This is a genomic window from Streptomyces sp. NTD91, from assembly GCF_059510455.1.
This window is the reverse complement of the sequence record NZ_JCAJZW010000027.1, coordinates 57,450-108,644: the sequence shown is the minus strand read 5'-3', so window position 1 is coordinate 108,644 and position 51,195 is coordinate 57,450. Positions and strand designations below refer to the sequence as shown.

Sequence of the window (51,195 nt, the reverse complement as noted above, 5' to 3'; positions counted from 1 at the left end):
TGCGGCCACTGCTCGCCCTCGCCGCCGGCGGGACGGTACAGCCGGGCTGACCCAACGTTCTTCAGACGCGGGAGCAGGTTGAAGCCGAGCATACGCGCGAACGCGAACCCGACGATGGAAGCGCCGTAGGTGTCGGTGTACTGCCGGTCGACCTCCATGTCGGTGCAGTGCCGTAGCACGCCCTCGATCATCGAGGCGACCTCGGAGGCCGAACAGTGCTTGAGCTGGAAGTAGATGTACATCGACTTGCGCTCCACATACCAGTAGATCATCATGCCGGGGCCCCGGTAGCGCTGGTGCCACTCAGTCATGAAGTTGCTGGACCAGGCGCCCAACTTGCGGCTGTCGGAAGCACACGCGGTGCCCGCAACCCACCAGCCCTCGTCCCTGGCGGCGAAGGTGTGGTTGACGAGCTTGATCAGCGCGGACCTCATATTGCAGTGTCTCGGGTCCCGTTCGAGTCCGTGCTCCGGTCCGGCAGTTCGCGTCGTATTGCGGCCAGCGGCATTTCACGGGCTGGTACTGGGCGGCGACGACGGAGGGGCGTTGACGAGTAGGGCTGACGTGGTTCGGAACGAGCGGTTCGTAGATCGCTTCCCGAGACGCGAGTGATCGTTTCCCGTCCGGCAGGGCGCTGGCTCTCGGCGGCCTCGGATCTTGACAGCGTCGGGTGGCGGACTGAGATCGTTGCCAGATGTTCACCACACCTGCCCGGCCGGTCGACATCCTCACTGTCCTGCCTGAGCTCGCGGTCTATGCGAAGAATGCGACCCGTCTGCACCCGCGGCGTGGGGTACCGGAGTCGGCTGCGAGTTCCGTGGCCGGGCCGATGCTGTGGCCTGCGGGTGAGTCTTGGCCGACCTGCCAACTGCCCCATATGGTGCAGATTGAGCGGGAGGCCACCGCTGAGGAACTGGAGATGTTCCGGCACTCCGACGAGGTCCGCGAACAGCGGTTCGCACAGATGATCTCCCAGTTCCCCGATCAGGTTGCCGACCCGGACTCGCGCCTGGGGAAAATGCTGGCCAAACGGCAGGAGTTCCTGGACGAGGTCGGGGCCCGGCCCCCTCGTGAGACAACCGTGAAGACGTGGGCGCCGGCCACTCCTAACGAGCCGGTCGTCATGGTTCCCGTTGTTCAGCTGCACGCTGCCGACATACCCGAGGTCCGCTTCCCAGTCGGAACGGACTTGGTTCAGATCTTGTGGTGCCCGTATTGGCATCCTGATGTTCCAGGGATGCACGAGCATTACAGCGGGCCGGCTCCGAAGGTCATCTGGCGGGCCGCCGGGTCGCTCACGGACACCGTCTTCCCGGCACAGGGTGCTCTGGCGGACGGCGGCTACGTCTTGGAGCCGTGCGTTCTGCATCCCGAGCGCATTACCGAGTACCCCGACATCGAGGACCTCCCCGAGTCGTTGCAGTCTCGTATTTACGCCTGGCAGGAAAGCCTCGGCAAGGGGCCCGGCTACGACTATCGCAACGATCTTTCCGTGGCACCTGGGCTCAAGACCGGTGGATGGCCGTACTGGCCGCACTGCCCTCGGCCGGTCCAGTGCAGTTGCGGCTCGGAGATGAGCCTGCTCCTGACGATGCCCCACGGAGAACGCGGCGCACAGAGCTGGACCCCGCTGGAGGACCGCTTCCGAGCCGCCAAGCGCGGCTACGATGCGGAGTTCCACGATCCGACGGGCTTCAGCGGTGCCCGCGACGAACTGCTCATCTTCGTCTGCAGGCAGGCCCCTCTCCACGATGTGTGGGTCTCCATCGAGTAAGCGCCTTCGCCCAGCAACTACGGTCGGTCAGTCCCACCAGAAGTCCCAGCAGTGGTTGTGGACGAGTCGTTCGGCGTATGCGGCCAGCGTCCGCCCAGTCCTCGCAAGCACGAGCGCCGCGTTACGTGAGGGATCTCAGTCGTCATCGGAGATCGGGAACATCTCGGCATAGGGGTCCGGCTCGCCGGTCAAGGGGTCCAGTCCGGCGACGAGTCGGCGGCGCTGCTCGCGCCAGCTGACAAAGGCTCCAGGACGTCCCCAAAGTGACGCGTCACCGAGTGGGCATTCGTCGAACTCCGCTGATGGCGACGAGGAGCAGCGCCTGTTGCGGATCATCGGCAGAGGCACGGGGTCGGTGGTGGTTCTCCGGCACATGGAACCGCAACTCGGGCACTGCACGTCCTCGGGTGTGTAGGCGCGCACTGACCTCGCGCGCCGATTCGTATTCGAGGGGAACCGAAACTTCATGAAGCGCAATCTGACCGCTGTGGCCCTTGCAGCGATCGTCGTCGCCGGCACTGCCGCTGCCGCCGTCCCGGCCTCGGCCGCCCCCGCCAAGGCCGCCCCGCCCCGCTGCCACACTGTCGACCTGAAGGCCGGCTTCGCGACGGGGGATGACGCGAAGCCGGAGATGGGGCAGACCAAGAAGCAGACGCAGGCGTACGTCTGGTTCACCAACCGGAGCAAGCACACCTGCACCCTGGCCGGCTTCGCCGGTGTCGACATGATCGGCGCCCAGAAGACCGACGGCACCTGGTCGCTGGCGCGCTCCTCCAAGAAGCCCGAAAAGATCACCCTGGGGCAGGGGGACACAGTGGACTTCAGCATCACCCTGCTCCCGGTGGCCAGGTCCACGCCGCGAAAGGAGAAGTTCGTTCCGGCGAAGTTCCTGGTCACCCCGCCGAACGAGACGACGCGCTTCACCCTGAAGTGGCCGTTCGGCGGCCAGATCCTCAAGCAGGACGGCGCCACCCACCCGGCTACCTACATCAACCCGGTCGGCCTGTAACCAACTGGGCGGTCTGGAGCCTCTCTTCAAGGCCGCTGGTGGCCACCGCTCGACTACCGGAACGAGTTGAAGCCTCCGGGTGATGCGGTGGCCACCTCCGACACGTGGCACGCGTGGCATTCTCGCCGGGCCCGGAGGTCGCCGGGGCCTACGGTGGGACCGAAAGCCCCGCCCGCTTCTACGCCATCCCCTGCGGGCAGATGGGGCGGCAGCGTGGTGAGAAAGGCCCCTCCAGGTCTGTCCTTGCCCGGAGGGGGCCGCGTTCAGAAGCCGCCGTTGAGGTCGTACCAGTTCTGGTTGAGCAGTTGGTACTTGGCGAAGGTGCCCTTGCCGTTGCCTGCGTAGAGCCGCAACTGGTCCGCCGTCGACGAGGCGTTGGGGTTGTCGTAACCGTCCTGCGTGGCGGCGACCAGGTCGTTGTGACCGTCGCCGTTGACGTCGCCGACACTGAGGAAGGCCGACATCTGGCCCCAGCCGCTGCCGATGAGCTTCCGGGCGCCGAAGGAGCCCCGTCCGTTGCCCGGGTACAGCCACAGGTTGCCCGAGGTGTCGCGGGCGAGGAGGTCGCCGCGGCCGTCACCGTTGAGATCGCCCGGTGCGGTCAGGGCGTTCATGGACTTCCATCCGCCGCCCAGCGACTTACGGACACGGAAGGCGCCGTGGCCGGTACCTGCGTAGAGTCGGGTTCGTCATAACGTCGGCGAATCCAGCGCTGACGGCGCGGCCTGGCCGCACCGACCGACGAGCTCGCGATCGCCTACCAGGCAGCACTCCACCTCGCAGGCATCCTCATCTGGGCGCGAAGGCGAGCAATGACACAGGACTCAGCTCCGCCAGTCTACGTCTCCGCCGCTGTCGACCTTGGGGGCGGTCACCGGGCCGTACCAGGAGGATCGGCCGTGATGCTTCATGGCTTCCGCCCCTTCGCGGAGCCATGAGCCCAAGCTGGGCCACCCCAGAAAGTACGCCTGGTCATCATGAACGACGTCACCGAGGTGGTTCTGCCACATCCCTTCCCCGGCATCGAAGAAGTGGTCGTCTCCGTCACTTCCGGGGATGGGGACCCACTTCGTTCCCCACCAGGGGGTTTCCGCCTGGTCCGGGTGGTCCGCTTCCCATATCTCCATCCGCATCTCACGGACCGCGATGATCTCCGAAGGATGCAGCGACGATTTGTTGAAGCCTGGCGGAAGTTGTCGGTGCTCTCGCCCGAAGACTTCAGCACCTGCGGTGGTTGAGCAACCCGATGAGAGTGGCAAGGTCGGCGGCGCCTTCCGGGTCATCCGCGTAGCGGGTGGTCTGAAGAGGGCCGACCTCGGAAAGGACGATGTCCTCCCGAGCCAGGACGTGGACCAAGGTCAACAGGGCGGCTCGGGCGTTGCCGTCGGTGAAGGGGTGGAAGAACGCCACGTCGAGGTATGCGCGGGCCGCGCGGGCCGCCAGCGGGATGTCCGGGTCGGTCGTCTCGCGCAGGCACGAAGCGAAGTCGGCCCGGGTACGCGGGGTCAAGCCGTAGCGCTCGCGGCCGGCCTTCGCATAGGCGTCGTTCGCGCGGAACGGTGCCTCTTTTTGGCCGAGGACCCTGCGCTGCCAGCGGGTCAGCAGGGTGAAGTTCAGCGGCGCGCGGCGCGCGGCATCGGCTCGGGCCAAGGCGTGGGCAGCGAGCAGACGCTCGGCGCGAACGGGGTCGCGCCGACGCACCGGCCCTTCGCACCAAGCCCGGAACCCGTCGCTCACAGGACGAACCCGCCGTAAAACTGGTGCGTGTTGCCAGTCGGCCTCACGGCGCACGCGCAGCCAAACCGACAGGCTGTCAGTAGCGGTCATGGAGCTCCTCCAGAGCCGCCCTCTTACGGTGGTCGTGGTAGGGGGCGTGGCCGGTGAGGCCAACGGCGAGGTCCTCGCCGACGGATTCGATCAGTGTCCTTTCAGGGGTGACCCAGCTCTTGAACCGGCCGCCGACTGCGCGCTCCACTGCTCGCGCGGCTTCGGATCGGTCCATGCCAGTGGTGGTGAGGAACCAGCCCAGAACCATCGAGGCCTGCCCGTACCAACCACCCTCCGCTCCTGAGTCCAGCGCATGCGTCACGAGCCGGACGCAGGCCCGCTCCAGGTACCAGCTGCGCTCCTCGGGTGCGGCGTCCGACGGCGGCGCCAGTTCGACGAAGCGCTGAGCCGTCCGCTCCAACCACTCCCGCCACTCCAGCAGCGCGGCTACGACGCGTGCTGCGGTTTCGTCGGGGGTCGTCACCGAGCTTGCCCCGCTGACCCAGCTGCCGATGGGCCCGCCGTCGCGGTAGCACCAGCTCCATCCCCAGGCCCAGCTGCCGTATCGCTCCCGGATGATCGCGTCCACCTGCCTTTCACACCAGCGTTCGCCCTGCCACCAGCCGGCCATTCCGGAGAGTACCGGCGGCACCCACTCGCGGATCAGCGAGCGGAGGTGGGCTTCCTCGTCCTCGCTCCAGGCGAACGGGTGGCGGGCCGGGTCGAGGTCGTCCCAGTTCCGAATGCCGTCGTAGGTGATGGGGGGCACACGGTTCTCGGGGAAGGGCAAGGTGCCACGGTCGTACGTCAGCGCTGGTCACTCTTCCTGTCCGATGTGATCGACACACCATTCTGGGCTCGAAGACCTTGCGCCGCGAGCGGTTTCCCCGACTCACGCATGACCGCACTCGGAGTCCGCCAGTTGCGTGCCGTCGACACGCTCACCGTGCTGCAGTCGATGCGTGCCGCCCGGACGGGGGGCGGCCGGGCCGGGCCTCCGACCGCGAGAACCGCTGTTCGTCAGCCATGACATCGCGCCAAAGAGGTCAGTGGACACTCCCTCCTGCCGCGGGCTCGGGCCGCGCCGAAAAGGGCCTTCCCGACCGCTGCCCGTGTAGCCGCGGCCTCTCGGGGCCCACTGGATCGCGCACGCGGGGCTCCCAGGCAGTTCGAGCATCGGGTGTGCAAGTGCACGACCGAGTCCAGAAGCACATACTTTGATTGACGGGTACGGCGTCGATGGGGCAGGTGAGCGACCCCGCTCGTGGGAGGTATCCGCGCAGATGCACTGGCCCGGCCGTGCCTGGTGGTCGCCGGCCCTGAGAGGGTGGGCTGCACGCGATCCGGAATTCACTGCGACGCGCCGGGCCGCGCGTACCGCACTTGTCATGCCGGCCCTCTTTGCCATGTGCATGAAAGTTTTCCATGCGCCGGTCATGGCCGCATTTGCCGCCTTCGGATCGTTCTCCATGCTGTTGCTGGCCGATTTCACCGGTCCCATGCCGCAGCGGCTTCGAGCGCAGGTCGGACTCGCGGTGGCGTGGGCCGTGCTGATCAGCCTCGGCACGCTCGTCGCCGGGATCACGTGGCTCGCGGTGATGGTCACCGTGGTGGTCGGCTTCCTTGTCCTGTTCTCGGGCGTCGTCAGCTCGGTGCTCGCGGGCACGACGACCGCGCTGCTACTCGGCCTCGTTCTTCCGGTGACCTCTCCCGGGCCCCTGTCAGCGCTGCCGGGCCGACTCGCCGGCGCGGGCCTTGCGGCGCTGGCCGCCATGCTCGCCATCTCTCTCCTGTGGCCCCGACCGGCCGGTGATCCGCTCAGTGCACCCGCCGCGCAGGTATGCCGCACCGCCGCGGCGGTACTGCGTGCCGATGCATCCCGGCCGGCGGGCGATCCGCAGGTGCCGACCACCGGAAGGTACGGTGTCACCGCCGAGGAGGCTGCAAGCGCTGCGGCCGCGCTGCGCGCCGTGTTCGACGCGACTCCCTACCGCCCCACCGGGCTGTCCTGCAGCTCCCGTGCAATCGTCCGCCTGGTCGACGAGCTCACCTGGCTCAGCGCCATCATGGCTGACAGAGGACATTCACCCGACGCCGGTCACACCCGCGATCCGGATGCCCACGCGCCGCTCGGGGCCGCGGCCGCGGTCCTCGAGGAGGCAGCCGCTCTGCTCGAGGACCCGCGCGGCGCGCCTCATGCGCTCCAGGTCGCTGTGAAGGACCTTCGCGCGGCTGTGGAGGGCGTGGAACGCGGAGCCGCACCCCGGTTGCCTGTGCACCAGGACCTGAGCAGTGAGTCGGAAATCCGCGCCTTCATCGAGGCACTGGACGTGTCGTTCCGTGCCCAGGAGCTGGGGTTCGCGGTGCTCCAGATCGCGGACAACGTGGGGCTGGCCGCGGCTGCCGAGCAGCGCGGCTGGTGGGAGCGGCTGATCGGTCACGATCCCGGGGCCCTGAATGGTCCCCTGGCTTCCGCTCGCGAGCGGGCCGCCGCCCACCTGCAGCCGCATTCGGTCTGGCTGCACAACAGTCTGCGTGGCTCGCTCGGTCTCGGCATCGCCGTTGTCCTGGTGAACCTCACGAGCCTCCAGCACTCGTTCTGGGTCCTGGTGGGCACCCTGTCGGTCCTGCGCTCGAACGCGCTCAGCACCGGGCAGAACGCGGTGCGTGCCCTTGCCGGGACCCTCGTGGGCTCGCTCATCGGGGCAGGGCTGCTGCGGCTCCTCGGCGACCACGGCCCCGGCCTCTGGTTCGTGCTGCCCGCGGCCGTCCTCATCGCCGGAATCGCACCCGCCGCCATCTCGTTCGCGGCCGGACAGGCGGCCTTCACCGTCACACTCGTCGTTCTGTTCAACATCGGCCAGAACCCGGACTGGCACATCGTGCTGGTGCGGCTTCAAGACATCGCCATCGGCTGTGCGGTCAGCCTGCTGGTGGGGCTGTTCTTCTGGCCACGAGGCGCCACTGCCGCCGTCGACCGGGCCCTGGCCGCCGCGTACACGGACAGCGCCCGCTACCTGGCCGCTGCGGTGGAGTACGCCGTCGGTCGGTGCGGTGACCGCCCGGCAGAGGTCGGCACTCCCCTGCGCTACAGCCGCCAAGCGGCTGCCGCGGCCCGACGGCTGGACGACGCCTTCCGCGGCTACCTGGCAGAGCGCGGTCCCAAGCCTGTCCCGATGGCAGACATGGCCACCCTTGTCACGGGCATAGTGGCTCTGCGTCTGGCGGCGGACGCCGTGCTCGGGCTCTGGCGGCGCGCCCGTCCACCGTCGGCGCAGACCGACTGGGCCGAAGCCCGTCTTGCCCTCCTCGGAATGTCGGGCCGGGTAACCGGCTGGTTCAGGGATCTGTCCGCAAGCCTGGGCCGACGGAACTCAACCCCGCACCCCCTGATGCGCAACCGCGAGGCTGAAGCCGCCATAGCCGCATCCGTCCGGCGCGACCTGCGCGACGAACGCGGGCGCGCCAACGACACTGCCGTCCGCATCATCTGGACCGTCGACCACCTGCATGCGGTCTGCCGCCTGCAGCCCAGTCTGGCCGCCGCAGCGAGGGTACGCGGGCAGGCTCACCGCACCTGGTTCACTGCCTCCCCCGGGCGACCGGTCACGGACGCATGAGCACTCCTGTGGCGAGCCCGCTTCCGCGCCTTCTGCGACCGTCGCCCGGCGTCGACCTGCTCTGTCAGTGCCTCCTGACAGGATGCGCGGATGACCTCAACCGGCCATCCTCTCACCGACCATGACGACCAGCCGCGTGCCGGCCTTCTGGAGCTGGTCGGCGCCATCGAACCCTGGGACGAGCTGGAGCGCACCCACCTGACGACCGCCACGCTGTGGATCGTCGGCCAAGCCCCGGTCTACCGGGTGCGCAAGCCGGATGTCCCCGCGATGCATTTGGTGAGCTACTTCGTCGTCCTCGACGACGCGAGCGGTCAGCTGCTGCTCGTTGCGCACCGCAAGGCCGGCCTGTGGCTGCCGGCCGGCGGACACGTCGAGCCGGGGGAAGACCCGTGGGCCGCCGTGGTGCGGGAATGCGTGAGGAGCTGGGCATCCGGGCCACCGCATCACCGATCACCGGTGAGCTCCCCCTTTTCCTCACCGTCACCGAGACTCGGGGGCAGGGCGCACACACCGACGTCTCGCTCTGGTACCTCCTCGACGCCGAAGCCGACACCATCACCTCCCACGACCAGGACGAGTTCAGCGCGATCCGGTGGCTGACCGACGAGCAGGTGCTCGAGGAGCTGCTCGACCCCCACATGCATCGCTTCACCCGCAAGCTGCAGGATGCGCGGGGGGGCAGGAACGCATTGCGGGTAGCCTCCCTCGGCCCTCCGCGGAGACTCCCGTGCGCTGCCACCCTGGCTTCTGCCGTGGAGCGGGGTGGTCTCGTCCCACGTGCCGGCCTGCTCGACGCAGCCGGCGAGGGACTTCGATCCGTCGACCCGGCCGCCGTGGCGTGCGGTCTCGACGACGTCCTTGCCGGCCTGTTAGGCGGCGGTGGCGAAGCCGCGGCGCGGAGTGTGTCCGCTCCGGCGGGGCGGGAGGGAGGGCTGCAGCTCGGTGGGGGCCTGTCAGGTGGGCGCGCGGGTGGCGGCGCGGTTGATGGCGTCGCCGATGCCGTCGCCGGTGATCCGGCCGGTGGGGTCGCCGATCGGCCGGCCGTTGCGGTGCACGGGGTGGGCGATGCGGCCGTACCGGTCGATGCACGCGGCTGTGAAGGATGTTCCCGGCGATGACGCGGATGTAGGCAGCCCCGTGCCTCCGTGGGCGGCGATCGGACATGCCATGGACGACATCGTCCGCGAGAGCGACCGGCGATAAAATGCCCAGACGGTGGCCTTTCTTCCGGACCGGGCTGCCGCTCGACCTGTGCGACCCTGGGGAGCGGCACGGTGGCGAGCTCTCCTGAGAATCGCGGAGTCACACGCAGTGCTCGTGTGCGTAGCAGGTTGCTGCTCTTGCTGCCTGCCCTGCTGCTGACCATCGGCCTGGTCGTCGGCTTGTTCACACCCCGCGATGTCAGGCCCGATGCGTTCCTTGCCACGGCGATGGTTTCCGCCGCCGCGTTGCTGCCCCTGTGGGGGACCGCGCTCGTCGGAGTGAGCGCGTGCGCCATCTTTGTCGGTTTGATGGTGGCCTTCAATGATCTTCAGGATGCGATCGCCTACTCCGAGCTGGCCACCCTCGCGGCGATCGCGGCATTCGCGGTCTTCTTCAACCGCCTGCTCGGCCGACGCGCCCATCAGCTGGGCCAGGTCCGCTCAGTGGCCGAGGCCGCCCAGCTGGCGGTACTGCATCCGGTACCGAGACATCTCGGCCACGTCTCGCTCGAGAGCTTGTACCTGGCCGCCGCGGCGGAAGCCCGGATCGGCGGCGACCTGTACGAGGCGATAGACACCCCGCACGGCGTACGGCTCCTCATCGGCGACGTACGTGGCAAGGGCCTGCTCGCGATCTACACGGCTGCGACGCTGCTCAGCGCCTTTCGCGAGGCCGCCCACGACGCGCCGGACCTGCCCCGCCTCGCCTGCCGCCTGGAGACCAGCATGAGCCGCTACGCCTCCCAGTACCCGAGGGTTGCGGGCTCGGAGATCGCCGAGCGTTTCATCACCGCTCTGCTGGCCGAGATCCCGGACGATGAACCGGTGGTCCGGACCGTCAGCTGCGGCCACCCGCCGCCGCTGCTGGTGCACCGCGGCGAGGTCCGTGAGCTGCAGCCCGCCGCTCCCTCGCCGCCGCTCAACCTGGGCATGCTGGTGAGCGAGGGCTATCACGTCGACCTCGCCCCGTTCCACCCCGCAGACCAGCTCCTGCTCTACACCGACGGGGTCACGGAGACGCGCGACCGCTCCGGTGCCTTCTACCCCCTCGCCGAACGGATCCGCTCATGGAGCGGCGAGGCGCCCGACCAGCTTCTCGCCCATCTCCACCGCGACCTGATCGCCTACAGCGGCGGCCGGCTCGACGACGACATCGCTGTCCTCGTCGCCCGGCGACGGCCGAGCCGCTGAACCGGAGATGAGGCTCGGACTCGTTCAACCGTGACCTCCTGGGCCGGCCGATCCGCACTCAGATCGTCCGCGGCCTCAGCCGCTGCCCGGCGGTCCGAATACCACTGGCTGAACCTCTCGGCCCGGTCTTCGCGGCGCCCCCCTGCCTGGGCCGGCGGCACGAGCAGGGAGACCCGGCGCGCCGGGACCGGCCGCAGCTCCGATGCCGCCACTGCGGTGCTCACCCCGTGGACGACTTCTCCACTCCACCGGCTCGGGCGGAGCGTGACCCTGGTGAGCCGATACCCGAGAACGCCCCGCCCGCCGATCAGTGCTGGGGGTGCGCACGCGCGTGGAACAGGGGGCGCCGGTGGGTGGGCGTACCGGCAGCCACATGGCCGATCTCGACGCGTGTCCTGATGGAGCGGACCACCTCCGTCAGGCCGACGACTATGGCCATGACGCCCACGACCAGGGTGAGTGTCGCGATGGAGGCGAACGGCATGATGATCATCACGATGCCCGCCATGGTGCCGATGATGCCGAAGGCGGCGTGCCAACCACGGGCTGGCATGGCCTGATCGGAGGCCGCAGCGACCGTCTCCAGCGTGCCTCGCATCAGCCAGCTGAAGCCGATCCACAGGGCGAGCAGAAAGACCGACTCCAGGGGACCCCGGAAGCAGATCAGTCCCAGCAGGATGGAGACCGCACCCGTGATGAAGTGCAGTACGCGAAGATGCCGGGGGACGTGGGTGCCGAAGGCGGCAGCGAGCTGGAAGACACCGGTGGCCAACAGGTAGATGCCGAAGAGCAGGCCGATGACGCGGAGTGTCGCGCCCGGCCAGACCAGGGCTATGACACCCAGGGCAATGGTGCCGAGGCCCATCGTGAGCAGGACCTGCCAGCCCATGTTCGCCATGGCGGCCATGCCTTCGGTCAGGCGACCCTCTTGTGGCTCGGTGCCGCGTGGCGGAATGGGGCCGGGGGAATCGGAAGAGGATGTCATGGCGTCTGCCTCCTAGTGGGAGCAGCGTGGTCACGTCGGTACCTGTCTCCATCGTCACCCGATTGGCCTCATATTGCTCGGTGGGAAGGGGTGCGGGTCCGTGCCCCATGAGGCATTCCGAGTGTTCCGTTCGGGTTGACCTCGGCATTCACGCGTGGGAGGTGATGACGGCGCGTTGTTGGATCATGCCGTCGTCCAGAGGTGGTGATCCTCGTCGGCGCATTCCAGCGGGGCGTACTCGACCAGCACCTGGATCTTCTCCTGCTGAGCGTGATCACATCCGTCCCGGTTCGCCATCGCCCCCATCCGCCAGGTGGGCTGAACGCACATCACTCGGTCTCCTCGGCCGGCGCGGCTGGGACGCGGGGGACGCGACGTGCTTGGTCAGGCCGTGGCGTGCTCCAGGTCGGGCTGTTCTTCGTCCACGTTCAAGCAGTCGGCCAGGCATCGTGTGCGGGACAGGGCGACGATCCCATAGGTGAGAACGGCGAATCCTGTCAGGGCTGCGACCAGCCACATGCCCGTACGGGGCTCCTCTGCGTAGATCGTGATGCCCAGTGCGACGCCGGTTGCGGCGTCGGTCAGCGTCAGCGCCGGTTGGGAGGCGATGAGGGGCCCGGCCTGCATGGCGGTTCCGAGCAGGAACAGGGAGGTGGCGCCGAGCACCGCGAAGGCGTAGGTCTGCCATGACAGGAGGAAGGCTGCAAGGCCCCGGTGGCCCAGGACGCTCATGGCCGATTTCATGAGCGCGGCGGTGAGGGCGTTGCCGAGGGCGGCTCCGGCGGCCAGGCAGGCCGCCCGCATCATGCCCAGCGGTCTGCGCATGGCGGCGAAAACGAACGTCGTGGCGATGCCGCCGACGATCAGGAGTGTGGGCACCCACCACAGATCGGGTACCGCGTCTTTGCCCCCGGTAGGGGCGAGGGAGAACAGGAAGACGGCCAGTCCCGCGGCGATGCAGCCCACCGAGAACCAGGCCCTGCGGGAGCGGCGCACGTGGAAGACGACGCCGCCGATCACGAGGGCCAGGGGCAGTTCGAGGATGAAGACCGGCTGGACCATGGCGAGTGAGCCGGAGGCCAGGGCTACCGCCTGGAGGATCGCGGAGGCGGTGACACCCGCGATGCCCGCGAGCCACACGGGGGTCCGCAGCAGATCGAGGACCAGGCCCAGGCGCAGGGACGTCGAGGCCGGGACCATCAGCGCCGCCCGCCGCTGCAGAACTGTTCCCAGCGCGTTGCTGCACGCTGCGAGCACGGCGAGAATGACGGCAAGAGCCATGGCGGACTACTCCTTGGTCGTCGAAGCCCCCGCTCGTCGGGCCTGTCAAGAAGAACCGCAATGTCCGAGGCTGCATTCCGTTCCTCGCGTCCCGGCTGCTGTCGGCCTGCCGGGACATGGGTACGGCGTGTCGGCGTCAGCGCCCGCACACGCAGGGCATCCCGTCACTGACCAGTTCCACGGCCCGTCGGCGCGGGCCCCACTCGGCTCTCATCGCGCTGTCCGAGTGTGTGCAGTTGCTCGACGTCACCGGGCCGATGGAGGTTTTCACCGCAGTGCCGCCGGACAGCACGTGCAGGACCCCATCGGCCTACGGGTAGGCCGAACCTCCGCTCACTCCCCGGTACGATGATGATCAGGTCCGTGGCGGCGGCGACGGCGCACGGCAACCAGCGGGGCCGACGTGCCCCCGGCCGGCGTCAGCTGCCGGGGCCGTCAGAGCAGAAGGCGATCTTCTCGACCGGGACGTTGCCGAACCGGCCCCTTTTGTGGTCTTCGATTGCCTGCACCAGCTCGGCCTGAGTGTTCATGACGAACGGTCCGTACTGGCGACGGATTCGCGAAGGGGTTGGCCGCCGAGCAGGCGGATCTCAAGTTCTGGTGTGCGGGCATCCTGTGTCTCGCTCGCCCCGAAGGTGACTGCCCCGCCGCTGCCGAACAGGGCGGCCTGCCCCATGCGGACGGGTCGCTGCTCGGCGCCGGCGCTTCCACGGTCCGCCAGTACGGAGGCGAGGGCGTTGAATTCCTCCGCCCACGGCACCGTGACCTGGGCTCCGGGGCGTAGCTCTTCTGTCTGCTTGAGCCACCCCGTTGCGGTGCCCTTGCCCTGCACCACGGCCTGGGCGGCCACGCTCGCCGGGCACGCGCCGTGGCCGAGGACGTGGTGGGGCCGGCGGTCTCGAACGGTGCGACCTGGAACCGCTGGATCAGCGGATCGTCCACGACGCGCCCGTCGTCCTCGCTCTCGGGCGGCTCGGTCCGACCTTGGACGCGGCTGCACAGCCCCGGTCTCGTCGCCCGCCCGAGACATGGTGATCGGACGGGGGCCGGCCCAGGCGGCGCCCGGCGCTCCCTGCCCTGAGTTGCGCAGGCATCCCGTGGTTCGCCTCAGGAGTCGGCCGCCGTGTCGTGGGCCACGAACCTCAACTCCGCCGTATAGAGCGACCCTTGGTCGTCGGTGAGCCAGCTCTGTTCCGGCGTGGGCAGCATTTCGGTGATCGTGACGCTGGCCCGCGGGTCCTTGCGGGCCAGGCGGCGCAGGGCCTTGGCGAGGATGGTGACGTAGACGGGGCTGTCGAAGTCGACGTAGAAGGGGCGGGACTCGGTCGGGGAGACGACGAAGACGTAGCGGGGCAGTCCGAGCCCGGTGCGCCAGTGACGGGCCCGCACGAAGCGCCGGGCCTCGTCCCTCTCGTCGGCGAAGCAGGCGCCGGCCGCGGGCGGCCGCCAGGTCTCCCGGGCGATCACGAGGCGGTCGACGGTGACCCTCGGGGTGTGGTGCGCCTGCGGCAGGACACGGACGAGATCCATCGCCAGGGTCGTCAGCACATGGGAGAACACGTCGACCGCCGGGAACCGCGAGCCGTCGGGGAGACGCACCACGAGGTCGCCGCCGTGCTCCTCGACCACCGCGTCTGCGCTGCGGACGACCCGCGGCCGAGCCGGGTCGGCGGTGAAGTCGGCCAGGGCCACCAGGTGGTCCTGGGGGCGCACGAGGGTGTGGCGTACCCGGGCCGACAGGCGTGCCCGGTGCTCCTTGGGGATCAACGGCATCAGGCGCGGGCCCGGGTGGTCCCGGTCGGTCAGCCGGAACAGCTCCGACACGTCGGGGTGCTGGTGGGTGAACAGGGAAGCGCCCAAGGTGTTGGACGCGACGTGGAGTTCGCCGAGTACGGCAGTGAAGTCGCCGCGCGCCACGGCCTCCGCCCCCTCGGCGGCGATCATCACGTCCGGGCTCAGATAGCGGGCCGCCGTCCAGCCTCCGGCCGAGTCGCCGAACTCCGCGCGCACGGCCTCCTCGATGTCCGACGCCCGCACGGTGACCCGGCCGGCGTCCGCCGGGGCCGCCAGGATGCGCTGCCAGCGCTCGGCGAACTCCCGCTGCAGTCCGGCGGCGGCGTCACGGGCGGTACCGTGCAGCACCGGCAGGCACGCGAACCAGAACGACGCCAGATCGACCGGGCCGGCGGCAGCGAGGCGGTCGTGGACGCGGCGTGTCTCCGCTGTGACGGCCGCGGCCAGCCGGGAGGTGAGCCAGCCTGCGCTGTCCATCAGCAGCCGCAGCGGGCGCAGCGCGTCAAGTACGGCCGGGCCGAGCCGGGCCGTGGCGGACCTGCGGGTGTCGGAGTACACCAGCGCCCGGCAGGGTGCGGTCGACTCGGACTTCTCCCGGACTGCTGCGGTGGCGGTGAGGTCGGTGAACTCCTTCTCCAGCGCCTCCATCGCCTCGACCAGGCCGCCGACGTCGCGGGCGGCCGCCACCCGGTCGCGAGCCCGCTCCAGCCTGTCCAGCGCGGCCAGCCCCCGCCGACGCGGGCCGCTCGCGCCGACCGACTCCAGCCAGGCCCGCAGCGCCCGGTCCGGGTGGGTGCAGGCCGGAACCTCCAGCCGCCACACCACCCAGCGACGGGCCACCAGGTCTGCCAGGACGGCGGGCACGTCGACGCCGGGGAACTCGTCCGCGATGCTGCGAGCGGGCCGGACGCCGTCGCAGCGGGCGATCACCGCCGCCGCGTCCGCGGACACGGACACCGGGCGCCGGCCCGGCACCCGGACCCGGTCCCCTTCGACGGCGACGAAGGGCACGCGGCGCGGGGCGACCCACTCGCGCAGGTCGGGGTCGGTGTCCAGGGTCCGCGCCAGGGCGTCGATGCCCCAACTCGCCCAGTACACCGTCGACTTCTCCATCAGCCCTTGGCCGGGGTCGACGACGAGGCCCTGCACTGCCAAGTCCCAGCGGCCCCAGCCCACCGGTCCGAAGAAGCCGATGGTGTCGTTCTTGACGCAGAACCGCTGCCAGTAGTGCGCGACCAGTTCCTCACGCTGACGGGGCATGCTGCTGCGGCTGTCCGCGCTCGGCGTCCAGCGCAGGAACGGCGCGATGCCGGTGCGCAGCACGGCAGGGTTCTGCCAGGCCACCGCCTCCCGGAAGGCCGGGGTGCGGGCGATGCCCTGGAGGGTGTGCGCGGTGTCCACGGCAGCGTCCGTGAAGAGCCGTGCGAAGTCCTCCCAGGCGTCGCCCTGGAGGAGGTCGTCGACGGCGAACTTGTCGGCAGCCTGCGCCAGTCCGGCAGGGGCCACGCGCAGCACGCCGTCGGCGGGAAAGCCCGGCCCGCGCAGGGCGAACTGCTCCCACAGCCGCCAGCGGCCGAGGGACGGCACGAAGTCTTCGGTCATGGCACGGCTCTCCTTGGGTGGTGCGGGTGGACTGCGGGGGATGCGGGCAGGTGCGGTGCGGTTCGCCGACGGGTCAGTAATCCGGTCGCCTGACGGCGACACCCTGTGTGCGTGAAAATCGGCGTGTGGTCGTCCGGCGGACGTCGTCTCGCCTTGGCGCGTTCCGAGCCCGTGGGTCAGTAGGACGCTGGGGGTCCACCGACAGGCACCCGGATGCGTTGCTCCGAGCACGTGAATCAGACTCTTCCGCCTGCCGGACCCCCGCCGGACGGTCGCGTGCTCGCGGCTGACGACAGGAGGGGGCGCCGGGGCTATGGAAGTGATCCATGAACGTTGTGCAGGGATCGACATCAGCAAGGTCGACGTGAAGGTCTGCATCCGTGTGCCCAGCGGGAAGCGGCGCCGCAGTGAAGTGCGGACCTTCTCTGCGGTGACGTCCGGTCTGCTGGCGATGCGGGACTGGCTGCTCGCCGAGGGCATCACCGTGATCGGCATGGAAGCCACCGACGTCTACTGGAAACCGGTGTTCTACCTGCTGGAACACGACATGGAGTGCTGGCTGCTCAACGCCCGCCACATGAAGTCCGTGCCCGGCCGCAAGACCGACGTGAAGGACTCCGAGTGGATCGCCAAACTCGTCGAACACGGCCTGGTCCGCCCCTCGTTCGTGCCCCCGGAACCGATCCGGCAGCTGCGGGACGTCACCCGCTACCGCACCGAGATCGTCCGTGAGCGCACCCGCGAGACCCAGCGGCTGGAGAAGCTGCTGGAGGACACCGGCATCAAGCTGTCCGCCACGGTCTCCAACATCCTGGGCGTCTCCGGCCGCGCGATGCTCGAAGCCCTCATCGCAGGTGAACGCGACCCGCACGTCCTGGCGGATCTGGCCAGGGGCAGTATGCGCCGCAAGACCGACGCCCTCGTCGAGGCATTGACCGGCAACTTCGGCGCCCACCATGCCTTCCTGGCCAGGGCGATGCTGGACCGGATCGACGCCTGCACCGCCACCGGGACCAAGCTCAGCGAGCACATCGAGGTGATGCTGCAGCCCTTTCGCCGCCGCATCGAACTCCTCGTGACCATCCCCGGCGTCGACACACGTGCCGCGCAGGTGATCCTCGCCGAGATCGGCCACGACATCGCCCGCTTCCCGTCGGCGGCCGACCTGGCTTCCTGGGCCGGCGTCTGCCCCGGCAACCACCAGTCCGGCGGCCGGACCGGCAGCGGCAAGACCCGCCACGGCGACCCCTGGCTCAAGGCCGCTCTCGGCCAGGCCGCCGTGTCCGCGTCGCGGACCAAGGACACCTACCTCGCTGCCCGCTACCGGCGCATCGTCGCTCGCCGCGGCACGAAACGCGCGCTGGTCGCCCTGGAACACTCGATCCTGACCGCTGTCCGGCACATGTTCACCCACGACGCCGAATCTGCCGACCTCGGCGGCCACTACTTCATCGAACGCATCGGCAGGGCCGGGCAGACCCGACGCCTGGGGAGCCAGCTCAACCAACTCGGCTACCAAGTGACCCTCCAAACAGAAGGCGCTGCCTGACCAGCGGCTACAGACACGAGACGGTGGATTTTCGAATCAGGCGATGCCGTAGTCCGCGTCGACGACCTCGGCCAGCTCGCGCGGCGTGGGGTACGCGAAGACCAGCGAGACCGGAACGTCCGCACCGAGCAGTTCCTGCAGGCGGCCGGTGATCTGGAAGGCGGTGAGCGAGTCGCCGCCCGCCTCGTAGAAGTCGGTCTCGCAGGTCAGCTCGGGCAGGCGCAGCACGTCCCGGAAGATGCCGACGAGCAGATCGACCGTGTCGGTGGTGGGGGCGGCGGCGGCGTTCGGGGTCATGTCCGTGCTCCTTCGATGATGGTGGTGGGTGTCTGTCGCAGACGGTGCGGGTGCGGGTGGCCGCGGTGGGCGGCGTGTCAGCCGCTGACAGTGATGCCGTCGCCCTCCGCGGGCATCCACGTGCGGTGCAGAGCGTGCAGACGGGCGGGGGTGTTGCCGCCCGAGACGATGGCCACGGCGCGTTCACGGCGGCCGGCGCTCAGCGCTCCCGCCAGGGCGACCGCTCCGCTCGGTTCTGCGTCGATGCCGTGGCGGTGCAGCAGGGCCGCGGCGGCGACGATGTCGGCGTCGTCGACGGCGATCAGCTCGTCGACCCGGTCGCGGATGATTGGATAGGGGACGGTTCCGGGGCGCTGGCCGCGCAGCCCGTCGGCGACGGTGGTGCTGGGCGGCAGTTGGACGGGGCGGCCCGTGGCCAGGGAGCGGGCGTAGCGCGGGGTGCGGGACGGTTCGACGCCGATCACCCGGACCGGATGATGCTGGGCCGCGAGGCAGACGCCCGCGAGGAGCCCGCCGCCGCCTGTGGGCACGTAGACGGTCTCGGCGTCGGGCGCGTCGGCCAGCAGTTCGGTGCCGACCGTGCCCGCGCCGGCGACCACCAGCGGGTGGTCCGACGACGGGACGAACACGGCGTCCTGTTCGGCCGCCAGGGCGCGGGCGCGTTCCTCGCGCTCGGCCACTCCCCCGTCCACCTGCACGGTCTGCGCGCCGAGTGCCCGGATGGCGGCGGCCTTCGCCGGTGCCGCTCCCGCCGCGAGGACCACGGTGAGCCGGATGCCGAGCGAGCGTGCCAGCCGGGCCAGCGCGATCGCGTGGTTCCCGGAGGATCCGGTGACGACCCGGCCGGCGCCCAGGGCAAGTACGGCATTGGCGGCGCCACGCATCTTGAACGAGCCGCCGCGTTGCAGGTGTTCGGCCTTCAGCAGCAGTCCGGGGCCGAGTGTGTGCACCACCGGGCCGTGGAGCAGGGGCGTGCGGACGACGTGGGGGGCGATGCGGGCGGCGGCGTCCCTCAGGTCGGCGACGACGGGGCCCGGGCCGAAAGCACAGGGGTGCGGACCGGCGGCGGACACCGGGCAGGGAGCACCGGCCACCGGCTCGGCGACAGGCCTCCGCACGCCCGCATCGGGGTTCGACTCGAGGGCCGTCACCCGGGGGGACGGCGCCGGCTGCAGCGGCGCGGGACCACCCGGCGCCGAATCCACGCCAGGCCCGCGGGCCCGGGACTTCGGCTCGACGGCCGTCACCGGGCCGGACGTCACCGGCCTCGGGGGCGCGGGCCTCGACGGCGCGGGCCTCGGGCCGGGACCACCCGGCGCCGAACCAACGGCGGCCCCGCGGGCCCCGGACTTCGCCTCGACGGCCGTCACCGGGCCGGACGTCACCGGCCGTGGTGGCGTGGGGTCCGGCCGCGGGCCCGTGGCGGTGCGGTGCAGGTCGAGGGCGGTCATGCGGTGCTCCCGGTGGCGAGCAGCCGGCGGTCCGCCTTGCCGCCGCGCGTCGTGGGCAGGGCGTCCAGGCGCAGAAACCGGCGCGGCATCAGGTGGGGCGGCAGAGAGCGGGCCAAGTGGGCGCGCAGCGCGGCGTCCGTCGTGCCGACCAGGTCGCCGGTGAGGTGGGCGAGCAGGTACACGCGTCCCCGGTCGTCGGTGTGCGCGGTCACCACCGCGCCGGTCACCCCCGGGTGGGCCAGCAGGGCGCCCTCGACCTCCGCGGGGTCCACGCGGTAGCCGCGGATCTTGACCTGCCGATCGGTGCGGCCGGCGTAGTGCAGCCCCCCGGGTCCCCACCAGCCGAGGTCGCCGGTCCGGTACAGACGTGCGCCGGGCGGCCCGTAAGGGTCCGGCACGAAGCAGTCGGCCGTGCGGGCCGGGTGTCCGCCGTAGCCACGGGCCACACCCACTCCCCCGATGTGGACCTCGCCGACCGTGCCGTCGGCGACCGGGGCCAGGTCCGCGTCGAGTACGCGGACCACGGTGCCGGTGCGGGGGGTGCCCACGAGGTCGGCGGAGGGGTCCGGCGGGAGGGGCACGCTGTGCCGGGTGGTGGTCATCGTGCACTCGGTGGGGCCGTACTGGTTGACGAGGCGGCCGGGCACCAGCGTGCGTCCGCCCGCGGTGAGGAACGGCCGCAGGGACTCGCCGCTGGAGGCGACCAGACCGACACCGGCCAGCGGATCGGTGAGCCGGGGCTGTGCGGCGAGGTGGGAAAGGAAGGAGGGAGTCACGCTGAGCAGTGCCGTCACGCGGTGCTCGCGGACAGTGCGGGCGAACTCCTCGGCGCGCAGCAGGCCGGCGCGGTCCACGATCACCAGTCGGGCCCCGGCCAGCAGCGGTACGAAGGTGTCCCGGATCGAGGCGTCGTAGCCGAGCGGTGCCGTCTGCAGGGCCACCGTGTCCGGGCCGAGGCCGAACGCCTCGGCGGTGTCGCGCAGATAGGCGTCGAGGGCGCCGTGTTCGACCAGGACGGCGCTGGGCCGGCCGGTGCTGCCGGAGGTGTGGCTGACGTAGGCGAGGGCACGGGGGTCGACCGGCCCTGGCGAGGGTCCCTTCGCGCTTGCGAGCCCGTCCGGCGGGGCGGCCGGGGAGCCGGCGGTCGGGGGCTGGTCCAGCAGGATCGCCGGGAGGCCCAGGTCCAGGGTGGGGGCCAGGTCCGCGCTGGTCAGCAGGAGGCGGGCGGCGGCGCTGCGAACGAAGGCGGCGAGCCGGTCGCGGGGCTGGCCGACGTCCAGGGTGAGGAAGGCGGCGCCGCAGCGCAGCACCGCGGCCATGGCCGCGACGGCATCGGTGCCGTGCTCGACGGCCACGGCGCAGACCGTCTCGGGCCCCGCGCCGTGCGTCCGCAGCAGATGGGCGATCTCCTCCATGCGGGCGGCGAGTCGGCCGTACGTCACCTCGCCCTGCGGGGTGCTGAGCGCGGTACGGTCGGGGTGCCGGGCGGCGTGTGCGGCGATGTCGTCGGCGATCGTGCGCATCACTCGTCCCCTTCCGCGGTGACGGTCTGGTCGACGGCGACGAAGCGGAGTTCGGAGGTGTAGCGGCGTCCCTCGTCGTCGGTGAGCCAGGCCTGTGCGGGGGTGGGCAGCATCTCGCTGACCTTGAGCCGGGCCTCGGGGTCCTTGCGGGCGAGCCGGCGGGCCGCCTTGGCGAGGATGGTGACGTACACGGGGCTGTCGAAGTCCACGTAGAACGGGCGGGGTTCGGTCGGCGAGACCACGAAGACGAAGCGGGGCAGCTCGTGCCGGCGCCGCCAGTGCCGGGCGCGGACGAAACGGGCGGCCTCCGCCTTCTCCTCGGCGAAGTCGGCCCCGGCGACCGGCAGGTGCCAGGTCTCGCGCGCGACGATCATCCGGTCCACGGTGACGCGCGGGGTGTGCACGCCCTCGGGGCGGAGGGTGAAGCGGTCCATGACGCGCTGGGTGAGGGTGTTCGCGTAGACGTCGAGCAGGTCGTAGTCGGTGCCGTCTGGCAGGACCGCGGTCAACCGGCCGGCCCGGTCCTCGACCGTCACGTCGGCGCCGAGGACGGTGCGCGGACGGTTCGGGTCGCCGGTCTGGTCGACGAGGGCCACGTAGTGGTCCTCGGGCCGGTCCAGCGAGGGCCTGCTGCGGGTGGACCACTTCAGGGGCAGCTCCTTGGGCAGCATGGGCAGCAGGCGCGGGCCGGGGAAGTCGCGGGTGGTCTCGGCGAGCAGCGCATCGCGGTCGGGGTGCTGGTACACGAACAGGGAGGCCCCCATCGTGTTGAGCGCGCAGTGCATCTCACCGAGGACGAGTTGGACGTCGCCGCGGGCCAGAGCGGTCTCGTCGTCGGCGATCACCAGCAGGTCGGGGCTGATGTACCGGGCCAGCGACCAGCCGTCGCCAGGTTCGTCGAACTCGCGGCGCACCCGCTCGGCCAGGTCGGCCGTGGACAGCCGGACCCGGCGCACGCCGGCCGGGAGGTCCAGCACGCGGGCCCACTTGGCGCGCAGTTCGGCCTGGACGGCGTCGATGAGGTCGCCCGCGTCGGGGTGCGGTGAGGGCAGGGTGTGCAGCCAGAGCGTGCCGAGGTCCACCGGTTCGCCGGTGGCGCGAAGCCGGTCGTACGCGGTACGCAGGCGCACCCGGACGGCGTCGGCGAAGCGGTTGGTCATCCAGCGGGCGGCCGTCAGGCACAGCTGGAGGGGCTCCAGGTGGGCGAGCAGCCCGGCGCCGGCCGTGGCGGTCGCCGCGCGCCGCGCGTCGCAGTACACCAGCCCACGGCAGGGCGCGGTGCGTTCGCCCTTGGCCCGCTGCGCCTCGCTGTCGGTGAGCGCCGCGAAGTCGGCCTCCAGCGCGTCGATCGCGGCGGTCAGGGCCGAGGCGTCGGTGCCGGCGGCGCGTACCGCGTCCCGACCGCGTTCCAGCACGGCGAGCCGGTCCAGTGCCCGGGTGCGGGCCGCGGTGTCCGGGACGCGTTCGAGGATGCGGCGCAGGGCACGGTCGGGGTGGGTGGCGGCGGGCACCTCGAGGCGCCACTGCACCCAGCGGCGGGCCACCAGGTCGTGTACGACGCGCGTCACCTCCTCCGCGGGCAGGCCCAGTTCGGCGGCGACGGCGTCCGGGTGCCGGGTGCCGTCGCACAGGGTGAGCACGGCCAGTTCGGTGGCGCCGATCGCCTGGGCGGGCCGCCCCGGGATCCGGACGGTGCCGTCGGCGCAACGCACGAAGGACACGCGGCGCGGCGGGATCCAGCGCATCAGCTCGGGGTCCTCGGCGAGGACCTTGGCGAGGGCGTCCATGGCCCAGCCGGAGAAGTACACCTCCTGCGCGGCGAGGAAGCCCCGTCCGGGGTCCACGGTGACCGCTGCCGGCGCGGACAGGTCCCAGCGGCCCCAGCCGACCGGTCCGAAGAAGCCGATGGTGTCGTTCTTGACGCAGAACCGCTGCCAGTAGTGCGCGACCAGTTCCTCGCGCTGGCGGGGCATGCTGCTGCGGCTGTCCGCGCTCGGCGTCCAGCGCAGGAAGGGCGCGATGCCGGTGCGCAGCACGGCAGGGTTCTGCCAGGCCAGGGCGGCCTGGAAGCGGGGCTGGGCGGCGATCTGCTGCAGGTGCCGGGCGGTGTGGACGGCGGCCGCCTCGAGGTCGTCGGCGAAGGCTCGCCACTCGGGCCCGGCCAGTTCGGCGTCGGGGCCGAACTTGTCGGCGCCCTCGGCCAGTCCGGGCGGCGCCAGGCGCAGCACGCCGTCGGCGGGGAAGCCGGGGCCGCGCAGCGCGAACTGCTCCCACAGCCGCCAGCCTCCGCCCGGCAGCAGGACAGGTGCGTGCTGGTCCGACATCGCGTGCTCCTTCCGAAACGAGGGGTGCGCGGGCATCGCGCGGCTGGACCGGGCGGCGGGCTCCGCCAGGGGTGCCGGGTGCCCCGCGACCGGACAGCACGGTCCCGCGCCGCGCTCCTCGCCCACCAGAGAAGTTCCGGCAGCAACACACGCCCCGGGTTCGGCGCGTTCGTCCCTGACCGGGGGTGCCGGTGGCGGGCACGCTGACCTCGTCGGCCCTGACCTGCGGCCGGCCTCATCACCTGCGGGAGGTTCACCGTGACACACACCGATTCCGCGACCGGCGCGGGCGGCGAGGAGGTCCGCCCGGGTACCGACGAGGTGTACCTCGTGGTGCGCAACGACGAGGAGCAGTACTCGATCTGGCGGGCGGACCGCGAGCTGCCGGCCGGCTGGCACCCGGAGGGCCGGCGGGGCACCCGGCAGGAGTGCCTGGACCACATCGACGTCGTCTGGACGGACATGCGCCCGCTCAGCCTGCGCCGTCGGCTGGCCGGGGCCGATGCCTGACTCCCGTCCCGGTCCGCTGCTCACCCGGCCGGCGCACGCCCCGCCGCCGGCGCCGCCGCCCGGACCGCTGTGCCCGGCCGTCATGGACCTGTCCGTGCCGCACTTCGGCGCCCGCTTGCCGTGCCCGCGGGCGCCCCTGCGGCCGGTGGAGCTCTACCTGGCGGAGGTGGGGCGGCAGGACCGCGGCGGACTGCGCCGGGCGCAGGACTTGCTCGACGGGCAGGAGCGGGCGCGGGCCGGCGCCTTCCACCGGTCCCGGGATCGCGACGCCTATGTGATCGCGCACGCGGCCCTGCGTGGCGTGCTGAGCCTGCTGCTGGGCGTACCCGCCGACGCGCTGCCGCTGGTGCGTGACCCGTGCGCCGGCTGCGGGGGTCCGCACGGCCGGCCCGCGCTGCGTACCTCCGGGGTGCACTTCTCGCTGTCGCACAGCGGGGATCTGGTGATGGTGGCGCTCGCCCCGACCCCCGTCGGCGTCGACGTGGAGGGGCTGGCCACCACCCAGGCGGTGCTCGACGCCCGGTCCGCCCTGCACCCGGTGGAGGGGCGGGAGCTGGCGCTGCTGCCGGCGCACGAACGCGCGGCGGCGTTCACCCGGACCTGGGTGCGCAAGGAGGCCTACCTCAAGGGTCTGGGCACCGGGCTGGTGCGTGATCCGGCGCTGGACTACGTCGGTACCGGGGCGCTGCCGGCGGCGCCGGACCCGCGGTGGACCCTGCGGGACGTCCTCGTCCCGGCGGGGTACGCGGCGGCGGTGGCCCTGCGGACGGGATGAGGGCCGCACGGCAGGAGCGTGGACCGGCCGGGTGGCCGGTCCACGCTCCGCGGCTACGCGTGGGGTGTCGCCTTCACGAACTCCCCGCGTGCGGGCGGGAAACGGCGCTACGATCACGCACGTGACCGCCCCGGAACCCACCATCCTCGCCACGTCCGGAGGGCATCGCGTCGGCACGCGCACCCGGATCCTCTTCGACGCCCTGGTCCACCACGCGGTCGACCTCTCCGGCGTGCACGGCAGGCGCCCGCGCATCCTGTACGTCGGCACGGCGACCGGCGACGCCGAGCACGTCACGGCGCGGGTGGCGGAGGCGGCCCGGGCCGCGGGCTTCGATCTCACGCCGCTGTATCTCTTCCCCATGCCGAACGTCGAGGACGTCGAGGGCACGGTCCTGGATCACGACGTGGTCTGGGTGATGGGCGGGTCGGTGGCCAATCTGCTCGCCGTGTGGCGGGTGCACGGCCTGGACCGGATCATGCGGCGCGCCTGGCGGGAGGGCGTGGTGCTCGCCGGGGTCAGCGCGGGCTCCATCTGCTGGTTCGAGGGCGGCGCGACGGACTCCTTCGGGCCCGAACTGCGGCCGGTGAGAGACGGGTTGGGGCTGCTGCCGTACGGCAACGGCGTGCACTACGACTCCGACGCGGGCCGGCGCCCGCTGATCCACCGGCTGGTCGCCGAGGGCGCGTTCCGCACCGCCCACTGCACCGACGACGGGGTGGGCCTGGTCTACCGCGGCACCGAATTGGTCGAGGCGGTGACGGAACTGCCGGGCAGGGCAGCCTATGTGGTCGGCCGCCGGGACGGCGGCGTCGTCGAGGAGCGGATCGAACCACGCTCGCTGCCCAGGCCCCGGTTCTGACACGGGATGCGCCGTCGCCCGCGCGGGGCGACGGGAGGGGCGTGCGCGCAGCCCCTGCCTCCCGTCGCCGGCGTCGACGCCGTCCGGGGGTCAGACCAGGCCGTGACGTAGCGCACGGGCGACCGCATGCGACCGGTTGCGGGCCTGGAGGCGCGCCATGATCTCGTAGACGACGTTCTTCACGGTGTGTTCGGAGCACTCCAGCAGCCGTGCGATGTCCGCGTTGGCGTGCCCGTCGGCCAGGAGGCGCAGCACCTCCTTCTGGCGCGCGGTCAGGGCCGGCGGAAGGGTCCCGCGTCGGGTCGGGCCGTCGGCCGAGGGTCCGGTGCTCAGCAGGTGGGACAGTTCCGGGTAGGGAATGCTCGGGTGCGGGTGTCCGACGCGCCGAACGGCCGCGGTCAGGGTCTCCGGTGAGAGGTCCGCGCTCCGCAGGACGACCGCGCCCGCGCGCAGGGCCCGCACCAGACCGGTGGCGCTGACGGTGTCGCACACCAGCAGCAGCGGTCCGGTGTCACGCAGGCCGCGCACCGCCTGTTCGGCGTCCTCCGCGACGACCACGGTGACGGTCCTCTCCTCGTCGCACCCGTCCGCGCATCTCAGCCCAGCGCGACGGGCGAGGGCGCGTACCCGGTCCGCACCGCGTGCGGGCAGCACGCGAACGACCTGCGCAGTGGCTGGTACGGCCGTGCCCGCGGTACCGGCGGACGTGCGGACCGCGGGCGTGAGGGCGGCCGTCACAGCAGACCCGCCCGGAGGGCGTAGGCGACCGCGTGCGTGCGGTTGCGCAGCCGGAAGCGCTGGGTGATGTCGTGCACGACGGTCGTCACCGTGCGCGGCGAGTAGGCGAGTCGCTCGGCGATCTCGGCCGTCTCGTGCCCGTCGGCGACCAGGCGCAGCACCGACCGCTCCCGGTCCGACAGGGCGCCACCGGCCCAGCCGCCGCCGTGCCGAGTGTCCGGGCCCTGGAGGACCTGCTCGAGCAGGTCCGTCGGCAGGGTGCACTCGTCCTGGTCCGCGGCCAGAACCGCGTGGCCGAGGCGGGAGGCGTCGGCCTCGCGGCGCAGCAGCAGACCGCGGGCGCCGGCGGCGAGGGCGTGCAGGGCGTCGCCGGGGGCGAGGGAGCCGGCCACCAGGACGACGGCGGGGCGCTGCGGATGGGCGCGGGCGAGGCGCACGGTGTCGAGTTCGGCCGGGCGGAGCCGGTCCACGGTCAGCACGGCGACCCGGGCGTCGGCGGGCTCGCACAGGGTCAGCTCCGGGCAGGCCAGGAGGGTACTGCGGGTACCGGCTTCGAGTACGGGGTCGAGCGCGATCACACCGACGGGTACAGGTGCTCCCATCTGCTGCTCCTTGGAAGGTCGTCCACCCGGTGGCGAAGCCGGCCGGGCGGTCTGGGGGGTCTGCACGGCAGCGTGCGCCCGCCGGGAATGCGGGAGCATCGGTAGTCGGTCCCCACCTTTTCCGGTTCCTGCCGCCGTGATCGGCGGCCCCGGTCCGGGCTTTCCGCCGCGCGGGGCCTGTCCGGCGGTGGACGGCGTGACCGGGACCCGTAAGAGGAAGGCACGCCGGGTGGGGGTGGGGCGGCGCACCGCGGAGACGGGGGCCTACGGCCGGGGGACGGTCGGGGAGGGCCGTGACCGTATGGGGGCACCGGGGCGTGGGGCATGAGGGCGGGTGGTCGCACCACGTGGGGTGCGACCGTGCGCAGGGCGGGGCGTGGCCCGTACGGCGGGCGGCCCGCCCCCGTCGCGAGGACGGTGGGTAGCCCCGCCGGCCTGCGATTCTCCTCGGTGCGCGGTGTTCACGCCGCGGCCGTTCCCCACCGGTGGTGCGGGCCGCAGGGAATATGGGGGTCAGTTCCCCATGTGGGGGTCGCGGGGCGTCTGCCACCTTCGTTGACGTGACTGAGACCGCCAGCCTCCCGACTCTCCGGAGCGCCGGCCTGCCGCTCGACTGGTGGGCCCCGGCGCTGTCCCTAACGGAACGGCTCGCCGCCCCCGGACTCCCGGTGGCGTCCGCCGGCGACTCCCCCACCGGGCCCGCTCCCTGGGCCGCCGGTGACAGCGAGGGTTTCGCTCTGCGGCTGGCCCGCCTCGGAGTGGACGGGGCGACCGCGGCGGCACTCGCGGCGGAACCCGCCGAACTGCTCGCCGCCCGTGCGGCCAAGCCGCGCTGGGCCGGGTACGTCGAAGAGGCCGTGGCGACCGCACCCGAGAGCCTGGAGGAGCTGACCACGGACGGAACGGGTCCGGAGGTCTTCGCGACCGTCGTACGACCGTTCCTCGCCCCGGCAGCGGACCGAATCGACCGCCTCATGACGGGCGTCCCCGTGGCCGAACAGGCCGTCTGGCGGGGCGCGTTCGAGCGGCAGCTGACCGGGCAGCTCGTCCGGCAGGCCGCCCGCACCCTGGTCCATGAGCTCTCCCTCGCCCGGCGTGCCCGGCGACTCGCCGGAGCAGACTCCCGCGAGCGGTTCGCCTCGTTCGTCGCCGCCACCGGCACCCGCCGGGGTCTGGCCGGACTCGTCGCCGCCTACCCGGTGCTGGCCCGGATGCTCGCCCGGACGGCACTGGACGCGGTGGAGGCGGCGGCGGAGCTGGCGGCACGGTTCCAGGCCGACCGGGACGACCTGGTCGCCGGGCTGCTCCACGGGCGCGAGCCCGGTTCGCTGGCAGGGGTCGAGCTCGGTCTCGGCGACGCGCACCAGGGCAACAGGGCGGTCGCGATCCTGCGCTTCGCCGGCGGGGACCGGCTGGTGTACAAGCCCCGCCCGCTCGACCAGCACGCCCTGCTCGACGACCTGGTGGCCTGGCTCAACGCCAAGGTGCCCGGCCTCGCGCTGCGCACGCCCCGCAGTGTGCGCCGACCGGGGTACGGCTGGCTGGAGTTCGTCGAGCACCGCTGGTGCCGGTCGGTGGCCGAGACCGATGCCTTCTACCGGCGTCAGGGGGCGCTGCTGGCCCTGCTGTACGCGGTGGACGGCGCCGACATGCACTACGAGAACGTCATCGCCTGCGGCGACCAGCCGGTGCTGGTGGACGCCGAGACCCTGCTGCACACCGGCCTGCCGCACGCCACCACGGCCGGCGCCGACCCAGCCGCGGACGCCCTGCACACGTCCGTGCACCGCACCTGCCTGCTGCCCCACCTGCTGATCGGCCAGCACGGCGCACTGGACATCTCCGCGCTCGGCCGGTCAACCGACGGCACCTTCCCCAGTGAGGGTCTGCGCTGGGAGGACAGCGGCAGGGACACGATGCGGGCCCTGCGGGGCCCGGTCGTCAGCCCGGCCGCGCAGAACCAGCCGCTGCCCGACGGGGCGCCCCTCGAGGGCGCAGACCACCGGGCGGCCCTACTGGAGGGTTTCCGCACCGCCTACGCCGCCCTGGCCGCGCACGGCCGCGAACTGCTGGGTCCCGACGGGCCCTTGACGTCGGCCGCCGAGAGCCCGGCACGGCTCGTCGCCCGCTCCACCCGTCTGTACGCCACGCTGCTGGAGGAGTCCACGCACCCGTCCCTGCTCGGGGATGCTCTCGCCCGAGAGGGTGTGTTCGCCGTGCTGTGGACGGAGTCCGAGCAGGACGAGGCACGCCGGCGGCTCGTCGAGCACGAGACGGCGGACCTGTGGCGCGGTGACGTACCGCTGTTCGTGCACCGGCCGTCCGGCACGGGGGTCCGGACGGCCGACGGCACGTGGCTGCCGGAGGTGCTGCCGGTGGCGGGTCTCGCCGCGGTGGGCGCGAAGCTGGCCGGGATGGACGAGGTCGACTGCCACGACCAGGAGTGGATCATCTCGGCCACGCTGGCGGCGCAGGGCGGCGGTTCGCCCCTGGCACGGCGGTCCGAACTCGCCCCGGCCCCGGTACCGGAGGTCGTGCCCGACACAGCGCGGCTGCTGGCCGCCGCGTGCGGGATCGCCGACGAGATCGCCGCCCGCGCCGTACGTGGCGGCGGCCGGACCAACTGGCTCGGTCTGGAGCGGGTCTCGGGGCCGCACTGGGCGGTACTGCCGATGGGTGCCGGGCTGGCGCAGGGCTACTGCGGCGTCGCGCTGTTCCTGGCCCAGGCGGATGCGCTGACCGGTGCCGGGCGGTATGCCGCGCTGGCCCGGGAGGCGGTCCGGCCGCTGCCCGCCCTGCTGAAGGCGCTGGCCGCCGACCCCGAGCTGGGCGCGGCGGCTGGGCCCGGCGCCTACGACGGGCTCGCCGGCATCGTGTACGCCCTGCCGAGGCTGTCGGCCCTGCTGGGCGAGGACTTGACGGATTGTCTGCCCGACGCGCTCACCGCGCTGGGGCACGCCGTCGCGGCCTGCCCCGATCCAGGGCTGGCCGGTGGCAGGGCCGGGGCGCTGGCCGCGGCCGTGGCCGTCCACGAGGAGACCGGGGCGCCCGAGGCGCTGTGGCTGGCGGACACCGTGGCCGACCTGCTGCTGGTGGCCGGGGGTGGTCCGGACCGGACCGCCGCGGGCACCGACGGCGCGGCGGGCGACGGCCGGGGGCCCGTCGCACGGGACGGCTCCGGGGAAGGACACGGTGCCCGGGTTCACGGCGAGCGCTCGCAGCGGACGGCCCGGTCGGCCGCCACGGGCCACCGTCCGGCCGCCGGCATGAACCCCGGATTCGCGGACGGCGCGGCGGGTATCGGGTGGGCGCTGCGGCGCTACGCCGACCGTCGCCAGGAGCGCGCCGCCCCGCACGCCGGCGCCGCCGACGCCCTGCTGCGAGCTGCGGTCCGCCAGGTGTCCGACGCGCCCACGGACCCGTCCTGGGCCTGCGGGTTCGCCGGAGTGGCCGCCGCCGCCCCGCAGTCCGCCGCCGCGCTGGCGGCACGGCTCGCCCACGTCGCCGTATCCCCCGGCCTGAGCCTCGGCCACGGCACGCTCGGCACGCTCGAGGCCCTCGCGGTCCTCGCCGAGCGAGGCGACGAGGACTGCGCGCGGGCTCTGAGCCGGCGCACCGGACAGGTACTCGCCCTCGTCGAGGCGCAGAGCCACCGTTGCGCCACCCCCGACCACGTGCCCTCGCCCGGACTGCTGACCGGCCTGTCCGGCATCGGTTACGGACTGCTCCGCCTCACCCGTCCCGGCACCGTGCCGTCCGTCCTGCTCCTGGGACGGTCCGGCAACTGACCGGAGCACGCGCCCCCGCTCCACAGCTCCACCCGACTTCACGGCACTTCCTCCACCATCCCCGTGCTCACGGCTCGGGACACCAGAAGGGGATCACCGTCATGGACCAGCACCTCGCCTCCACCTCCGCCGACGCCACCGTGGCCGCCGCCACCGAGATCGCCGCCGAGGAGCAGGACGCCGCGGGCGGGATCACGCTCAAGGGCCGCAACCGGGCCTGCGCCCGCGCCCGCGTTCTGGCCGGCATGGTCCTGACCAGCGGCATCGTCATCACGCTCAGCACTCTCGACACCTCGGTCTCCGCCCCGCGATGACACAGGAATCCCCAACCGGCGGTGACGGGACGTGTTCGAGTCTGCGCGACCTGCCACGGCCCCGCAGTTCCGATTACTATCTGCGCTCATGCGTTCCCATGCGCCTTCTCTGGTCGGACGGGACTCCCAACTGGCCCTGCTCGAACGTGCCCTGGCCGACGCGCGACAGGGCCGCGGCGGTGTCGTCTTCCTGGTGGGAGAGGCGGGCGTCGGCAAGTCGAGGGTCGCCGCCGAGGCCGTCGCAGGGGCGCTCGACGCAGGGATGCGGGTCCTGCGGGGCCGCAGCAGCACCACGGGGCCGGCCGTACCGTTCCGACCCCTGACCGAGGCCCTGATGGCGCTGTTCCGCAGCGGCGCGCCCATGGACGACCTGCCCCTCGGCCCGTACCGGCCGGTCCTGGGGCGGCTGATCCCGGAGTGGGACACCGGGGAACGGGACAGCACGTCCATGGTGATCCTGGGCGAAGCCGTGCTGCGCCTGCTCATCGCCGCCGGGCGCGCGCAGGGCCAGTTACTGCTGCTGGAGGACCTGCACGACGCCGACCCGGAGACGCTCGGGGTCCTCGAATACATGATCGACAACCTGGAGTCGACGCCCGTCCTGCTGGTGGCGACGGTCCGCACCGACTTCAGCGACGCCCTCGACCTCGCGCAGTCCGCCCGCCGCCGCGGCGCCGCCGCCCTGGTCGAACTGCCGCCGCTGACCCGGCACCAGGCGCACGAGATGATCGCGGCCCAGCTCGGTGCCGACGGCCCGGACGAGGTGCCCGCGGCGGTGCTGGAGCGGCTGTGGGAGGACAGCTCGGGAAGCCCGTACCTGATCGAGGAGCTGCTGCAGTCGATGATCGGCGTCGGCACGCTGGTGCAGGGGCCGGAGGGCTGGCGGGCCGTCGGCGACCTGCGCAGTGACGTTTCCTCCACGTTGGCGCGCGGCATTCTGCGCCGCATCGACCGGCTCGGCGCGCAGGGGCTGACGCTGCTGTCGGCCGCGGCCGTGCTCGGCCGGCGCTTCCCCCTCACGGTGCTGCAGCGCATGACCGGCGTCGACGACCGGGCGCTGCTCAGCCATCTGCACGCCGGCGTCGCCGCCCGGCTGGTCCTGCCCGACGAGCCGGCCCCCGACTGGTACTCCTTCCGGCACTCCCTCACCGTCGAGGCCCTCTTCACCCAGATGACCCCCGGCCGGCGCGCCGACCTTGCCCGGCGCGGCGCAAAGGCGGTAGAGGAACTGCACCCCGATCTGCCCGGCGACTGGTGCGCGCTGGCGGCCGGACTGCGCAGCGCGGCCGGCGACACGGTGCGGGCCGGGCTGCTGTTCGCGGACGCCGGTGAGCGGGCGCTGACCGCCGGGGCGCTCAGCTCCGCGGTGACGCTGCTCGGCCGGGCCGAGAGCCTGCTGGCCGACGCGGGCGATCCGCAGGCGCGGGCCGCGGTACTGGAGAACCTGCTGCCCGCGCTGGCCGAGGCCGGTGACTTCGCCCGCGCCCTGGACCTGGCCGAGGACCTGCACGTGCTGGACGGCTCCGGGCTGAGCCCCGTCCGCCTGGCCACGCTGCACACCAAACTGGCCAAGGTCGCCCACACGGCGGGCCGGTGGAGCGACGGCAACCGGCAGACGGCGCGCGCCCGCGAGGTGCTGGCGGCCGCGCCGGACGAGCCGGCCACCGCGGCCGTCGACGTGACGGCCGCCTATCTGGCCCTGGACACGCCGGGGCCCGACCGCACCCAGCACGCCGAGAAGCTCGCCCGGTCCGCCGCCGACACCGCCGAGCGGTACGGCCTGCCCGTCGTCGCGTGCCAGGCCCTGGAACTCCTTGCGACCGTGGCCCGCAAGCGGGACCCGGCGGAGTCCGAGGCGATGCTCGGGCAGGCTCTCGCCACCGCGGAACGCCATCGCCTGCCCCTGCAGCGCATGTACGCGGCCACCCGGCTCGCGGGCAACACCTGGCTGGCCGACGGCGACAACTCGGCTCTGCTCGCAGCCCGCGAGGAGGCCCTGCGGCTCGGTTCGGTCAACATCGTCCACACCGTGGACGGCATCCTCGTCCTCGACACCGTGCTGCGCGGCCGGTACGACGCCGCCCGGTCGGCCGCCGCCGAGTGCCTGGCCGTCGTACGGCGGCTGCGCCTCGCGCCCGCCGTGCGGTACGTCCTGATGGCACAGGCCGTGCTGGAGGCCCACCACGCCGACCGGGCCGCGATGGAGCGGGCGCTTGCGGTGTTCGCCGAGTGGGACGGCGCCGGCTCCCAGGAGGAGCCGCTCGGCCGGGGCCTGGCCCGCGCCTTCTGCGCCCTGCTGGAGGAGGACCGCGAGCTGGCCCGCAGCGAACTGCGGGAGGTGCTCGCGCTGGAGGCGGGCAACCCCTCCACCTACCATCTCAGCGGCACCCACGGCCTGGTGCTGCTGCTGGACGTGCTCGCCGGGGACGCGGACCGCGCCCGGCACGACGAGGTCACCGCGACCGCCGTCGCCCGGATGCGCTGGAACCGGCAGTTCGTGCTGCTCGCCGACGCGGTCCTGCTGGGCCGGGAGGGCGCGGGTGACCGGGCGGCGCGGACGGTGGAGTCCGCGCTGACCGTGGCCGAGCCGTATCCGCTGGTCCAGCACCTCGGGCTGCGGCTGGTCGCGGACGCGGCGCACCAGGACGGCTGGGGTGAGCCGGTGAGCTGGCTGCGGCGGGCGGAGCACTACTTCCACGAGCGGGAGGTGCAGACCGTCACCGGCGCCTGCCGGGCCGGGCTGCGCCGGCTCGGGGCTCCGGTGCACCAGCATCGCACCGGCACCAGCGGCATCCCCGACGCCCTGCGCGCCCAGGGGGTGACGGTGCGGGAGTTCGAGGTGTTCCGGCTGCTCGCGGAGCGGCTGGGCAACAAGGACATCGCCGACCGGCTGTTCATCTCCCCACGTACGGCCGAGAAGCACATCGCGAGTCTGATCACGAAGACGGGGGCGGCCAATCGCGCGGACCTGTGCGCGCGGTCGGCCGCCCTGCGGGACGCCTGAGCGCCCCGCCGGATGTGCTGCGTCGTGCCGTCGGTCCGCTGCGGGGCCGCGGCGGCCGGTCGCGCAGTCCCCGCGCCCGCTCAGTGCGCTGCCGCACCACGGCGGGCTTCGCCCGGCCTGCTCAGCGCATCTCGCGGACCCGGCGGGAGACGAGCACCGCGAGGCCCGTGAGCACGAGCACCGCCGCCACCGTGGCGAACAGGGCGAGGGCGCCGACGCGGGCCAGCGCGCCGCACACGATCAGGGACAGCGGAGCCGCGGCGTAACCGAGGACCATGTCGACCGACACGACCCGGCTGAGGACCTCCTGCGGGATGGTGCGCTGGATCCAGCTGAGCCCGAACACGCCCTGGAACCCGATGGCGAAGCCCATCGCGAGTACCGTCGCCACGACGGCGGCGGTGCTGTGGACCAGGCCCAGCACGGCCATCCCGGCCGCCAGCCAGCCTGCCAGCGCGGCCACCAGCAGGCCGACCCGGGGCCGGCCGCCGAGCGCGCCGCCCGCCAGTGTGCCGAGCATGGCCCCGCCGGCGAGAGAGCCGTTCAGCACGCCCAGCGTGGTGGAGCCGCCGCGCAGCACCTGCTCGGCGAGGGTGGCGAAGCCGACCGTGAAGGGCCCGGCGTAACAGAAGTTGACGGCGGTGTCGAGGGCGACGATGGTGCGCAGGCGGGGGTCGCGCAGCGTGAAGGCCACGCCCTCGCGGATCCGGGCGGCCAGGGAGGTGTGCGGTGCCGTCCCGGCGGACTTCTCGCGGTCGGCGGTTCGGGCCCGGGTGCGGATGCTCGCCACGCACCAGCCGCACAGGGCGAAGCAGACGGCGTCGACGAGGAAGGCCACCGGTGCCCTGGTCAGGGCGATGACCAGGCCGCCGATGGCCGGTCCGACGACGGCGGCGGTCCGCGCGCCGGCGCCCAGGAGCGCGTTGGCCGGGGTGAGCAGGCTCTCGTCCACGACCGAGGGCAGGATGGACACACGGGCCGGCTGGAAGAAGGCGTCGACGGCGCCGAACGCGGCGGCCACCGCGCACAGCATCCACACCGTCAGGTGTCCGGTCAGGCCGGCCACGCCGACCCCGGTCATCAGCCCGGCCCGGGTCCAGCTGGAGGCGACCATCAGGGTGCGGGTGGACAGGGAGTCGCCGAGGGTGCCGCCGACCAGGGTGAGCAGGGCGCGCGGTACGGCCTGGAAGGCGAGGACATAGCCGAGGGCGAGGGTCGATCCGGTCAGGCCGAGGGTGATCCAGGAGAAGGCGACGACGCTGAAGCCGTCACCGAGGAGGGACAACGACTGACCCAGCCAGAGGAGTTGGAAGGGCCGGTGCCGGGCGGGTGCCCACAGCCGCGGACCGGCTCCGGCGAGGGTGGTGGCCATGGTGTGCCTTTCGTCGTGCGCGGGCGTCCGAAGGTCCGGTCAGTAGCGGACGGGCAGAGCGGTGAGGCTGCGGTTGAGCATGGAGGGCTGCCAGCTGAGCCGGTCCGGGTCGTCCAGGGCGAGGTCCGGATGGTCGCGGACCAGGGTTTCCACGGCGGTCACGGCGACCAGCCGGGCCAGCGCGGCGCCGATGCAGAAGTGGGCGCCGAAACCGAAGCCGAGGTGGGTGGGGCCGGTGCGGCGGAGGTCGAACCGGCCGGGATCGGAGAAGCGGGCCGGGTCGCGGTTGGCGGCGGCCGTGACCAGGAAGACGCGGTCACCGGCGCGCAGGGTGTGGCCGTCGAGGTCGAGGTCGCGGGCGGCGGTGCGGATGGACATCTTCGACGGTCCGTCCAGGCGCAGGGCCTCCTCCACGGCGGCCTGCGCCAGCGCGGGGTCCTCGCGGACGGCGGCGAACCGGCCCGGGCGGGTGTGCAGGGCCAGGACGGTGTTCGCGATCAGATTGCTGGTGGTCTCCCCGCCGGCGAACGCCATCTGGGTGAGCATGCCGACGAACTCCGCCTCGGTGACCGAGTCCCCCACCCGCCCCTCCCGCAGCACCTGGCTGATCAGGTCGTCGGCGGGTTCGGCCCGGCGCCGGGCGACGAGGCCGACGAGGTAGTCCTCCAGGCTCACCAGCGCCTGCAGGCAGGCCCGGTACTCGCTCTCCTCCTGGGCGGTGCCCAGGACGAGGTCGGCGACGCGGGCGTTCCAGTACCAGAAGGAGGGGGCGTCCGTGCGCGGGATGCCGAGCCAGCGGGCGAAGACCAGCGCGGGCAGGGGCTTGGCCACGTCGGCCATCAGGTCGCCGCTGTGTCCGGGGATCGCCTTTCGGGCCAGGACGGCGCGGGTGGCCTTCTCGGTGAAGGCGCGGTAGCGGGCCACCGCCCGCGCCGCGAAGGCCTCCTGGAAGACCTGGCGCAGCCTGCGGTGCTGCGGCGGGTCGTTGAAGACCATCCAGCGGGACAGGATGCCGAAGGCTCGTTCGGCGTCCTCTCGGGCGCCCTGCGGTACCGCGTCCATCAGGGGCCGTACCCGGTCGGCGGAGACGGCGGGGTCGCGCAGGCAGCGCATCACCTGGTCGTAGCCGGTGACGAGCCAGGCGTGGTGCATCGGGCTCCAGTGCACCGGCGCGTGCTCACGCAGGGCGTCGAGGTAGCCGTAGGGGTCGGCGACCATGTCCGGGGAGAGCAGGTGGCGTTCGGTGAAGGCGGGGGCGGCAGGGGGCGCCGGGGCCGTGTTGGCCGTCGGCCCGGCGGAGCACGCGCGTCCGGCGACGGTCGTGGGTGCGGTGGTGGTCATCGGGTGGCCTCCGTGTCGATGGCGACGAGCACTTCGGCGATGCCGGCCACCCTCGGCACGGCCATCATCGACATGTGGTCGCCGTCGCTGATGTGCAGGGTGAGGCCGCCGCCGGCCGCCTCGCGCCAGCGTTCGACATACGTGTCGTAGTCGACGTCCAGCCCCGGCATCGTGCGGCCGCGCGGCAGTCCGGCGGCCTCGCTCCCGACGACGAGGTGGATGTGGCCCGGGTACGGGCGGACCTCGTAGGCGGCGAGCGCGGCGAGCAGGGAGTGCCACACCTCGATCGGCGCGCCCTCGACCAGGGCCGCCTCGGCGGGGCTCATGCCGGCGCCGAGCAGGGTCGCGGTCAGTTCGTCCGTGGCCCGGTCGCGTTGCGGGGACGGCGGCATCTCGCGCAGCCGGTCGCGCAGGCGCAGCGCCGTGCGCAGGTCCCGGGTGACGCCGTCCAGCCGCGCGCGGGCGGCGCTGTTGGGCAGGTACGGCTCGATCAGGATTAGCGGTGCCGTCTCGTGCCCGGCCTCGTTCAGCTGGATGGCCATCTCCAGGGCGATGTCGGCGCCCATGGACCAGCCGAGGAGGGCGTGCGGGCCCTTCTCCTCCCGGTCGGTGATCTCGGCGACGTAGTTGGCGGCGATGCCGGTCACCGTGCTCGGGTCGACGCCGCCCAGCAGCCCGCGCGCCTGGAAGGCGTGCACGGGCCTGCCGGGCGGCAGGGCGCGGGCGAGCGGCACGAACCAGGCGGCGCTGCCGCCGGTGGGGTGCACGCACCACAGCGGCTCTCCCGCACCCTCGCGCAGCCGTACCTCGGAGGTGACGGTGGTCAAAAGAGCCTCCCCCGCGCTCCGGCTGGCGTGCGCGGCCAGCTGGGCGACGGTGGGGTGCTCGATGAGGTCGCCGACCGAGAGCGTGAGGCCGCGTCCGGCGGCCATCAGGGAGACGCGGACGGTGGACAGCGAACTGCCGCCGATACGGAAGAAGTCGTCGTGGACGCCGACACGGGAAAGTCCGAGAACCTCGCGCCAGATCTCGGCGAGGATCTTCTCCGCGGGTGTGGTCGGGGCGACGTACTCGGTGTCGCGCCGGGCGAGTTCGGCCGGCGGGAGCGGCAGGGCCCGCTTGTCGACCTTGCCGCTGCGGTTGACCGGCAGCTCGTCGAGGACCACGAACCGGGCGGGCACCATGTAGGCGGGCAGCGAGGAGCGCAGGGCCCGGCGCAGCTCCTCGGGGGCGGCCCGGTCCGTGCCGTGTACGACGAGGTAGGCGACGAGAGCCGGTTCGCCGGGCAGGTCGGTGCGGTGCAGTACGACGGCCTGACGCACCTCGGGGAGTTGCCGCAGCGCGTGCTCGATCTCGCCGAGCTCGATGCGGAAGCCGCGCAGCTTCACCTGCGAGTCGCGGCGCCCGAGCCACTCCACCGAGCCGTCGGGCCGGTGGGTGGCGAGGTCGCCGGTGCGGCACAGCCGTTCGCCGGGGGCGCCGTAGGGGTCGGGGACGTAGGTGGCGGCGGTGAGCGCGGGACGGCCGAGGTAACCGCGGCCGACGGCCTGTCCACCGAGGTAGATCTCGCCGGGGACGCCGGCCGGGACCGGCTGGAGGTCGTCGTTCAGGACGTGGATGCGGGTGTTGCGGATCGGTGTGCCGATGGGCGGTGTGCCCTGGCCGGGGGCCAGCTCGGCGGCGACGGACCACACGGAGGTCTCGGTGAGGCCGTAGACGTTGTGGAAGCGCCGGTCGCGCGCCCAGACGTCGGCCAGTTCGGCCGGGCAGGCCTCGCCGGCCACCTGGAGCACCCGCAGCTCGGGGAGGTCGTCGTCGCCGAGCACGGCGAGGGCGCTGGGCGGCAGCATCGCGCAGGTGACGTGTGCCTCGCGCAGGCTGCGGGAGAGGTCGGGGCCGGGACGCAGCGCCTCCTTGGGCGCGGTGACCAGGCTGCCGCCGTTGGCGAGGGACCAGGTCATCTCCAGGATCGAGGCGTCGAAGCCGAAGGAGGCGAACTGCAGCACCCTGTCGTCGGGGGTGGGCCGCACCACATCGCGCTGGCCTTCGATCATGTTGGACAGGCCGCGGTGCGGGATGGCGACGCCCTTGGGGGTGCCGGTGGAGCCTGAGGTGTAGATGATGTAGGCGAGGGTGTCGGCGTCGGGCTCCCTGCCGGGGACGGGGTCCACCGGCTCCGCGGAGGTGTCCAGGTGCATCACGGGGCCGCCGAAGGGCACGGTCCCGGCCAGCGCCCGCTGGGTCAGCAGCACCCGCATGCCGCTGTCCTCGGCCATGAACGTCAGCCGCTCGGTGGGGTGTTGAGGGTCGAGGGGCAGGAACGCACCGCCCGAGCGGAGCACGCCGAGGGCCGCTCGCACCAGGTCGGGTCCGCGTTCGGCGCAGATGCCCACCACCGTCTCCGGGCCGACCCCGAGCCGCCGCAGTCGGCGCGCCAACTGCTCGGCCTGCTCGTGCAGTTCCGCATACGTCAGCCGCTGTCCGCGGTGCTCGACGGCGACGGCGTGCGGGGTGCGGGCGGCGTGTGCCGCGATGTGCTGGTGGAACAGCAGGGGCGAGGAGGGGATCTCCGGTCCGCGCGCCCAGACCTCGAGGGCGGTGGCGCGGGCGGCTCCGGTGAGCGCGGGGCGGGTGACCCGGGCGTGCGGGTCCGTGGTCATGGCCTCCAGCTGGGCGCAGTACACGTCCGCCAGTTGTTCGGCGGTGGCGGGAGCGACGAACGCGGGGTCCACGTCCAGGGTGAAGGCGTTGACGCTCGCGTTCACGAGCAGCGGGAACATGGTCCGGGCGATCTCCAGGGAGTCGTCCCAGGAGTCGTGCGAAAGCCGGTGGAAGTTGACGTAGTTGAACACCGCGTCGGTCAGATTCGGCTCGGTGGGCCGCAGTTGGGCGATGCGCACCAGCGGCACCCTGCGGTGCGGGAGCATCTCCTGCTCAGCGGCGAAGACGTCCCGCAGGTAGGCGAGCCAGCTGCCGCACGGCCGGGTGACGCCGAACGGCACGGTGTTCAGGAACAGTCCGCGCATCCGGTCGGCGCCGGGAACCTCGGGACGCCCGTTGGTGACCAGGCCGATGCTGTGCCCGGACACGCTGTCGTCGCGGTCGGCGAACAGGCTCATGGTGTGGTGGAAGGCCGCGACGAGCACGGTGCGGCGGGGCACGCCGGCCTCTTTCGCCAGCCGGCCGATGCGTTCGGCGAGGTGGGCGTAGGAGCGGCGGACCTCGTGCACCGGCGCCGGCCCGGTGCCCTCGCCCGCGGGACGCCGGCGGAAGGTCACCGGACGCAGGTCGGCGAGCCGTTCTCGCCAGTAGCGCAGGGACTCCTCGCTGTTCAGGGCAGCACGTTCGAGGGCGACGTACTCGGCGAAGGCGGGGGCGTCGGGCGGCTGCGGGGCTGTGCGGTGGGCGACGGCCTCGCGGTGCAGCGCGAGGAGGTCGGCGACGAGGGAGGTCAGGCTCCAGCCGTCCAGGACGACATGGCAGTCGGTGAGGACGAGCCGCAGGTCGTGGTCGCTGATGCGGTGCAGGTGGATGCGGACCAGGGGTGCGGTGGCGAGGTCGAAGCGGCGCTCGAACTCCGCGTCGACGAACCGGCGCAGACGCCCGCGCTGTTCCTCGCGGGGCAGGCCCCGCAGGTCGGTGTAGCCGACGGGCAGGTGGGCGGTGCGGTGGACGAGCTGGAGGGGTTCGCGGTAGGAGACGAGGTCCACGGAGGTGCGCAGGATGGGGTGCCCGGCGACCATCGCGTCCACGGCGGCCTGGAAGGCGCCGAGGTCGAAGCCTTCGGGGACGGTGATCCTCAGGTCGGTGACGTTGTGGTACGCGCCGCGGTGGGGGTCGGCGAGCATCTCGTGCAGCATGCCCGCCTGGAGCATGGTGAGCGGGTAGGCGTCCGCGAGCCCGTCGGGCAGGCGGCCGGCGTCGGCGGGGTCGAGCTGGGAGAAGGGCGCGACCGGGGCGGGGGTGTCGTCCGCGTCGGTGACGAGGGCGGCCAGGTCGGCGAGGGTGCGGGCGCGGAACACGTCGGCGACGGTGAAGCCGAGCCCGGCGAGGCGGCCCAGCCCGACCAGGCGCAGCGCGAGAATGCTGTCCCCGCCCAGCTCGAAGAAGTTGTCGGTGCGGCTGACGTGCTCGGCACCGAGCACCTGGCTCCACACGCCGGCCAGGGCCTGCTCCGCCGGCCCCCGGGGCGGCACGTGCGCGCGCCGTCCCGTCGAGGCGGGGGCGACGGCGGTCAGCGCGGCCCGGTCCACCTTGTCGTTGGCGGTGAGCGGCAGCCGCTCGTGGCGGACGAACAGGGCCGGGACCATGTAGTCGGGCAGGGTCAGCGCGAGGCCCGCGCGCAGGGCGGGCGGGTCGAGCGGGCGGCCCTCGGGGGTGACGACGTGGGCGACCAGACGGGTGGTGTCGCCGTCGCGGCGGGCCACCACGGCGACGTCGGCGACACCGGGCAGGGCGCGCAGGGCGGTCTCGATCTCCCCGGGTTCGATGCGGTAGCCGCGGATCTTCACCTGGTGGTCGGCGCGGCCGACGTAGGCGAGTTCTCCGTCGGGCAGTACCCGGACCAGGTCGCCGGTGCGGTACATACGGGCTCCGGGCGCGCCGAAGGGGTCGTCGAGGAAGCGTTCGGCGGTCAGCTCGGGCCGGTTGCGGTAGCCGCGGGCCACGCCGCCGCCTGCGACGTACAGCTCACCGATGCTGCCGGGGGGCACGAGCCGGCCCCAGGCGTCCAGGACGTAACCGTGCTGCCCGGCCAGCGGCCGGCCGATGGGCGAGCGGACCGGGCCGTCGACGTCCTCCTCGGTGAGCAGGCGGAAGGTGACGTGCACGGTGGTCTCGGTGATGCCGTACATGTTCACCAGGGCGGGCCGGTGCCCGGACGCGGTGAACCAGTCGCGGTAGTCGCGGACGTCGAAGGCGTCGCCGCCGAACACCACCGTGCGCAGCGCCAGGTCCGCGAAGGAGGCGCCGGTGTCCCTCAGGTGTGCGCGCAGGCCCTTGAAGGCGGCCGGGGTCTGGTTGAGGACGGTGACCCGCTCCTCGCGCAGCACCCGGTGCACGGCGTCCGGGTCGCGCACCTCGTCGCCGGTGAGGACGACGACGCGTCCGCCGCTGGTGAGCGGCGCCCACAGTTCCCACACGGAGAAGTCGAAGGCGGGCGAGTGCATCAGCGTCCACACGTCGTCGGGCCCGAAGTCGAAGTGGTGGTCGGCGGCGTCAAGCAGCCAGGCCAGGTTGGCGTGGGTCAGCTCGACGCCCTTGGGGCGGCCGGTGGAGCCGGAGGTGTAGATGACGTAGGCGAGGTCGTCGGGGCCCGGCAGGATGTCGTCGTCCTGCACGGGCGGGTCCGACGGCTCCGCGTCCAGGACGACGAGCCGGACCGGCAGTTGCTCCACGGCCGGACGGGTGGCGGTGTCGGTGACGACCCAGTCGATGCCGGAGTCGGTGACGGTGAAGGCGCGGCGCGCCGGGGGGTGGGAGGGGTCGAGCGGGAGATAGGCGGCGCCGGCACGCCACACGGCGAGCAGGGCGACGGCCAGGTCGGGGGTGCGGTCCAGGCAGACGCCGACGAGGGAGCCGGGCCGGACCCCGGCGGCGCGCAGCCGACGCGCCAGGATGCCGGCGGCGGCGTCGAGTTGGGCATAGGTCAGGATGCGTCCCGCGCCGCTCACGGCGGTGGCGTGCGGGGTGCGCCGGATGTGCCCGGCGAGCCGGTCCGGGGCGGTGCACCCGGTGGGTGCGGGCCGGTGGCCGGCGTTGGCGGGGCCGTCGGGGCCGAGGAGGTGGGCGCGTTCGGCCGGGGTGAGGGGGTCGATGGCGCTCAGCGGCAGGTCGGGGGTGGCGCGGAACGCCTCCAGCAGGGCGAGGGTGTGCCGGGCCAGGGCGGCGACGGAGGACTCGGCGAACAGGTCGGGCCGGTAGACGAAGACGAGATCGGTGCGCCCGTCGCCGTCGCGCAGATCGAGGGTGAGGTCGAACTTGGCCGTGGTGAGGTCGATCCGGTACGGCGTCCCGTGCGCCTCCCCCAGGGCCGGGTCGGAGCCGGTCGTGTCGGTCTGGGTGTACAGGACCTGGACGAGCGGGTTGCGGGCCAGGTCCCGGTCCGGACTGAGCGCGTCGACGACCTGCTCGAACGGCAGCGACTGGTGGGAGAACGCCTCCAGGACGCGCTCCCGGGTCCGCGCGAGCAACTTCGCCGGGGTCGGGTCGTCGGAGAGGTCCGCGCGCAGCACGAGGGTGTTGACGAAGAAGCCCACGAGCTGCTCGGTCTCGGCCCGTTCGCGGTTGGCGACGACGGTCCCGACGGCGATGTCGCGCTGCCCGCTGTGGAAGGCCAGCGCGGCCTGGAAGGCGGCCAGCACCGTCATGTACGGCGTCGTGCCCGCCTGTCGGCCGAGGTCGGCGAGCGCGCCGGACAGGTCGGGCGGCAGGCTGAGGGTGTGGGTGGCGCCGAGGCTGCCAGGAGTGTCGGGGCGCGGGTGGTCGGCGGGCAGGTCCAGCGGGGTGAGGCCGGCCAGCCGCGTGCGCCAGTGGTCGAGGGCGGCGGACTGGTCGCTCTGCCGCTGCCAGATCGCGTAGTCGGTGTAGTCGAGGGCCAGTTCCGGCAGCCGGGCGGCGCGTCCCTCGGTACGGGCCCGGTACAGCTCGGTGAGGTCGCGCACGATCAGGCCGAGGGACCAGCCGTCGGAGACGATGTGGTGCATCGCGAGGACGAGAACGTGGTCGTCGTCGGCGGCGCGGACCAGGGTGGCCCGGAAGGCGGGTTCGCGGGCCAGGTCGAAGGGGCGGAGGGCGGCGGAGTGCACGGCGGCGGCCAGGCGCCGCTCGCGGTCGTCGCCTGCCGGCCCGGTCGCCTGCACCACGTCCACCTCTGTTCCGCCGGGGTACAGGGCGCGCTGGTACGGGACGCCCTCGTGCTCGGGGAAGACGACCCGCAGCTGCTCGTGCCGGGCGACGAGGTCGCCGACGGCGGCGCGCAGGGCCGGTATGTTCAGCGACCCGGTGAACCGCCAGGCGGCCGGCAGCAGATAGGTGGGGGCGCCGGGGTCGAGCCGGTCGAGGAAGTACAGGCGCTGCTGGGCCGCGGACAGCGGGATCCGGACGGGGCGGGGCCGGACCCGGGCCGGCCCCGCGTCCCGTACGGCGCTCCGGCCGCACAGCCGCCGCTCCAGCAACCGTCGGGCGGCCGGGGGCAGGGTGTCCGGTGAGGCGGGCGGGCCGGGTCGTACGTCGGATGTGGTCATGCGGGCACTCCGATCTCGGGTCTCTCGGGAACAGCCGGGGCAGGGCGGTGGCGCCCTCAGAAGTCGGCGGTGAGCGACAGGTCGATCTCGTCGTCGCTCATCTGGGAGATCAGTTCCAGCAGTCTGCGCTCCACTTCGGCGGCCAGCCGCTCGACGGTGGGGTGCTCGAAGAGGTCGCGGACCACGAGCGGGCAGTCGAACGCGGTGCGCAGGCGGGAGGCGACCGCGACCGCGCGCAGGGAGTGGCCGCCCAGGGCGAAGAAGTCGTCGTGGACGCCGACCCGGGGCAGGTCGAGCACCTCGCACCACACCTGTGCGACGACGGTCTCGGCGGGGGTGCGCGGCGCGACGAGGACGCGCGGGGGGCGGCCGGCGGGCTCGGGGAGGGCGGCGGTGTCCAGCTTGCCCTGCACGGTCAGCGGCAGGGCGTCGAGCAGGACGAACGCGGAGGGGACCAGGTAGTGCGGCAGGTGGGCCCGGCAGTGTGCGGCCAGGGAGTCCTCCGACAGTCCGCCGCCCGCGGCGTAGCCCACCAGGGCGGGCTCACCGTGCAGGGTGCGCACGACGACCACCGCGCCGGTGACTCCGGGGTGGCGGCGCAGCGCCGCCTCGGCCTCCGCCGGTTCGACGCGGAAGCCGCGGATCTTGATCTGGTCGTCATTGCGGCCGAGGAACTCCAGGTCTCCCGAGGGCAGTCGGCGTACGACGTCGCCGGTGCGGTACAGGCGTCCGCCGGGCCGGCCGAAGGAGTCCGGCACGAACCGTTCGGCGGTCAGTCCCGGCCGGCCCAGGTATCCCCGCGCCAACTCCGCTCCGCCGATGAGGAGTTCGCCGGGCACGCCGTCCGGGACCGGCTCGCCGAGGGTGTCGACCACGTAGGTGCGGCGGCTGCCCAGGGCGCGGCCGATGGGCACCCGGCCCCGCGGCGGGGAGTCGACGGTGTGCGCGGTCGCGGAGATCACCGCCTCGGTGGGCCCGTAGGTGTTGACCACGGGGACCGAGGGCAGGTGGGCGAACCAGCGCTCCAGCGGGTCGGCGGGCAGGGCCTCGCCTCCGGTGACCAGCAGCCGCAGGGAGGCCAGGAGCGGCGCCGACTCGTCCAGGCAGGCCACCAGTTCCGCCCAGTAGGAGGGGGTGAGTTCCATGACGGTGACCCGCTCCTGTGCGACGCGGGCGGCGAGCTGCTCGGGGGTCCATGTCTCGTCCGGGCGGACGATCACCGTGGCGCCGGCGCTCAGCGCCGGGAGTGTCTGCTCCAGGGAGGCGTCGAAGGACGTCGAGGCGAAGGTGAGCACCCGGTCGTGCGGGGTGAGCGCGAACTTCTCGCGGGCGGCGGCCACATGGGCGTCCAGCGCGTGGTGTTCGACGCCGACCGCCTTGGGCCGGCCGGTGGAGCCGGAGGTGAAGATGACGTAGGCGAGGTCGTCGGGGCCTGGGGTACGGTCGGGGCCGTCGGGGTCCGGTCGCAGGTCACGGACGTCGACCGCGGCCGCCCCGAGCGCCGTCACGGTGTCCCGGGTGCGCGCGTCGCAGACCACGTGACGTACTCCGGCCTCCTGCAGCATGTACCGCAGCCGCTCATCGGGCAGCCGGGGGTCGAGCGGTACGTAGACGCCGCCCGCCCGCCACACGGCGAGCATCGCGGCCACCGACCACACGCCCCGGCCGACGCACACGCCCACGGCGTCGCCCGTGCCCACCCCCGCGCCGGCCAGCGCGGCGGCGAGCCCGCCGGTCAGGGCGTCCAGACGCGCGTGGTCGAGGGTGGTGCCCTCGCAGACGACGGCGGTCGCGTCCGCACGGCCCGCGACGCGGAACCTCGGCGCGGGCGCTGCGTCCGCCCCGGCCGCGGCCAGGAGCCGCTCGCGCTCGCCGGGCGTGAGCAGGGGCGCCTCGTCGACGCGGATGCCCGGGTCGACGAGGAGCGTCTCCAACAGGCGGCCGACGTGCTGGGCGAACCGGGTGACGGTGGCCGGGTCGAACAGGTCGGCGGCGTACTCGACGTTGAGGGCGAACCGGTCCGGGCGGATCACGAAGGACGCGGTCAGGTCGAACTTGGCCGAGCCCCAGGGCAGGGTGAAGTCGGTCGTCTCCAGTCCCGGCAGGCCGGAGCCGCCGCTGGAGGCGTCCTGAACGTCCACCATGACCTGGAACAGGGGGTTGCGGGACAGGTCGCGTTCCGGGCGCAGCCGCTCCACCACCCGTTCGAACGGCACCTCCTGGTGGTCGAACGCGCCCAGGACGACGTCCCGCACCCGGTCGACGAGGGCGGCGAAGGTCGGCCGCCCGGACAGGTCGGTGCGCAGGACGACGGTGTTGACGAAGAAGCCGACGAGCGGCTCGAGTTCGAGCCGGCCGCGCCCGGCGACGGGTGTGCCCACGGACACGTCCTGCTGTCCCGTCCAGCGGGCGAGTACGGCCTGGGCGGCGGCCAGCAGCACCATGAAGCGGCTCGCGCCGCGCCGGCGGGCCCAGGCGTCCACGCGGTCCACGAGAGCGGCAGGCAGGTCGACCTCGACGGCGCCTCCCCGGCCGGTGAACGCGCCCGGGCGGGGCCGGTCGGTGGGCAGCTCCAGCACGGGCGCGCCGTCCAAGGTGCTTTCCCAGTAGGCCAGTTGGGGTTCCAGGGCGCCGCCTTCCGCGCGGTCGCGCTGCCAGACGGCGAAGTCGGCGTACTGGACGGGCAGCGGCGGCAGCCCCGCGCTCCGGCCGGTGCGGCGGGCCGCGTAGTGCCGGGCGAGCTCGTCCAGCAGGACGCCCTTGGACCAGCCGTCGGTGACGGCGTGGTGCAGGGCGAGCAGGACGACGTGGTCGTCGCCGGCGAGTTCCCACACTCCGGCCCGCAGCAGGGGCGGCCGGGCGAGGTCGAAGCGGCGTGTGGCGAGGGCGGTGGCGGCTCGGCGCACCGCCTCCAGGCGGGACGGTTCGTCCGGGGCCTCGGGGGCCGGCTCCCAGTGGAGCGGCACTGCCACCGGGTCGCAGACCTGCTGCACGGGGCGACCGTCGGCCTCGACCAATGCGGTGCGCAGCACCTCGTGCCGTACCACCAGGTCGTCCAGGGCCTGCTGCCAGGCGGCGCGCTCCAGACCGCCGCGCACCCGCCAGCAGTACCACAGCAGGTAGGAGTCGCCACGGTCGGAAGTGCGGTCGAGGAACCACAGGCGTTCCTGGGCGAAGGACAAGGGCAGCGGCCGGTCGCGGCCGACCGGCGCCACCTCGCCGGCCCCGCAGACGCGTGCCGCGCTCACCTGGGGGGCGAAGCCGCGGACGGTGGGGTGCTCGAAGACGGTGCGCAGCTCGATGTCGCGGCCCAGCCGCTGGGCGATCCGGGAGACCGCCATGGTGGCGAGCAGGGAGTGTCCGCCGAGGTCGAAGAAGCTGTCGTCGATGCCGATCCGGTCCAGGCCGAGGACGTCGGCCCAGACCTCGGCGACGAGCCGCTCCGTCTCATCGCGGGGCGCGGTGTGTCCGGGGTCGTCGGCACTGCGGGTGCGGTCCGGGTCGGGCAGGGCGGAACGGTCGAGTTTGCCGGAGACGCCGACCGGCAGCGCGTCCAGGACGACGTAGTCGGAGGGGACGGCGTAGTGCGGCAGCCGGCGTGCGCACCAGGCGCGCAGTTCCGCCCGGTCCGGCGCGCGGGGCGCGTCCGGCGCCGGTACGACGTAGCCGGTCAGGCTGCGCCCGGTGGCGCGGTCGGGGCGGGCGGCTGCGGCGCCGACGAGCGGGCAGGCGCGCAGCACGGTCTCGACCTCGCCGAGTTCGATCCGGAAGCCGCGGATCTTGACCTGGTCGTCGCGGCGGCCCACGAACTCCAGGTCTCCGCCGGGCTGCCAGCGGACGAGGTCGCCGGTGCGGTACACGCGGGCACCGGGCGGCCCGTAGGGGTCGGGCACGAAGCGTTCCGCGGTCAGCGCGGGCCGGTTCAGATAGCCGCGTGCCACCTCTGTGCCGCCGATGAGCAGTTCACCGCACACCCCGACGGGCACCGGTTCGTCGTCGGCGTCGACCACGTACGCGCGCCGGTCGCCGAGCGGCCTGCCGATGGGCAGGTTGCCCGCCGGGGGCTCCTCGGCGTCGTACGTGGTGGCGGTGACGGTGGTCTCGGTCGGTCCGTAGGCGTTGCACACGCGGGCCCAGGGAACGGCGGCGCGCCAGGCGGCGAGGGTGTCGGCGGGGACGGCTTCACCGCCGAGGACCAGCAGCCGCAGGGAGGCGAGGGCCGCGGCCTGCCGGCGGTCGAGGCAGAGCGTCAGCTCCGACCAGTAGGTGGGCGGCACGTTGACGACGGTCAGGCGGTGCCGCTGGACGATTTCGGGGACCTGGGTGGGCAGCCAGGGCTCGTCGGGACGCATGACGACGGTGGCGCCGGTGGTGAGGGCGGGCAGCACCTGGTCGAGGGAGGCGTCGAAGGAGAAGGAGGCGAAGGCGAGCACCCGGTCGGCTGCGGTGATGCCGAGGCGCTTCCGGGCGGCGGTGACGTGCGAGGCGAGCGCCGCGTGTTCCACGCCGACCGCCTTGGGCCGGCCCGTGGACCCGGACGTGAAGATGACGTGGGCCAGTTCCCGGGGGTCGGGCTGGTGGCGGGGTCCGTCCACGGCCGGGGCGACGGCGGTGACGTCGACCGTGACGGGGGCGAGGCCGGTCGCGGCGCCGGAGGTCGCCGGGTCGGTGACCACGCAGGCGAGCCCCGCCTCCTCCGCCATGAAACGCAGCCGCTCGAGGGGGAGTTCGGGATCGAGCGGGACGTACGCGCCGCCCGCCCGCCAGATCCCCTCGATGGCGGCGACCGACCACATCCCGCGGCGCAGCAGCACGCCCACCGGGCTGCCCGTGCTGATCCCGGCCCCGCGCAGCGCGGCGGCGAGTCCGCCGGTCATGGCGTCCAGTTCTGCATAGGTGGCGCTGTCGGCGCCGCAGCGCAGGGCGGTCGCGTCCGGACGTCCCTGGAAGGCGACCCGCGGCACCGGCCCCGAGGGCCGGTCGGCCGCCCGATGCCACTCGGGGCGGGGGCGGACCGGCGCCCCGGGCCCGGTGGGGAGCGCACGCACCAGGTCCTGTACGGATGTGTCGGGATCGGAGAGGACGGCGCGCAGCAGCGCCGGGTAGGCGCGGGCGAACGCGCGCATGGTGCCGGCGTCGAACAGGGCGGTGGCGTACTGCAGGACGGCGGCGATGCTCCCGTCGTGGCGCAGGGTCAGGTCCAGGAAGACGTCCAGGGGGGCCTCGGTGAGCGGTGGCTCGACGAGGCTCACGTCCAGGCCGGGCATCCGGATCGGGCGGATCGGGGAGTTGAGCAGGGTGAACGACGCCTGGGCGAGTGGGTGCCGGGACAGGTCGCGGGAGCCGCCGAGCGCGCCCACCACCAGGTCGAAGGGCGCCTCGGCGTGTGCGAGGTCGGTCGGGACCCGGCCGCGCACCCGGTCCAGGAGCGCGGCGAACCCGGGCCTGCCGGACAGGTCCGTGCGCAGCACGACGGTGTTCACCAGAGGTCCGATCAACCCGTCGGCGCCGCGCTGCACGCGGTCGGCGAGAGTGCTGCACACGGCGACGTCGGTACGGCCCGACCAGTGGCCGAGCAGCGCCTGGTAGGCGGCGAGCAGCACCATGTAGCGGGTGGCACGTCGGGAGCGGGCCAGGGCGTCGACGGCGGCGACCAGGTCGGCGGGCAGCCCGAACCGGACGACGTCGCCGGAGCCGTCCCAGACGCGGGGGCGCGGCCGGTCGGTGGGCAGGTCGAGCGGAGGCAGGGCGTCGAGCCGGTCCCGCCAGTGGGCGAGCAGGCGCTCCAGGCGCTCGCCCGAAAGGTGTTCGGTCTGCTTGCGGGCTAGGTCGGCGTACTGCACGGCGGGCGGGACGACCGGTTCGCCGCGGTAGCCGGCGGCGAGTTCGTCCAGCAGGACGCCCCATGACCAGCCGTCGACCGCGATGTGATGGACCTCGACGAGCAGCAGGTGCTCCTCGGACGTCACCCGCGCCAGCGTCGCCCGGACCGGATGCTGCGCCGACAGGTCCACGGGACGGCCGAGACGGCGCTCGAACAGGTCGGCCGGGCCGGTGGCGTCGGTGTGTTCCAGCACCACGCCCGCCGGCGGGTCCACCACCGGCACCGGCTCGCCGTCGACGGCGGTGAACCGGGTGCGCAGCACCTCGTGCCGGTCCACGATCCCGGACAGCGACCGCTCCAGCCGACCCGTGTCCAGTGGGCCGCGCAGCCGCAGCACCAGCGGGAGCATCGATCCGGTGGAGGAGCCCGCCAGCTGGTCCAGGAACCACAGCCGACGCTGCGCGAAGGATGCCGCAGCGGTGTCCACGTCGTTCGGTGCCCCGTCAGGGGCCGGGCCTGTCGTCACTGTGAGCCTCCCAGCCGTGTTTTGCAGCAGACTGCCGTCGGCCCGGCGCGGCCCATAGGGAAGAAGACGCAGCACCACCGGCAGAGCGTGCTGCCGTTCCGGCGGGAGACGGTGCGGGCCTGCCTCTCGCCCCAGGGCCGGGCTGGTGCGGGCTCGGGGATGTGCTGTGGTGATGCGCAGTTCGGTGTGCGTCGCCAGGTCGCCGTCCGGTGGTGTTGCTGCCTTCATGACGTCGAACGCGGCGGCTCTCGCCTCGCGGAGGCGGTGTCGACCGCCGGCTCGAAGAGGCATGGTCAAAGGGTGCCCCGGCAGCGCAACCGGCCGGCGCGTTCGCCTGCGCAGGCGCTTGCCCGGCGCCCCGCCCGACCCGGCCCGGGCAGCGCCGATCAGCGGGCTCGGCGTCGACGTGTGGATCACCTCGGCCCCGGTCGATGCGGGGTGGGCCCGGCTCTCAAGGGTCGTCGGATGACGTTGCCCGGAGCCGAAGTCACGTGCTCCATTTGGCGGAACTGCGGTGACGGGAAGCGCGGTGGGGCGTTGAACGTGTATGAGCGGAAGTCACAGACGGAAGCGGTCACGATCGCGAGCGTTCGATCAGGTGCAAGCACAGTTGGCTCGTGCGGCTGCCGCGATGGCCGTGGGGAGGAAATCGCCCCGGCAGGCAGTGGAGGAAACGGTTCACCCGGCGGGCGTGAAGGCACCCACTGGCCTTGATGAGGCGGCGCCGGGCACGATGGATCCGGCCGCGAACGGCGACCTTCCCACGTGACCGCCGACGGCGGGCCGGCCTGGTGCATATCGCCTGAACGACGTCCGACGGACTGGTCGACGTCCACGAAGTTCGGCGGCCTGCGACACGGCGATCATCGGAACGCCTGTCAGCAGTCCTTCGCCACAGCCCCCCGTACCGGCGCGGGCGACGA

General features: G+C 73.0%; 30 protein-coding genes and 2 pseudogenes. 12 read left to right on the top strand and 20 right to left on the bottom strand.

Annotated elements, in window-relative coordinates; genetic code table 11:
• Positions 1-434, bottom strand: a 434-nt coding sequence (locus tag AC5WRT_RS25495) for a Tn3 family transposase (protein ID WP_496095539.1), incomplete at its 3' end; no start/stop codon positions are given.
• A 260-nt stretch (positions 435-694) separates the two neighbouring features.
• On the opposite strand from AC5WRT_RS25495, the gene AC5WRT_RS25490 reads away from it, so the two are divergent.
• Together AC5WRT_RS25490 and AC5WRT_RS25485 are read left to right on the top strand one after the other, a co-directional pair.
• Positions 695-1,774, top strand: a complete 1,080-nt coding sequence (locus tag AC5WRT_RS25490) for a hypothetical protein (RefSeq protein ID WP_496095540.1) — start codon at positions 695-697, stop codon at positions 1,772-1,774.
• 466 nt (positions 1,775-2,240) lie between these two features.
• Positions 2,241-2,783: a DUF4232 domain-containing protein gene (locus AC5WRT_RS25485; RefSeq protein WP_496095541.1), complete on the top strand. Its 543-nt coding sequence runs from the start codon at positions 2,241-2,243 to the stop codon at positions 2,781-2,783.
• Between the two features lie 263 nt (positions 2,784-3,046).
• On the opposite strand, the gene AC5WRT_RS25480 is transcribed toward AC5WRT_RS25485, so the two are convergent.
• The 3 genes from AC5WRT_RS25480 to AC5WRT_RS25470 all read right to left on the bottom strand — a co-directional run bounded on the left by AC5WRT_RS25480 (position 3,047) and on the right by AC5WRT_RS25470 (position 5,340).
• Positions 3,047-3,397 (bottom strand): FG-GAP repeat domain-containing protein, encoded by a 351-nt coding sequence (locus AC5WRT_RS25480; protein WP_496095542.1) that lies wholly within the window; start codon positions 3,395-3,397, stop codon positions 3,047-3,049.
• Between the two features lie 604 nt (positions 3,398-4,001).
• A complete protein-coding gene (locus AC5WRT_RS25475; RefSeq protein WP_496095543.1) occupies positions 4,002-4,610 on the bottom strand; it encodes a Fic family protein in 609 nt (202 codons plus the stop codon).
• Positions 4,597-5,340: a hypothetical protein gene (locus AC5WRT_RS25470; protein WP_496095544.1), complete on the bottom strand. Its 744-nt coding sequence runs from the start codon at positions 5,338-5,340 to the stop codon at positions 4,597-4,599. The genes AC5WRT_RS25475 and AC5WRT_RS25470 overlap by 14 nt, the downstream gene beginning before the upstream one ends.
• 598 nt (positions 5,341-5,938) lie before the next feature.
• Between AC5WRT_RS25470 and AC5WRT_RS25465 the strand changes: the two genes are divergently transcribed.
• Positions 5,939-8,170, top strand: a complete 2,232-nt coding sequence (locus AC5WRT_RS25465) for an FUSC family protein (RefSeq protein WP_496100634.1) — start codon at positions 5,939-5,941, stop codon at positions 8,168-8,170.
• A gap of 96 nt (positions 8,171-8,266) precedes the next feature.
• Here the strand turns inward: AC5WRT_RS25465 and AC5WRT_RS25460 are convergent, their stop codons facing one another.
• Positions 8,267-8,506 carry a hypothetical protein gene (locus AC5WRT_RS25460; RefSeq protein WP_496100637.1) on the bottom strand — a complete coding sequence of 80 codons (240 nt, stop codon included), beginning with the start codon at positions 8,504-8,506 and terminating at the stop codon, positions 8,267-8,269.
• Here AC5WRT_RS25460 and AC5WRT_RS25455 point away from each other — a divergent pair.
• Together AC5WRT_RS25455 and AC5WRT_RS25450 are read left to right on the top strand one after the other, a co-directional pair.
• A pseudogene (locus tag AC5WRT_RS25455) lies at positions 8,441-9,291 on the top strand (NUDIX hydrolase). The gene AC5WRT_RS25460 and the pseudogene AC5WRT_RS25455 overlap by 66 nt on opposite strands.
• Positions 9,292-9,492: 201 nt before the next feature.
• Positions 9,493-10,566, top strand: a complete 1,074-nt coding sequence (locus tag AC5WRT_RS25450) for a PP2C family protein-serine/threonine phosphatase (protein ID WP_496100633.1) — start codon at positions 9,493-9,495, stop codon at positions 10,564-10,566.
• 307 nt (positions 10,567-10,873) lie between these two features.
• Here the strand turns inward: AC5WRT_RS25450 and AC5WRT_RS25445 are convergent, their stop codons facing one another.
• From AC5WRT_RS25445 to AC5WRT_RS25425, 5 genes and pseudogenes are all read right to left on the bottom strand, one after another.
• Positions 10,874-11,551 (bottom strand): HdeD family acid-resistance protein, encoded by a 678-nt coding sequence (locus AC5WRT_RS25445; RefSeq protein WP_496095548.1) that lies wholly within the window; start codon positions 11,549-11,551, stop codon positions 10,874-10,876.
• A gap of 183 nt (positions 11,552-11,734) precedes the next feature.
• On the bottom strand, positions 11,735-11,881 hold the full coding sequence (locus tag AC5WRT_RS25440; protein ID WP_496095549.1) for a hypothetical protein: 147 nt from the start codon (positions 11,879-11,881) through the stop codon (positions 11,735-11,737).
• 54 nt (positions 11,882-11,935) lie between these two features.
• Complete coding sequence (locus tag AC5WRT_RS25435; RefSeq protein WP_496100632.1) at positions 11,936-12,832, bottom strand: DMT family transporter; 897 nt, start codon at positions 12,830-12,832, stop codon at positions 11,936-11,938.
• Between the two features lie 419 nt (positions 12,833-13,251).
• Positions 13,252-13,616 (bottom strand): annotated as a pseudogene (locus AC5WRT_RS25430) (pirin-like C-terminal cupin domain-containing protein); the annotation flags it as partial.
• A 323-nt stretch (positions 13,617-13,939) separates the two neighbouring features.
• Positions 13,940-16,228: a lantibiotic dehydratase gene (locus AC5WRT_RS25425; protein WP_496100631.1), complete on the bottom strand. Its 2,289-nt coding sequence runs from the start codon at positions 16,226-16,228 to the stop codon at positions 13,940-13,942.
• A 313-nt stretch (positions 16,229-16,541) separates the two neighbouring features.
• On the opposite strand from AC5WRT_RS25425, the gene AC5WRT_RS25420 reads away from it, so the two are divergent.
• On the top strand, positions 16,542-17,777 hold the full coding sequence (locus AC5WRT_RS25420) for an IS110 family RNA-guided transposase (RefSeq protein ID WP_496100630.1): 1,236 nt from the start codon (positions 16,542-16,544) through the stop codon (positions 17,775-17,777).
• A 36-nt stretch (positions 17,778-17,813) separates the two neighbouring features.
• Here the strand turns inward: AC5WRT_RS25420 and AC5WRT_RS25415 are convergent, their stop codons facing one another.
• The 4 genes from AC5WRT_RS25415 to AC5WRT_RS25400 form a co-directional block, all read right to left on the bottom strand.
• Complete coding sequence (locus AC5WRT_RS25415) at positions 17,814-18,074, bottom strand: phosphopantetheine-binding protein (protein WP_496095554.1); 261 nt, start codon at positions 18,072-18,074, stop codon at positions 17,814-17,816.
• Between the two features lie 77 nt (positions 18,075-18,151).
• The gene (locus tag AC5WRT_RS25410) at positions 18,152-19,192 is read right to left on the bottom strand and encodes a threonine ammonia-lyase (protein ID WP_496100629.1); all 1,041 of its coding nucleotides are present in this window, start codon (positions 19,190-19,192) and stop codon (positions 18,152-18,154) included.
• 329 nt (positions 19,193-19,521) lie between these two features.
• A complete protein-coding gene (locus AC5WRT_RS25405) occupies positions 19,522-21,048 on the bottom strand; it encodes an amino acid adenylation domain-containing protein (protein WP_496100628.1) in 1,527 nt (508 codons plus the stop codon).
• Positions 21,048-23,372 carry a lantibiotic dehydratase gene (locus AC5WRT_RS25400; RefSeq protein ID WP_496095557.1) on the bottom strand — a complete coding sequence of 775 codons (2,325 nt, stop codon included), beginning with the start codon at positions 23,370-23,372 and terminating at the stop codon, positions 21,048-21,050. The genes AC5WRT_RS25405 and AC5WRT_RS25400 overlap by 1 nt, the downstream gene beginning before the upstream one ends.
• A gap of 258 nt (positions 23,373-23,630) precedes the next feature.
• Between AC5WRT_RS25400 and AC5WRT_RS25395 the strand changes: the two genes are divergently transcribed.
• The 3 genes from AC5WRT_RS25395 (at position 23,631) to AC5WRT_RS25385 (ending at position 25,519) form a co-directional block, all read left to right on the top strand.
• Positions 23,631-23,882, top strand: coding sequence for an MbtH family protein (locus AC5WRT_RS25395; protein ID WP_496095558.1), 252 nt, complete (start codon positions 23,631-23,633; stop codon positions 23,880-23,882).
• Positions 23,875-24,657, top strand: a complete 783-nt coding sequence (locus AC5WRT_RS25390; protein ID WP_496095559.1) for a 4'-phosphopantetheinyl transferase family protein — start codon at positions 23,875-23,877, stop codon at positions 24,655-24,657. The genes AC5WRT_RS25395 and AC5WRT_RS25390 overlap by 8 nt, the downstream gene beginning before the upstream one ends.
• Positions 24,658-24,778: 121 nt before the next feature.
• Positions 24,779-25,519, top strand: coding sequence for a Type 1 glutamine amidotransferase-like domain-containing protein (locus AC5WRT_RS25385; RefSeq protein ID WP_496100627.1), 741 nt, complete (start codon positions 24,779-24,781; stop codon positions 25,517-25,519).
• A gap of 90 nt (positions 25,520-25,609) precedes the next feature.
• On the opposite strand, the gene AC5WRT_RS25380 is transcribed toward AC5WRT_RS25385, so the two are convergent.
• Together AC5WRT_RS25380 and AC5WRT_RS25375 are read right to left on the bottom strand one after the other, a co-directional pair.
• The gene (locus AC5WRT_RS25380; protein ID WP_496100626.1) at positions 25,610-26,077 is read right to left on the bottom strand and encodes a helix-turn-helix transcriptional regulator; all 468 of its coding nucleotides are present in this window, start codon (positions 26,075-26,077) and stop codon (positions 25,610-25,612) included.
• Between the two features lie 176 nt (positions 26,078-26,253).
• Complete coding sequence (locus tag AC5WRT_RS25375; protein WP_496095562.1) at positions 26,254-26,859, bottom strand: helix-turn-helix transcriptional regulator; 606 nt, start codon at positions 26,857-26,859, stop codon at positions 26,254-26,256.
• A 560-nt stretch (positions 26,860-27,419) separates the two neighbouring features.
• On the opposite strand from AC5WRT_RS25375, the gene AC5WRT_RS25370 reads away from it, so the two are divergent.
• The 3 genes from AC5WRT_RS25370 (at position 27,420) to AC5WRT_RS25360 (ending at position 33,965) form a co-directional block, all read left to right on the top strand.
• Positions 27,420-30,647, top strand: coding sequence for a type 2 lanthipeptide synthetase LanM family protein (locus tag AC5WRT_RS25370; protein ID WP_496100625.1), 3,228 nt, complete (start codon positions 27,420-27,422; stop codon positions 30,645-30,647).
• 101 nt (positions 30,648-30,748) lie between these two features.
• The gene (locus AC5WRT_RS25365; RefSeq protein WP_496095564.1) at positions 30,749-30,961 is read left to right on the top strand and encodes a hypothetical protein; all 213 of its coding nucleotides are present in this window, start codon (positions 30,749-30,751) and stop codon (positions 30,959-30,961) included.
• A gap of 88 nt (positions 30,962-31,049) precedes the next feature.
• Complete coding sequence (locus tag AC5WRT_RS25360; protein ID WP_496095565.1) at positions 31,050-33,965, top strand: helix-turn-helix transcriptional regulator; 2,916 nt, start codon at positions 31,050-31,052, stop codon at positions 33,963-33,965.
• Between the two features lie 121 nt (positions 33,966-34,086).
• Here the strand turns inward: AC5WRT_RS25360 and AC5WRT_RS25355 are convergent, their stop codons facing one another.
• Genes AC5WRT_RS25355 through AC5WRT_RS25340 form a run of 4 tightly spaced genes read right to left on the bottom strand, consistent with a single transcriptional unit; the run spans position 34,087 to position 50,272 of the window.
• The gene (locus AC5WRT_RS25355; RefSeq protein WP_496095566.1) at positions 34,087-35,337 is read right to left on the bottom strand and encodes an MFS transporter; all 1,251 of its coding nucleotides are present in this window, start codon (positions 35,335-35,337) and stop codon (positions 34,087-34,089) included.
• A 39-nt stretch (positions 35,338-35,376) separates the two neighbouring features.
• The gene (locus AC5WRT_RS25350) at positions 35,377-36,678 is read right to left on the bottom strand and encodes a cytochrome P450 (RefSeq protein ID WP_496095567.1); all 1,302 of its coding nucleotides are present in this window, start codon (positions 36,676-36,678) and stop codon (positions 35,377-35,379) included.
• Positions 36,675-43,922, bottom strand: a complete 7,248-nt coding sequence (locus tag AC5WRT_RS25345) for an amino acid adenylation domain-containing protein (RefSeq protein WP_496100624.1) — start codon at positions 43,920-43,922, stop codon at positions 36,675-36,677. Before AC5WRT_RS25345 ends, AC5WRT_RS25350 begins: the two co-directional genes overlap by 4 nt.
• Positions 43,923-43,978: 56 nt before the next feature.
• Positions 43,979-50,272 (bottom strand): amino acid adenylation domain-containing protein, encoded by a 6,294-nt coding sequence (locus AC5WRT_RS25340; protein ID WP_496100623.1) that lies wholly within the window; start codon positions 50,270-50,272, stop codon positions 43,979-43,981.
• Between the last annotated feature and the right edge of the window lie 923 nt (positions 50,273-51,195).

Coding starts and splice junctions, on each gene's coding strand:
- AC5WRT_RS25480 (WP_496095542.1), bottom strand. CDS start 3,397: ATGAACGCCCTGACCGCACCGGGCGATCTCAACGGTGACGGCCGCGGC.
- AC5WRT_RS25375 (WP_496095562.1), bottom strand. CDS start 26,859: ATGGGAGCACCTGTACCCGTCGGTGTGATCGCGCTCGACCCCGTACTC.
- AC5WRT_RS25345 (WP_496100624.1), bottom strand. CDS start 43,922: ATGACCACATCCGACGTACGACCCGGCCCGCCCGCCTCACCGGACACC.
- AC5WRT_RS25420 (WP_496100630.1), top strand. CDS start 16,542: ATGGAAGTGATCCATGAACGTTGTGCAGGGATCGACATCAGCAAGGTC.
- AC5WRT_RS25440 (WP_496095549.1), bottom strand. CDS start 11,881: ATGTGCGTTCAGCCCACCTGGCGGATGGGGGCGATGGCGAACCGGGAC.
- AC5WRT_RS25435 (WP_496100632.1), bottom strand. CDS start 12,832: ATGGCTCTTGCCGTCATTCTCGCCGTGCTCGCAGCGTGCAGCAACGCG.
- AC5WRT_RS25485 (WP_496095541.1), top strand. CDS start 2,241: ATGAAGCGCAATCTGACCGCTGTGGCCCTTGCAGCGATCGTCGTCGCC.
- AC5WRT_RS25355 (WP_496095566.1), bottom strand. CDS start 35,337: ATGGCCACCACCCTCGCCGGAGCCGGTCCGCGGCTGTGGGCACCCGCC.
- AC5WRT_RS25350 (WP_496095567.1), bottom strand. CDS start 36,678: ATGACCACCACCGCACCCACGACCGTCGCCGGACGCGCGTGCTCCGCC.
- AC5WRT_RS25475 (WP_496095543.1), bottom strand. CDS start 4,610: ATGACCGCTACTGACAGCCTGTCGGTTTGGCTGCGCGTGCGCCGTGAG.
- AC5WRT_RS25415 (WP_496095554.1), bottom strand. CDS start 18,074: ATGACCCCGAACGCCGCCGCCGCCCCCACCACCGACACGGTCGATCTG.
- AC5WRT_RS25490 (WP_496095540.1), top strand. CDS start 695: ATGTTCACCACACCTGCCCGGCCGGTCGACATCCTCACTGTCCTGCCT.
- AC5WRT_RS25425 (WP_496100631.1), bottom strand. CDS start 16,228: ATGACCGAAGACTTCGTGCCGTCCCTCGGCCGCTGGCGGCTGTGGGAG.
- AC5WRT_RS25405 (WP_496100628.1), bottom strand. CDS start 21,048: ATGCGCACGATCGCCGACGACATCGCCGCACACGCCGCCCGGCACCCC.
- AC5WRT_RS25445 (WP_496095548.1), bottom strand. CDS start 11,551: ATGACATCCTCTTCCGATTCCCCCGGCCCCATTCCGCCACGCGGCACC.
- AC5WRT_RS25360 (WP_496095565.1), top strand. CDS start 31,050: ATGCGTTCCCATGCGCCTTCTCTGGTCGGACGGGACTCCCAACTGGCC.
- AC5WRT_RS25390 (WP_496095559.1), top strand. CDS start 23,875: ATGCCTGACTCCCGTCCCGGTCCGCTGCTCACCCGGCCGGCGCACGCC.
- AC5WRT_RS25465 (WP_496100634.1), top strand. CDS start 5,939: ATGCCGGCCCTCTTTGCCATGTGCATGAAAGTTTTCCATGCGCCGGTC.
- AC5WRT_RS25365 (WP_496095564.1), top strand. CDS start 30,749: ATGGACCAGCACCTCGCCTCCACCTCCGCCGACGCCACCGTGGCCGCC.
- AC5WRT_RS25400 (WP_496095557.1), bottom strand. CDS start 23,372: ATGTCGGACCAGCACGCACCTGTCCTGCTGCCGGGCGGAGGCTGGCGG.